53 protein-coding genes, 1 tRNA gene and 2 pseudogenes (2 of these 56 only partly in view) are annotated in these 57671 nt (G+C 38.0%); 20 read left to right on the forward strand and 36 right to left on the reverse strand.

From position 1 onward, the window contains the following. Nucleotides 1–1466: the start of a type VI secretion system Vgr family protein gene (locus tag KTI79_RS05535; RefSeq protein ID WP_086375751.1), read on the reverse strand. The gene continues 1732 nt to the left of window position 1, outside the view; the window shows 1466 of its 3198 coding nt (coding positions 1–1466); its start codon is at nucleotides 1464–1466; its stop codon lies beyond the left edge, outside the window. A gap of 104 nt (nucleotides 1467–1570) precedes the next feature. Next, on the reverse strand, nucleotides 1571–2467 hold the full coding sequence (locus tag KTI79_RS05540) for a LysR family transcriptional regulator (protein WP_032055861.1): 897 nt from the start codon (nucleotides 2465–2467) through the stop codon (nucleotides 1571–1573). Nucleotides 2468–2565: 98 nt separating this feature from the next. Here KTI79_RS05540 and KTI79_RS05545 point away from each other — a divergent pair, with 98 nt between their 5' ends. Both KTI79_RS05545 and KTI79_RS05550 read left to right on the forward strand, forming a co-directional pair. Next, nucleotides 2566–3906 (forward strand): MFS transporter, encoded by a 1341-nt coding sequence (locus tag KTI79_RS05545; RefSeq protein ID WP_086375752.1) that lies wholly within the window; start codon nucleotides 2566–2568, stop codon nucleotides 3904–3906. Then, nucleotides 3899–4300, forward strand: a complete 402-nt coding sequence (locus tag KTI79_RS05550; protein WP_032055870.1) for a hypothetical protein — start codon at nucleotides 3899–3901, stop codon at nucleotides 4298–4300. The genes KTI79_RS05545 and KTI79_RS05550 overlap by 8 nt, the downstream gene beginning before the upstream one ends. Before the next feature lie 126 nt (nucleotides 4301–4426). On the opposite strand, the gene KTI79_RS05555 is transcribed toward KTI79_RS05550, so the two are convergent. Continuing rightward, the gene (locus KTI79_RS05555) at nucleotides 4427–4780 is read right to left on the reverse strand and encodes a winged helix-turn-helix transcriptional regulator (protein WP_032055872.1); all 354 of its coding nucleotides are present in this window, start codon (nucleotides 4778–4780) and stop codon (nucleotides 4427–4429) included. Nucleotides 4781–4872: 92 nt separating this feature from the next. On the opposite strand from KTI79_RS05555, the gene KTI79_RS05560 reads away from it, so the two are divergent. Then, nucleotides 4873–5409 carry an NAD(P)H-dependent oxidoreductase gene (locus KTI79_RS05560; protein ID WP_032055874.1) on the forward strand — a complete coding sequence of 179 codons (537 nt, stop codon included), beginning with the start codon at nucleotides 4873–4875 and terminating at the stop codon, nucleotides 5407–5409. A gap of 212 nt (nucleotides 5410–5621) precedes the next feature. Here the strand turns inward: KTI79_RS05560 and KTI79_RS05565 are convergent, their stop codons facing one another. After that, nucleotides 5622–6785: a zinc-dependent alcohol dehydrogenase gene (locus KTI79_RS05565; protein ID WP_086375753.1), complete on the reverse strand. Its 1164-nt coding sequence runs from the start codon at nucleotides 6783–6785 to the stop codon at nucleotides 5622–5624. Nucleotides 6786–7023: 238 nt separating this feature from the next. Then, complete coding sequence (locus KTI79_RS05570; protein WP_032055878.1) at nucleotides 7024–7974, reverse strand: 3-hydroxyacyl-CoA dehydrogenase NAD-binding domain-containing protein; 951 nt, start codon at nucleotides 7972–7974, stop codon at nucleotides 7024–7026. 204 nt (nucleotides 7975–8178) lie between these two features. On the opposite strand from KTI79_RS05570, the gene yddG reads away from it, so the two are divergent. Further along, a complete protein-coding gene (gene yddG, locus KTI79_RS05575) occupies nucleotides 8179–9111 on the forward strand; it encodes an aromatic amino acid DMT transporter YddG (RefSeq protein WP_032055879.1) in 933 nt (310 codons plus the stop codon). A 128-nt stretch (nucleotides 9112–9239) separates the two neighbouring features. Then, nucleotides 9240–9671: an SRPBCC family protein gene (locus KTI79_RS05580; RefSeq protein ID WP_032055881.1), complete on the forward strand. Its 432-nt coding sequence runs from the start codon at nucleotides 9240–9242 to the stop codon at nucleotides 9669–9671. A gap of 51 nt (nucleotides 9672–9722) precedes the next feature. On the opposite strand, the gene KTI79_RS05585 is transcribed toward KTI79_RS05580, so the two are convergent. Further along, nucleotides 9723–10289: a TetR/AcrR family transcriptional regulator gene (locus KTI79_RS05585; RefSeq protein ID WP_086375754.1), complete on the reverse strand. Its 567-nt coding sequence runs from the start codon at nucleotides 10287–10289 to the stop codon at nucleotides 9723–9725. Nucleotides 10290–11253: 964 nt separating this feature from the next. Here KTI79_RS05585 and KTI79_RS05590 point away from each other — a divergent pair. After that, nucleotides 11254–11751 (forward strand): hypothetical protein, encoded by a 498-nt coding sequence (locus tag KTI79_RS05590; RefSeq protein ID WP_032055885.1) that lies wholly within the window; start codon nucleotides 11254–11256, stop codon nucleotides 11749–11751. Here KTI79_RS05590 and KTI79_RS05595 read toward each other — a convergent pair. The 14 genes and pseudogenes from KTI79_RS05595 to KTI79_RS05660 all read right to left on the reverse strand — a co-directional run bounded on the left by KTI79_RS05595 (nucleotide 11737) and on the right by KTI79_RS05660 (nucleotide 25447). Beyond that, a pseudogene (locus KTI79_RS05595) lies at nucleotides 11737–12322 on the reverse strand (tetratricopeptide repeat protein). The gene KTI79_RS05590 and the pseudogene KTI79_RS05595 sit on opposite strands and share 15 nt — an antisense overlap. Before the next feature lie 109 nt (nucleotides 12323–12431). Then, on the reverse strand, nucleotides 12432–13652 hold the full coding sequence (locus KTI79_RS05600; RefSeq protein ID WP_032063565.1) for a chloride channel protein: 1221 nt from the start codon (nucleotides 13650–13652) through the stop codon (nucleotides 12432–12434). A 303-nt stretch (nucleotides 13653–13955) separates the two neighbouring features. Beyond that, nucleotides 13956–15674 carry an acetyl/propionyl/methylcrotonyl-CoA carboxylase subunit alpha gene (locus tag KTI79_RS05605; protein WP_032055889.1) on the reverse strand — a complete coding sequence of 573 codons (1719 nt, stop codon included), beginning with the start codon at nucleotides 15672–15674 and terminating at the stop codon, nucleotides 13956–13958. Continuing rightward, on the reverse strand, nucleotides 15671–17257 hold the full coding sequence (locus tag KTI79_RS05610; protein WP_086375755.1) for an urea amidolyase family protein: 1587 nt from the start codon (nucleotides 17255–17257) through the stop codon (nucleotides 15671–15673). Before KTI79_RS05610 ends, KTI79_RS05605 begins: the two co-directional genes overlap by 4 nt. Before the next feature lie 32 nt (nucleotides 17258–17289). Next, a complete protein-coding gene (locus KTI79_RS05615) occupies nucleotides 17290–18096 on the reverse strand; it encodes a putative hydro-lyase (RefSeq protein WP_032055892.1) in 807 nt (268 codons plus the stop codon). A gap of 11 nt (nucleotides 18097–18107) precedes the next feature. Then, nucleotides 18108–18872, reverse strand: a complete 765-nt coding sequence (locus tag KTI79_RS05620) for a LamB/YcsF family protein (protein WP_086375756.1) — start codon at nucleotides 18870–18872, stop codon at nucleotides 18108–18110. 34 nt (nucleotides 18873–18906) lie between these two features. Beyond that, nucleotides 18907–20160, reverse strand: a complete 1254-nt coding sequence (locus KTI79_RS05625; RefSeq protein WP_014206320.1) for an NRAMP family divalent metal transporter — start codon at nucleotides 20158–20160, stop codon at nucleotides 18907–18909. A 298-nt stretch (nucleotides 20161–20458) separates the two neighbouring features. After that, nucleotides 20459–21370, reverse strand: coding sequence for a LysR family transcriptional regulator MumR (gene mumR, locus KTI79_RS05630; protein ID WP_016141501.1), 912 nt, complete (start codon nucleotides 21368–21370; stop codon nucleotides 20459–20461). A 96-nt stretch (nucleotides 21371–21466) separates the two neighbouring features. Then, nucleotides 21467–22411 (reverse strand): DUF4424 family protein, encoded by a 945-nt coding sequence (locus KTI79_RS05635; RefSeq protein ID WP_032055897.1) that lies wholly within the window; start codon nucleotides 22409–22411, stop codon nucleotides 21467–21469. Between the two features lie 123 nt (nucleotides 22412–22534). Next, the gene (locus KTI79_RS05640) at nucleotides 22535–22879 is read right to left on the reverse strand and encodes a hypothetical protein (RefSeq protein WP_032055899.1); all 345 of its coding nucleotides are present in this window, start codon (nucleotides 22877–22879) and stop codon (nucleotides 22535–22537) included. 312 nt (nucleotides 22880–23191) lie between these two features. Beyond that, nucleotides 23192–23653, reverse strand: a complete 462-nt coding sequence (locus KTI79_RS05645; RefSeq protein WP_032055901.1) for a hypothetical protein — start codon at nucleotides 23651–23653, stop codon at nucleotides 23192–23194. 250 nt (nucleotides 23654–23903) lie between these two features. Beyond that, nucleotides 23904–24098 carry a hypothetical protein gene (locus KTI79_RS05650; RefSeq protein WP_079284409.1) on the reverse strand — a complete coding sequence of 65 codons (195 nt, stop codon included), beginning with the start codon at nucleotides 24096–24098 and terminating at the stop codon, nucleotides 23904–23906. Nucleotides 24099–24272: 174 nt separating this feature from the next. Further along, complete coding sequence (locus KTI79_RS05655) at nucleotides 24273–24590, reverse strand: hypothetical protein (RefSeq protein WP_032055902.1); 318 nt, start codon at nucleotides 24588–24590, stop codon at nucleotides 24273–24275. A gap of 179 nt (nucleotides 24591–24769) precedes the next feature. Further along, nucleotides 24770–25447 (reverse strand): hypothetical protein, encoded by a 678-nt coding sequence (locus tag KTI79_RS05660; protein WP_032055903.1) that lies wholly within the window; start codon nucleotides 25445–25447, stop codon nucleotides 24770–24772. 365 nt (nucleotides 25448–25812) lie between these two features. Between KTI79_RS05660 and KTI79_RS19175 the strand changes: the two genes are divergently transcribed. Continuing rightward, nucleotides 25813–26097 (forward strand): excalibur calcium-binding domain-containing protein, encoded by a 285-nt coding sequence (locus KTI79_RS19175; RefSeq protein ID WP_079284412.1) that lies wholly within the window; start codon nucleotides 25813–25815, stop codon nucleotides 26095–26097. Nucleotides 26098–26272: 175 nt separating this feature from the next. Here the strand turns inward: KTI79_RS19175 and KTI79_RS05670 are convergent, their stop codons facing one another. Beyond that, entirely contained in the window at nucleotides 26273–26827 is a 555-nt protein-coding gene (locus KTI79_RS05670) for a TetR/AcrR family transcriptional regulator (RefSeq protein ID WP_199937160.1), read from the reverse strand. Nucleotides 26828–27658: 831 nt separating this feature from the next. On the opposite strand from KTI79_RS05670, the gene leuE reads away from it, so the two are divergent. Beyond that, nucleotides 27659–28303, forward strand: coding sequence for a leucine efflux protein LeuE (gene leuE / locus KTI79_RS05675; protein WP_032055908.1), 645 nt, complete (start codon nucleotides 27659–27661; stop codon nucleotides 28301–28303). Between the two features lie 219 nt (nucleotides 28304–28522). Here leuE and KTI79_RS05680 read toward each other — a convergent pair whose 3' ends face one another. Continuing rightward, nucleotides 28523–30469, reverse strand: a complete 1947-nt coding sequence (locus KTI79_RS05680) for an acid phosphatase (RefSeq protein ID WP_032055910.1) — start codon at nucleotides 30467–30469, stop codon at nucleotides 28523–28525. 144 nt (nucleotides 30470–30613) lie between these two features. Then, the gene (locus KTI79_RS05685) at nucleotides 30614–31957 is read right to left on the reverse strand and encodes an EAL domain-containing protein (RefSeq protein ID WP_050679138.1); all 1344 of its coding nucleotides are present in this window, start codon (nucleotides 31955–31957) and stop codon (nucleotides 30614–30616) included. A gap of 382 nt (nucleotides 31958–32339) precedes the next feature. Here KTI79_RS05685 and KTI79_RS05690 point away from each other — a divergent pair, with 382 nt between their 5' ends. From KTI79_RS05690 to KTI79_RS05700, 3 genes are all read left to right on the forward strand, one after another. Beyond that, a complete protein-coding gene (locus tag KTI79_RS05690) occupies nucleotides 32340–33038 on the forward strand; it encodes a DUF1826 domain-containing protein (protein ID WP_032055913.1) in 699 nt (232 codons plus the stop codon). A gap of 216 nt (nucleotides 33039–33254) precedes the next feature. Next, entirely contained in the window at nucleotides 33255–34283 is a 1029-nt protein-coding gene (locus tag KTI79_RS05695) for a MerR family transcriptional regulator (protein WP_032055915.1), read from the forward strand. Between the two features lie 310 nt (nucleotides 34284–34593). Further along, a complete protein-coding gene (locus tag KTI79_RS05700; protein ID WP_032055917.1) occupies nucleotides 34594–35031 on the forward strand; it encodes a DUF2147 domain-containing protein in 438 nt (145 codons plus the stop codon). 517 nt (nucleotides 35032–35548) lie between these two features. Here KTI79_RS05700 and KTI79_RS05705 read toward each other — a convergent pair. Next, nucleotides 35549–35863, reverse strand: a complete 315-nt coding sequence (locus KTI79_RS05705; protein WP_032055919.1) for a hypothetical protein — start codon at nucleotides 35861–35863, stop codon at nucleotides 35549–35551. A 117-nt stretch (nucleotides 35864–35980) separates the two neighbouring features. Then, a complete protein-coding gene (locus tag KTI79_RS05710; protein ID WP_032055920.1) occupies nucleotides 35981–36439 on the reverse strand; it encodes a hypothetical protein in 459 nt (152 codons plus the stop codon). Nucleotides 36440–37163: 724 nt separating this feature from the next. On the opposite strand from KTI79_RS05710, the gene mutS reads away from it, so the two are divergent. From mutS to KTI79_RS05735, 5 genes are all read left to right on the forward strand, one after another. Beyond that, entirely contained in the window at nucleotides 37164–39803 is a 2640-nt protein-coding gene (gene mutS, locus KTI79_RS05715; RefSeq protein WP_032055922.1) for a DNA mismatch repair protein MutS, read from the forward strand. Between the two features lie 61 nt (nucleotides 39804–39864). Further along, nucleotides 39865–40395 (forward strand): GNAT family N-acetyltransferase, encoded by a 531-nt coding sequence (locus KTI79_RS05720; protein ID WP_032055924.1) that lies wholly within the window; start codon nucleotides 39865–39867, stop codon nucleotides 40393–40395. 344 nt (nucleotides 40396–40739) lie between these two features. Continuing rightward, on the forward strand, nucleotides 40740–41063 hold the full coding sequence (fdxA, locus tag KTI79_RS05725; protein ID WP_002051033.1) for a ferredoxin FdxA: 324 nt from the start codon (nucleotides 40740–40742) through the stop codon (nucleotides 41061–41063). 130 nt (nucleotides 41064–41193) lie between these two features. Next, on the forward strand, nucleotides 41194–41916 hold the full coding sequence (locus KTI79_RS05730) for a D-Ala-D-Ala carboxypeptidase family metallohydrolase (protein WP_199937157.1): 723 nt from the start codon (nucleotides 41194–41196) through the stop codon (nucleotides 41914–41916). A 140-nt stretch (nucleotides 41917–42056) separates the two neighbouring features. Next, nucleotides 42057–42725 (forward strand): O-methyltransferase, encoded by a 669-nt coding sequence (locus tag KTI79_RS05735; protein ID WP_032055928.1) that lies wholly within the window; start codon nucleotides 42057–42059, stop codon nucleotides 42723–42725. A 116-nt stretch (nucleotides 42726–42841) separates the two neighbouring features. On the opposite strand, the gene KTI79_RS05740 is transcribed toward KTI79_RS05735, so the two are convergent. The 11 genes and pseudogenes from KTI79_RS05740 to KTI79_RS05795 form a co-directional block, all read right to left on the reverse strand. Beyond that, nucleotides 42842–43684 carry a universal stress protein gene (locus KTI79_RS05740; RefSeq protein ID WP_002115820.1) on the reverse strand — a complete coding sequence of 281 codons (843 nt, stop codon included), beginning with the start codon at nucleotides 43682–43684 and terminating at the stop codon, nucleotides 42842–42844. Between the two features lie 155 nt (nucleotides 43685–43839). Continuing rightward, complete coding sequence (locus KTI79_RS05745) at nucleotides 43840–44451, reverse strand: chloramphenicol acetyltransferase CAT (protein WP_032055930.1); 612 nt, start codon at nucleotides 44449–44451, stop codon at nucleotides 43840–43842. Next, entirely contained in the window at nucleotides 44444–45043 is a 600-nt protein-coding gene (locus tag KTI79_RS05750; RefSeq protein ID WP_032055932.1) for an IMPACT family protein, read from the reverse strand. Before KTI79_RS05750 ends, KTI79_RS05745 begins: the two co-directional genes overlap by 8 nt. A 91-nt stretch (nucleotides 45044–45134) precedes the next feature. Beyond that, nucleotides 45135–46325, reverse strand: coding sequence for an HlyD family efflux transporter periplasmic adaptor subunit (locus tag KTI79_RS05755; RefSeq protein ID WP_016141535.1), 1191 nt, complete (start codon nucleotides 46323–46325; stop codon nucleotides 45135–45137). Then, nucleotides 46322–48463 carry a type I secretion system permease/ATPase gene (locus KTI79_RS05760; protein WP_032055934.1) on the reverse strand — a complete coding sequence of 714 codons (2142 nt, stop codon included), beginning with the start codon at nucleotides 48461–48463 and terminating at the stop codon, nucleotides 46322–46324. Before KTI79_RS05760 ends, KTI79_RS05755 begins: the two co-directional genes overlap by 4 nt. Further along, nucleotides 48460–49926: pseudogene (locus tag KTI79_RS19180) on the reverse strand (TolC family protein). Before KTI79_RS19180 ends, KTI79_RS05760 begins: the two are co-directional and overlap by 4 nt. A 273-nt stretch (nucleotides 49927–50199) precedes the next feature. Beyond that, a complete protein-coding gene (lptB, locus tag KTI79_RS05775) occupies nucleotides 50200–50946 on the reverse strand; it encodes an LPS export ABC transporter ATP-binding protein (protein WP_009389082.1) in 747 nt (248 codons plus the stop codon). Then, entirely contained in the window at nucleotides 50946–51494 is a 549-nt protein-coding gene (gene lptA, locus KTI79_RS05780; protein ID WP_002122334.1) for a lipopolysaccharide transport periplasmic protein LptA, read from the reverse strand. Before lptA ends, lptB begins: the two co-directional genes overlap by 1 nt. Continuing rightward, on the reverse strand, nucleotides 51478–52026 hold the full coding sequence (gene lptC, locus KTI79_RS05785; protein ID WP_057075331.1) for an LPS export ABC transporter periplasmic protein LptC: 549 nt from the start codon (nucleotides 52024–52026) through the stop codon (nucleotides 51478–51480). Before lptC ends, lptA begins: the two co-directional genes overlap by 17 nt. A 37-nt stretch (nucleotides 52027–52063) precedes the next feature. Further along, nucleotides 52064–52603 carry a KdsC family phosphatase gene (locus KTI79_RS05790; RefSeq protein WP_016141540.1) on the reverse strand — a complete coding sequence of 180 codons (540 nt, stop codon included), beginning with the start codon at nucleotides 52601–52603 and terminating at the stop codon, nucleotides 52064–52066. Between the two features lie 3 nt (nucleotides 52604–52606). Next, on the reverse strand, nucleotides 52607–53584 hold the full coding sequence (locus KTI79_RS05795) for an SIS domain-containing protein (protein ID WP_002122342.1): 978 nt from the start codon (nucleotides 53582–53584) through the stop codon (nucleotides 52607–52609). Between the two features lie 213 nt (nucleotides 53585–53797). On the opposite strand from KTI79_RS05795, the gene cysS reads away from it, so the two are divergent. The 4 genes from cysS to KTI79_RS05815 all read left to right on the forward strand — a co-directional run. Continuing rightward, a complete protein-coding gene (gene cysS / locus KTI79_RS05800) occupies nucleotides 53798–55219 on the forward strand; it encodes a cysteine--tRNA ligase (RefSeq protein WP_032055939.1) in 1422 nt (473 codons plus the stop codon). Nucleotides 55220–55282: 63 nt separating this feature from the next. Continuing rightward, nucleotides 55283–55358, forward strand: a tRNA-Gly gene (locus tag KTI79_RS05805). Nucleotides 55359–55709: 351 nt separating this feature from the next. Further along, a complete protein-coding gene (locus KTI79_RS05810; RefSeq protein ID WP_086375757.1) occupies nucleotides 55710–57065 on the forward strand; it encodes a hypothetical protein in 1356 nt (451 codons plus the stop codon). 105 nt (nucleotides 57066–57170) lie between these two features. Continuing rightward, a protein-coding gene (locus tag KTI79_RS05815) for a TetR/AcrR family transcriptional regulator (RefSeq protein ID WP_032055472.1) crosses the window boundary here: on the forward strand, nucleotides 57171–57671 show its 5' portion. It continues 126 nt past the right edge of the window; the window shows 501 of its 627 coding nt (coding positions 1–501); the start codon lies at nucleotides 57171–57173; its stop codon lies off the right edge, out of view.

Consider the following 57671-nt stretch of genomic DNA (forward strand, 5'->3'; position numbering starts at 1 on the left):
TTGTCGTTACTTCCTGCCCCACCGTCATGGCTATGGTCGTCAGTTCGGGTAAACAGGAAACGGACTTTAATACGTCCCCACTGGTCGACATGAATGCTTTCACCCTCTAAACCCACCACTCTAGCGCGCTGCGGGTGAGCGGCTGGTCGGTGTTCTAGCGGGTTATATTCAGGCACAGCTTTAATGTTGCGTCGAACCACGTTCAGCTCAGCAAAGTGGCGCTGCTCAGGGTTTTGGCTATCGAGTTGAGCTGCCTTGAGCTTGTCTTTTGGCAACAGACGCTCAAGTTGCTGTTGTAATTCTTTCGGTAAATTATTCTGGTTGTAGTAGTGCTTGCTTAAAATTAAGAATTCTTTATCGGCACTGTCATGTTGGTCGAGTTCTGGGTGATCATTGAGTTCAAACCAGTAACCGACCTGTGCATCACGGACATTACCCGAAACGGTAAACTGTTTCGAACTTAGGTGATGGTAAGCATTGATGTGCTGGTTAAGCTGTTCAATCTGGCTATTGCCTGAAGCTGTAGCTTGGTCTTCGCCTTTTAGGTCCTGCATCCAAGCAGGGCTAACATGCCATGCATCTTCAAGGTTTAGGCTGGCATTGTCATAGTGTTCGCTGTGCTTTTGCGTGCCTTGTACGCTGCCACTACCTTCTTCTTGTTGTAGGGCATCGGCTTGCCAGCGTTGCACATGAACCGAGGTTGGTTGTAAGCGGCGCTCTGCCTTGACTTGGGTAATGGTATCGAACTGTTCTGTCGCACTGCTGCGTTGGTAGCGGAGGCTACGACGTTCAAGGGCTTGATAGTTTTGGTTATCGTCAATTAAACGTAAGACTTGTGGCTGAATGGAAGCATTCGGGTCAGCGACAAAAAGCTGTGATTCATCAATCAGCCAGTTAATGCCTTCACTACGCCACAAGCGAGTTAAAAAGTCATAGTCACTTTCGTTTGACTGCATCACAAATGGACGCACATCGTAGTCTTTGCTTAAACCAGATGTATCAAGGGTTAAGCTTGAGGCAAACAATGGGCTTTTGCCCTGCCATTCTTTAAACAGAATTTCACTAATATCCCGCACGCTTTTATTCATAAATACGCGGCTATTACGGCGTTTATGCCAGAGTGCTGTTGGGTCTTTTAAGGTGAGGTTATAAATGGTGAGTGAACCGTCGCTTTGCCCTTGGCTGGCTTGGGTAATAATGCCCGTAGTTCTAAAGAACTGGCCTGTATCTGTCACCTGATCGATGGCAACCTGACAGCCAATAAATTGTTTTAATGCAATATGCGCGTTTGTCGACAGACACAGTAACTCAGCAACGCTACCTTGGTTGAGCGTATGCTCGCCTTCAATACGTTGTAAGAAAACTTGATTGTTTAATGATGCGTTGGAAAATTGCACATGAAGAACGCGGTTCTGTGCGACCAACCCTAAACTATCTAAAATTTGAAATATTTTATGGGACATCATTATTATAAAAACTGAGTCATAATCATCGATATTTTATAAAAAACAGACAGAATTGTCTATTTATATAAAATAGCTTATCTTCCATGACTTAGATACTTTTTAGTTTATCTAAAAGAAAGATGGGCCACCAAAAAGTCTATAAATGCTCTCGTTTTGGCCGATAAATTAGAAGTGTTAGGATAAAGTAATTGAATACTTTGTAGCGGTAGTGAGAAATCGGGAAATAATCGAATTAAGCGATTTTGTTGAATATCTTCATCAACTAACCATGCAGGGCAAATCGCAATACCTAAAGATGAGAGAACCATTTGATGAATGGCTGTTACCGAGTTTGATTCATACTGACTTCGAATAAAAGGTAATGAATACTGATCACCTAAACTATTTTCCAAAATATATTGTGAATCTTGCCAGTTCAATAATGTGTGACCAATCCACGGAACATTTGCTAAATCAGATATATTTTCTACAGGATGGTTTTGTATAAATTGTGGAGTAGCAACAATATAAATTGGATATTCTCCGATTTTTCGAGTTTTTAGAGATGAGTTTTTTAAATTCCCTAGTCGAATAACCAGATCTAATTTTTCAGTCACTAAATCATCGAGAGATGAATTAAACGAATACTGTAAACGTAAATGTGGGTAAAGCCGACAAAACTCAGGAAGTAAAGGCAAAATGAAACGTTGGCCAAATTCATTGGTAGACGAAAACCGTAAAGTGCCTGTAATGCTTGTACCTAAGTGTTGGCTTCGCTCAAATGCTTCATCAATCTGAAGTTGGATTTGTTTAAAATCTTCATAAAAATGCTGACCAATTTCAGTTAATGCAATATTACGGGTGTTGCGAATTAATAGGCTTGTATTTAGCTGCTTTTCTAATTGTTTTATATCAATACTCACCATTGACCGGCTTAAGCCTAAAATTTCAGCAGCCTTGGTAAAAGAACCGGAATCAACGACTTGTAAAAAACTGGTAATTTGCTTGAGGTTTTTTTGCACAATTAAGCCAATTGTTTAAAATTATCAAACAATGATTTTACTTCGCTTGCATCGACAATAAAAGAGCTGGATCTTACCCTGCCTGCACGGAGGTAGGTATGTCTTATCGATATAAAATAGCAACAGTGTTTTTACTTGGGTTCTTTATTGATTGCATTAACATTTTTATGTCTGCAATTGCATTACCTCATATTGCATCGTCATTTTCAGTTAGCCAATCTATGGTCGCTTGGGTAACAAATGCTTATATTCTCGGCCTCATTTTAATTATGCCCATGAGTTTATGGTTAGCCACCAAGTTAGGAAACCAAAAGTTATTGTGTTATTCGATGCTGTTATTTTCGATAAGCAACTGTTTTATTGGCTTTAGTGAATCGATTTATAGCTTAATCTTTTGGCGATTTATTCAAGGTATCGCTGGAGGTTTATTAATTCCAGTCGGCCAAGCTCTCGTATATGCCCTATTCCCCAATCAAGAGCGCCAACGCATTTCTACAATGATTATGGCAATTGCCTTAATTGCTCCAGCTTTTTCACCTGCGATTGGCGGTGTGATTATTGATTCATTGAATTGGCGATGGGTATTCTTATCTAACCTTCCTTTTTCTTTACTTGCATCAGCCCTAGCATGGTTCTGGATTAAAAAAACAGAGAATGTGTCGAGTGAAAAACCAGACATAAAAGGCTTGTTTATTTTTAATATAAGCTTGTTATGTTTGTTATTCTCATTTTCATTCTATGGGGATTATCACAATCTCACGTCGGCTGTAAGCAGTTTTCTAATTTCGGTCGGAATGCTTATTTTTTATATTCGACATGCGAAAAGAATTTCCCATCCTATTCTTAATCTTCAATTATTAAAAAATAAAAATTTACGTAATGCATTTATTGTCTATTACGCCGTTCCGGGTATTTTTACAGGCGTTAATTTACTCAATATTTTTAATTTACAACTTAACTTCGGCTTTAATGCAAAACAAACTGGTTTATTCATGTTGCTCTATGCAACTGGGGCACTCGCAGCCATGATTAGTGGTGGCCTGCTCTATCAAGGGTTAGGAAAAAAGTCTTTTCTTATTATTGGAATAACCCTACATAGCTTTGGCATATTTCTTTTGTTTTGTATTTCAAACACAAGCCCTTTAAGCTTTTTAGTGATTTCTTATTTATTGATGGGTATGGGGGGCGGTCTAAGCGCCAACATTTCCCAAATTAGCTCACTAATTGATTTTTCAGGCCAAGATTTATTACAAGGAAGTGTGCTCTGGAATATTAATCGACAAGTTTCATTTAGTGTCGGTACTGTTGTACTGATTTCAATATATAACTTGATGTCTAGCTCAAGCGATCTGCTTCGCTATCAACATACTTTTTTAATTGCAGCTTTACTCTGCTTACTTTCACTCATTCCCGTTTTAAAGGAGAAAACCTATGTCTAAACAAATGGATCAGGCTATTCAAAGTGTCATTGACCTACATGTTTTGATCGAAAATGTATTTACAGGAAAAAATGCAGAGCAAAGTCTGAGCCCGCTTTTAGATAGCTTTGATCAAAATTTTAAGATGGTCACGGTTCAAGGTCAGAGTATTGGTTTAGCCGAAGTTAAAAACTTATTTAGTCAAAATATTGGAAAGAAACCCTCTTTAAAAATCGACATTATTAAGAGTACAGCTTTATACGAATTTGAAAATTATTGTTGGGTGCAATATCAGGAACATCAGCAAACTGATGGAATCGAGACAGTACGCACTTCGACGGCCTGCATTAAAGTAGAAGATAAAAAATGTTATTGGCTGTATTTACATGAAACTTTAGTTCCTTCATCTTCTTAACTCATCTAAAGTAGCTTAAAGATGGCACCTATTTTGCTTATTTGTGAGTAATTTTTGGGTATAAAAAGCCCCATGCAAAGGGATGGGGCTAATATTTACATTTTTAAGAAAGTTAATTTTTTAATCTTATTCCTGATTAATCATCGTATGTGCCCATGCCGATAAAGACTCTAAAACAGGCTTAAAAGATTGACCCAACTCAGTCATTTCATAGACTACTTTAATCGGTGCTTTTTCACCATAAACAGTTCTGGAGATTAAGCCACTTTGCTCTAATTGTTTAAGTTGAAGACTTAAAGTCATTTCTGTGATTGTTGGCATTAATTGATTGATTTCATTAAAACGTTTTGGCCCATCTTTTAAGTAATACAAAATAACGCCTTTCCATTTTCCACCCACCAAGTCCATAGCCATACTGATATGACATGGATAAGTTTTTCCATTCATACTGATTTCACATTTATTTTTAGTATTTGCCATTTTTAATGCCACCTATCAACTTTGATAGTTATTGTACACCCATACTATAAAAATTATAGTGACTATGATTTTTATAGCTACAAGGCATTATTATGGCTTTACTTATTTTGGCCCATCCCTACTACGCTCAATCAATTGCAAATAAAACAATTGTGAATGAACTTATAAAAACCTATCCGGACCTTGAAGTGCGAGATATTTTCCAGCTTTATCCAGACTATAAAATTGACGTGAGTGCTGAACAAGAAGCGTTATTACGCCACGACACCATCATTCTGCAATATCCGATGTTCTGGTTTAATATGCCAGCAATCTTAAAGTTATGGTTTGATGAAGTTTTTACTTATCAGTTCGCTTATGGCTCTCAGGGCGACAAATTAAAAGACAAAAAAGTCATTATTAGTATGACGGTTGGGCAAAAAGAAGCTGATATGGTGAATGTCCAAGAAAATTTAATCGATAGCTTTTTAAAAGCGGTTCAATATTCAGTTCAATATACGCAAATGCAATTAAGTGGCACTTATTTGCTTTATGACGTATCACCTTTATCGGGTAATTCGGAGTCTAAAATTCAGTTAAAATCGGTTGAGCATGGCCATAAAGTATTAAAGCATTTAACTGAAGCATAATGTCAAAAGAGAGCATCAATATCGATGCTCTCTTTTAGTTTAAGCTACAGGTGCAAAGGTAAATAGTTTTTACAGTTTGTCCTTGTAATGATTTCAACCGTCATCTACAACTAGCCACCCAGTCCCTTCGTACCGTATAAGCACATATAAGTTCCAATAATTAAGGCCCCTTTCACTAAGAGGCTTAAGAATGAATTATAAGATTGAGAATGTTAAGGAAGCAGAATCACCTTACGGCAGTCCTCTTCTCTTTCATTAAAAATGCGGTATCCCTCTGCGGCATCTTCTAATTTCATTCGGTGGGTAATAATCGTTTCAGGTGTTAATTCGCCGCGCTCAATCAGTTCTAAAAGTTGCGGTAAATATTGATGCACATGGGTTTGACCCATTTTAAAAGTTAGTCCTTTATCAAAAGCATCGCCAAATAAGAAACCATGAATTGGGCCTGCATATACACCCGGTACGCTGACCACCCCACCACGGCGAACTGCCGCAATGCATTGACGCAGTGCTGCACCACTTGAACCTTCAAGCTTTAAATTGGTCAGGACTGTTTCAATCACACTGCCTTTTGCCTCGAAGCCAATGGCATCAATCACAGCATCGACACCACGGTAATTGTCGGTATGTTGAATAATAAATTCAGCAGCATCGACTTCGTCAAAATTCACTGGAATAGCGCCGTATGTTGCCGCTGCATAGTTCAATCGATAGTCATTGTGATCGACCATAAATATCTTTTCAGCACCGAGCATCTTGGCACAAGCAGCACTTAACAGTCCGACTGGACCAGCCCCATAAATTGCAACGGTTGAGCCACGTTTCACTTGGGCATTGGACACGGCTTGCCAAGCAGTCGGTAAAATATCGGTCAAGAAAAGTACTTTTTCATCTGACAATGAGGTTGGCACTTTAAAAGGGCCTTTATTGGCTTTTGGCACACGCACATATTCCGCTTGCCCGCCCGGTACACCGCCATAAAGATGACTATAGCCAAATAAAGCGGCACCTGGTGGAATCTGCTTTTTATTAATAATTGCGCCGCGCCCTGTATTCGTGGTTTCGCAAGCAGCAGTTAGGTCAAGTTGGCAAAAGAAACATTCACCACAGGCAATCACAAAAGGAACAATGACACGATCACCCTTTTTTACTGCGGTGACGGCTGGACCGACCTCTTCAACCACACCCATAAATTCGTGCCCAAAGATATCGCCCTGCTCGGTTCTAGGAATTTTGCCTCGATATAAATGTAAGTCAGAGCCACATATCGCTGTGGCTGTCACGCGTAAAATAATGTCATCTGGTTCTTGAATAATAGGGTCTGCTACTGTTTCTACTCGAACGTCTTCTGCACCGTGGTAAGTTAAAGCGCGCATATTGTTATTCCTCTATTTTCTATCATGTCCTTTGATTATGAGGAGGCTTTCTTTACGGTTTGCAACGATTCTTACTTTTCACGTAAGACATATAGTTCAAATGCAACGCGATAGGAATTTCAGTAACATTTAATGAATCTAAGATTGTTTCAGCTAGGGATGTTTTTGTTATTTACCCCAAACAAAAAAGCCAATCATCTCTGCAATAAAATGATTGGCTCTATTCTAATATTTTGAATTAATCTAACTTAAGTTGTTGTCTGAGCTTTAAGATATCGACCAGACCTTTATCTCTGGTTTGATATAAATCGATATCTTTATATTGTGTTAATAGCTGGTTGGTTTGTGTTTCCAATAACTCTGTTGTCTCGTCTGAATGTTGAAATGCATGCATATCATTCCACCATTCTGTCATTGGTGGGCCTAAATGATGAATTGCTTCTTTAAAGCCCTTTTGATTGGCAAGCTGCATATTAATGTAGGGACCAAATAACGCCCATCTTAAACCCGGCCCACTGGTAATCGCGACATCGACATCTTCGGCAGAACACACACCTTGTTCAACCAATGAAAAAGCTTCTCGCCATAACGTAGCCTGCAAACGGTTTGCGACATGCCCTTTTACTTCTTTATTTAAAACAATTGGATTCTTGCCCAACTGTTTATAGAACTCAGAAGCCTGTTTTAAAATTTGAGGATCAGTCAAATTACCGCCAACGATCTCGACCAAAGGTAAGAGATGAGGCGGATTAAAAGGATGACCTAATAAAATACGTTCAGGATGTTGCGCCTCTTTTTGAAAATCAGACACTTTTAAGCCCGATGAACTTGAAGCAATAATGGTATGTTCAGGGCAATATGCCGTGATTTCTTGATATAGCTGTTGTTTCACATCGAGACGTTCAGGGGCATTTTCCTGAATAAAATCTACGTCTGAAACTGCATCTTTTAAACTATTAAAAATTTCCAGATGAAGCAGTACATCTTGCGGAGAATAACTGTGTTCAGCGTTTTGGTCTAAAGCCAATAAATCATTTAAATTTGCAGATATTCTTTTTTTAAAGACCGCTTCATCGATCGGATACGGGTCGTAAACATTAACTTTAAATCCTTTATATAAAAATAAGGCCGTCCAACTCGCACCTATTACACCAGCTCCAACAACACCAACCGTTTTAATGACTTCCATATTTTCCTCGTACAAATGTTGTTTTATCCGAAATTTCTTTACTCAAATGAATGCTTAAATAAACATAGCAGATTCAACCAATCAATAAATTTAATTGTTTATATTTTATATAATTTGTCCTATATTCCTTAGCTTGAAAATTTATTCCTTTCATCTATATAGCTTCATCTTTTACCATTTTTTAACCGTTATTTATTGAATTTTATGTCAAAAAATCTAGCAACATTGATTGGTTTAAGCGCCATTCTCATGTGGGCATCTCTGGTCGGCTTAATGAAACAAGTCAGTGCCGCCATTGGGCCTGAGCTAGGTGTTACCTTTATTTATTCTTTAAGTGCGCTACTGTTGCTTGCCATTTTCAAAGTTCCAGATTTTAAGCAGATCTCTAAAAAATACTTAATATTTGGCACAATTCTGTTCGTGGCTTATGAAGTGTGCTTCTCATTTGCAATTGCTTATTCTCAGACAGCACGGCAAGCAATTGAAATTAGTATTGTTAACTATCTGTGGCCGAGTTTAACGGTTTTAGCTTTTGTTATTTTTAAGGAATTAAAGTTTAATTTCCTTATTATTTTAGGTCTAATGCTTTCAATTTTCGGCATTATTTTTATTCAAACTGGAAGCGGTGATTTTAGTCTAAATAGTCTTGTCGATAATTTTCATAGCAACCCACTGAGCTATATTTTGGCATTTGCAGGCGCCATCATTTGGGCTTTTTACTGTGTACTCACTAAAAAATTAAGTAATGGGCAAAATCCAATTTCCATTTTCTTTGTTGGTGTCGCGCTCACGCTATGGTTCAAGCTGCTTGTATCGGGGCAATTCGCTATTCCGTCAATGGATATTCCAACCGTCATCACCCTTTTAGTAGCGTCTGCTGCCATGGGTTTTGGTTATGCCGCGTGGAATATTGGCATCATTCATGGAAACATTACCGTGCTTGTGGTGGCCTCTTATTTCACCCCGATCATTTCGTCTATTTTGGCGATGTTTGTTTTACAAACTCAACTTTCAATGAGCTTTTGGCAAGGAACAGCAATGGTGACGGCCGGTTCCTTTATTTGCTGGGTTTCAACCAACTGGTCTGTGATTCAGCCCTTCTTTAAAAAATTAAGAAAAGGCCAAAAAGCATTGTAGATGTACCAAAGTGAATTTTTTAAGTATGCGATAACTCCGACGAAGAAGAATTCCCCCATTGCCCAAAGCGTGCTAACATCCAAATTCTGACAATTACCAATGTCAAAATAATTTCTAGAGGGAATAAGATGTTAAAAACTCAAAAAATCAACATCGTACAAGAATTTGATGCACCCGTAGACAAGGTCTTCGCGACTTTAAGTGAGCATGAAAACCTAAGTAAACTTTTCGCTCCTGCTAAAGTGACTCGTATAAGCGACGGAAAAGACGCTCGTAATGGTGTTGGCTCTGCGCGCAAAATGTCTATTCCATTGACCCCTTCATTTGTAGAAACCAATTTAGTTTATAAAGAAAATGAACTGATCGAATATGCAATTACGAGCGGCATTAGCCCAATTAAAGCTCACCGTGGTGTAATGAAATTTACTGATTTGGGAAATAATCGTAGTCGTTTGGATTACACCATTAGCTTTAAAGGCCGCGTACCATTTATTGGCCCTATTATTAAAGCCGCTCTACAAAATGGTGTGAGTCGCGGGCTTAAAAAACTTAAGTTTTAATCGACTAATATCCACAAAAAAAGCCCAATCACGGGCTTTTTGTTTTAAGGTTTAAGTTGAATACTCAGATAGCATAAATAAAAAGTAATCTAATAATTTATCCCGTTCATCTACGCTATTGGCACTTAACAACTGAACCATTGCTCCATCAATCGCAAATAGAAACATGTGGGCGTCTTTTATTGAAGCGGTAGTTTTTACAGTAAGAAGCAGCTTATAAAGCTCATTTATAAACCAGTTTCTATAATCAACAACCACTCGATAAGCCGTTGCATAACACTTTTCAATTTCAAAAATTGCTTTAAATGGTAAACGGTAAAACCCATCTAAATTGGCATGTAAAAAGTAAATTTGCTTGATTTTATCGAACACCATAAGTCCGCTGTATGAATTGATAATTGAAAGGACTTTTACTTTGAGCGCATCCGTTTGAAAGGTTAAACACATCTCGATCAGTCGTGCTTTTGAATGAAAGATGTTATAGAAAGTCGCTTTGGGAATTTTGGCCTCAGCAATAATTCGGTCAACTCCGACCTTGTTAAACCCATTTTGAGTAAATAAATCTTTTGCTGTGTGCAGCACTCGTAGTGCTCTAAATGAAGCTTCTAAATTTGGCATAGTTATACCGTTTAAAATAATTTTTTGTTGTATGTAAAAGAGATAGAAATACCGTCACTCTTAAATTGAGTGCTAAAAACAGGCATGTAAAAGCCGCACAATAATGGTGTGCTCGCCTACCTCGGTTTTATTGTTGCTATGTTTTAGTCGTAACAATGTTTAGGCGTAAAAACCTAGAGTCGATTAAACCGATTTATAAACTGTTTAAGCGGTATGGCTAGAGAGAGTTTGGCAAAGGCCAATAAATGAGAAGAATTAGTACGCATAGCGGACTCCTAGATGAAATAGAAGTTCTACCTAATCACTGTCAAATGATTATGGTGGCAGAACGAAGGCGGGTTGACAGACCAGTCATCTAGGAACTGGCACGCACAAGGCGTCCCTCCTCCGTCCTACCGCTACGAAGGGGGACGAACGAGTTCAACACCAAAAAATTACTTTTTTGATGTTCTAGATGATGACGGCCTGTCAAAGCCGACTGGCAATGTAGGCCAGCCCGCAAAGGATAGTATTCGCTTTTGTTGGCGTCAAGCGTGGGAAATGACATTTGTATTAAAGTAGAGCGGTTAAGTTTTAAATTATTTTCAAGTTTTGAAGATTTAAAAAACTAATTAAATATTGATATTTAGGATCTGTTTGTCTAGTTATAAAAATTAAATAAAAACTCAAGAATGAAATAACTATCTCTGCTAAATAATTATGGTAGCAGAACGAAAAAGAGTTAGCAGACTGGTGCCAAAGAGACCAGCACATCCTAAGATGTCCTCTTTCCGTCCTACTAGAAAGAAAGGATATTATTCACTTTTGTTGTCGTCAAGCGTACGAAATGACAATTGTATCAAAGTAGAATGATTGGGAAGAATAAAAGTTATTTAGTGGACAAGAATATAATTTAGCTTATTATGAAATTTCTAATATTTTTAGTATGATATATTTTCATTATAAAAATGATTAGAGTTATCTAATGACATTAAAGTCTTTATATATCGAGTTTTATTATGGAGAACATACTGCTCAAGAAAAAACGGAAAAGACTAATAAATATATTGAAGAAAATGAAAATTTTCAAATAGATTACTTTACCGAATTACTACTACCATTTAATGATTATAATTCTTTATTACTTCGAATAATAAACTTAACAGACCCTAGTTTTTCATATAATTGTATTGAAGCAGAAATATTAGCAGCTAGATTTTTTTTAAATATTTTAAATAATTATCAGCAATATAATTTAAGCCCAGTTCAACTATGTACTATTTTCAATAATTTAGAAACAGGTTTTATGGGTGCTCCAAGAAATCTTCCAGATAACATCATTTATTACCCTACTTGGCTACAATCTTTTTACGATGCTTGCGATTGGTGTGATGAAACATGGACTTTAGAGAATTCTCCTCACCTAATTGAAGCCACAAAACAGCAAATCCATGTTATAGAAAAATGGCTATTCCTCAAATAGTGACAAGGCATCTTTATTGCCATTTTCTGCTGCTTTTCTTAGCCACTTTTCGGCTAATTCATTGTTTTGTTGTACGCCTTCACCTTTATAGTACATCATCCCTACTGTAAATTGCGCTTCGTCATTTTCCTGTTGAGCAGCTTTGCTATACCATTCGAATGCTTTCTTATAATCTTGTTTTACACCTATCCCAAGAGCATATATCGCTCCCAAGTTATTTTGTGCTTTTTCATTTCCTTGCTCAGCCGCTTTGCTATATAACTCAAAGGCTTTTTTATTATTTAGCTCTACGCCCTTGCCCAAGAGCATACATTGCTCCCAAATTATCCTGTGCCTCTGCATTTCCTTGATTAGCAGCTTTGCTGTACCATTCAAATGCCTTTTTATAATCTTGAGGAACAACTTCTCCCTCTACATATAATTCACCAAGTTTTGCTTGAGCTCCTGCATCGCCTTTTTCTGCTAAATGCGAAATATCTTTAAAATCTGGTTGATGACTACAAGCTAATAAGTTGATTGCTACGAAAATAATGCCGATTTTTTGAAGTTTTTTTCTTAAAATAAAAAACATAATAAATATTAAATTTCTTGTGATGATAAATATATTGAATGAATTTTAGCATAAATCCTCAAGTACAATTGACTCAAAACCCAATCAAACCCTACCTATAAAATACTCCCTAATCCATCAATTTCTTACGACGATACAACCCACAATTCCCAGAAAATAACGCCGCCAACAAACAAGTAATAATGGCATAAGTGGCAACATTCATTCCAAATAGCTCAACAGCTAAAATAATAGATGTTAGCGGTGCTTTACTTGCTCCAGAAAACAGGCTCACTAAACCTAAGCCTGCAAGCAATGAAATTGGTAGGTCTAAAATCGCCCCTAAAGCATTCCCTAACGTCGCACCTACATAAAACAACGGCGTAATTTCACCACCTTTAAAGCCAGATCCTAAAGTGATGGCTGTAAAAATAGTCTTGTTAAAAAAGTCGTAAAACTCAATCGGTACATAAAAAGATGAAATGATTTTATCTGTACCCAAACCGTTGTATTGCTGATGCGCGGTGAACAAAGTAAGTAGCATAATGACGATACCGCCCACCATCGTTCTTAAAGGCAAATAACGAACATATTTATAAAAGACGTCACTCGCAAAATGGATGGCTGCGATAAAGAAACGTGCGACTAAACCAAAGATCAGACCTGCCACAATTAAGTTCATGAGCGTGCCAAAATGAATGGCTGGAAACTCACTAATCACATAAAAAATATGCGGATGAACAATATCAAATAGCTCAGGGATGGCCGATGCAATCAGCGCCGATACAAAACATGGAAAAATAGCTGAGTATCTTAAATTACCTAATGCAGTAATTTCTAACCCATAGATTGCACCCGCCAGAGGCAAACCAAACACCCCTGCAAAGCCTGCACCAATACTGGCGATTAAACAGATTTTTCGGTTATCTTCCGAGACTTTTAATATATGACTCAAATGATCAATTAAGGCACCCGAAAGCTGAACCGCAGGCGCTTCACGTCCTGCCGAACCACCAAATAACTGCGTTAAAATTGAAGTAATAAAAATGATGGGGCTCATTCGTTTTGGAATAAACGACTTAGGCTGGTGAATTTCATCTATGAGTAAATGGGTTCCCCGTTCAATCGGTGATCCATATTTTTTAATAAGATAACCAATGCCAAAACCTACAAAAGGCAAAAAGTAGATGAGCCAGTGATGCAAACTTCGGACTTTGTTTGAAATATCAAAAGCCACAAAAATTAAAGTCGAGGCCAACCCCGCGACGACTCCAATCACAATCGAGATGACGAGCCAATAGACACTGTATTTTAGAATTTGATCATATTCAGATGAAGGTAGAATTTTCATTCGCTTTCTTCAATTCGCCTTTAAGTGAGTGCCAAATTCTCAAATTATTTTTATGCTGCCAGCTCATTAAGTGAGAAATGCTTAAACTGGGCTAAAAATTAAAGCCCGCATAAGCGAGCTTTCAATACAGTGATTAATTTTCACATCACTAAACTGTGATAAATATCTCACAATTAGGGCTGATTTTCAAGCTGAAAATGGTTAACGAGTACTGTGAAAAATAACGAACTGAGTGAATAAATAAGCATTGGATTTGACCCAATTAAACTAATGCTTAAGTGAGCCAAATCATTTATTGAAAACTTAATTAATACTCGCAATCACAGTTTCTGCATGACAGGTCACGCCCTTCTCTGCGCCAATTTGAATAACACCACTGCGATGTGCCAGTACCTGTACTTCCATTTTCATGGCCTCCATAATGGCAACCACTTGGCCTTCGGTGACTTGCTCACCATTTTCAACTTTCCAAGCGCTAATCACACCATTAATTGGAGCAAGTAAATGCTCGGCACTGACTTCTGGCTCGGCTGTTTGTGCTTGAACGGCGGTTGTTGGACCTTGTGCAAACATGCCTGCTGGTAAACCTAGACGGTGTAACTTACCATCAATTTCAATGTAGCTAAGCAGCATTGGCTGTTGATGGTTTGGAATGCCACGTTTGGTTGGCTTTAATTCTTGTTTAAAGTCATTTTCAATCCAGCGCGTATGTACATTAAATTCCTCGGTAAAGTCAGGTTCATTAAGTACCGCACGGTGAAAGTCTAAAACCGAAGCTACACCTTCAATTTTAAATTGTTTTAAAGCACGTTTAGCGCGGGCAATTGCAACTTCACGTGTTGGGCCAGTCACAATCAGTTTTGCCATGAGTGAGTCAAAGTGGCTAGACACTAATGAACCTGTTCGAACACCTGTATCAACCCGTACACCATGACCAAACGGCGCTTCAAATAAACTCAACACACCAAAGGCCGGAATAAAACCACGTGCTGGGTCTTCGGCATTAATACGAAACTCGATGGCATGACCTTGTGCTTTTGGGGTTTCTTTAATAGAAAGCTCACGGCCCTGTGCAACACGAATTTGCTCAACCACCAAATCAACTTTTGAGGTTTCTTCGGTCACTGGATGCTCAACTTGCAAACGGGTATTTACTTCTAAGAATGAAAGCTTGCCATCACGACTCAGTAAATATTCAACTGTTCCCGCACCCACATAGTTTGCAGCCTGACAAATGTTTTTTGCCGAGGTTAAAATTTGCTGGTAAATCTCCTCGCTAATAAATGGTGCTGGTGCTTCTTCAACTAACTTTTGGTTACGGCGTTGCAATGAACAATCACGTGTGCCGAGCACCACAATGTTGCCATGTTGGTCAGCAATCACTTGTGCTTCTACATGGCGCGGTTTATCGAGATATTGCTCGACAAAACATTCACCACGACCAAAAGCAGCTTTTGCCTCTCGTACTGCCGATTCATAAAGCTCTTTCACTTCTTCGAGTTTCCACGCGACTTTTAAGCCACGGCCACCACCACCAAACGCAGCTTTAATGGCAATTGGTAGACCATATTGTTTGGCAAACTCTAAAGCTTCATCTGCATTATTAAGTGGGTCTTGCGTACCCTGAACCAAGGGCGCACCGACTGAAGCAGCAATTTTACGTGCTTCGATTTTATCGCCCAGCTTTTCAATGGCACTTGGTGATGGCCCGACCCATTTTAAGCCCGCATCAATCACGGCTTGGGCAAATTCAGCACGTTCGGATAAAAAGCCATAACCCGGATGGACCATGGTTACTTTCGATTTCTTTGCAATTTCGATAATGGCAGGAATATTTAGGTAAGTCTCGCTAGCAGTAGCACCCGCCAAGCCCCATGCTTCATCGGCAAGTTCGACATGCATGCTACCAATATCGTCATCTGCATATAACGCGACTGATGAAATTCCCATATCACGGCAAGCATGGATAATACGAACGGCAATTTCACCACGGTTAGCAATCAATAATTTTTCTGTATTCATCTTTCATTCTCAAAATCTGTAAATTCGGCAATTTTTTTAAATTTGATGCGGCAACCTGCCGGAATCTGTGCCACCAAATCCCAATGGTGTTTAGCAACAGCGGCAATGACCGGATATCCGCCCGTTAAAGGGTGATCATTCATAAACAAAACGGGTTGGCCACTCGGTGGAATCTGCAAAGCACCAATACATGTGCCTTCACTTTCCAACTCGTAGGTAATTTTGCGAGTTAAAGGCTGTGCACCTGAAAGTCTTAGCCCAACTCGGTTGCTTTCATTGGTCACCAGCCACTCTTGCTGACACAGTAGTTCAATACTGTCTTGTTCAAACCAGTCTGTACGCGGCCCCATTACAATATCTAGCTCAACGACTTCACCAGCTTGTGGCAAGTCGCATTTACCCACTTCATTTACGCTAATGTTGGTTGCCTTTACTTGCCCTTGATAAATGGTATCTCCAAGCTTTAAAGGTTCTGGTCCTAACACTGCCAAGCTGTCAAACGAAGCACTATTGAGTACTGGTTGAACGTCTATACCACCGCGAACTGCCAGATAATTTCTTAAACCTGCTGTTGGTGGCTGAATTTGAAACTCATCGCCTTCGTCTAAATCAATCGGTTGATAACTTGCAAAATCTGCAGTTTGACCGTCAGCAAATTTCACACGAATGTTTGAGATCGCACCCGCCACCGCAATAACACCTGCATGCTGCATTTTGGCTTTTAGGCCGCCATTTAAAACTTCAATGACGGGTGTATCGGTTGGGTTACCTACAATACGGTTAGCACTATGCATGGCAGATAAATCCATTGCACCTGCAACCCCAACACCAATATTGGTCTGGTTTAAGCGCCCTTCATCTTGAATGAGCATCTGTAAACTTGGTGCAGTAATCTTAAACAGTGGCAGAGATTGTTTCGGCTCAGCTGTACGGATAATTTGCTGTGGTATATTTACGGTTGTCGGGCTATGCGTCACATCTTCAAAATGTACGGTCATGCCCGGTAACAGCAATGCAGGATTTTTACGCTCTAAATCCCACATTTTTTCCGATGTGGTTCCAATTAACTGCCAACCACCTGGACTGTCTTTTGGATAAATACCAGAGTATTTTCCAGCCAAGCCCAAAGAACCTGACTGTATTTTTTTACGCGGAACCGTTAAGCGTGGAATATCGGTAAAAGGCTTATCGGGACTGCTCATATAAGCAAAGCCCGGCGCAAACCCAATAAAAGCAACATTCCACACACTTTGGTGATGTTTTCTAATCACATCTGCAACAGTCAGCCCTTGTAACTCGGCAACTTGAACAAGGTCTTCGCCGTTATAGCAAATCGGTACAATCACTTCTTGGCCGCTACGCTCAAATCCAGAATCAACTTTGAGACTCTGAATTGAAGCAACCAGCGTTTTAAAGTTGGTTTCGATCTCATTAAAGAAAACCAAAATTGTTTTTGCAGCGGGGACTAAGTCTTTAATTCCATTCAATTGCGTATTTTGCAATTTATTGTACAACGCTAAAGTTTCCTCTAAGCTCGCAAGCTCAATTAGAAAACAATCGGCGTTTACCGATAAAAAACGCATTTGCTTATCCTTTTAATTCTTCTTTAGTCCAATTAGCCAATCCAAGCACGGTCAGGAATGTCGGTAATAAACATGTAACCCGGTGCATGACTAATTGCAAAAGGAATTTTCGAGTTCATGACCGCCGCTTGCGGCGTTACTCCACACGCCCAAAACACTGGAATTTCACCCGCTTCAATACGAGAAGCATCGCCAAAGTCTGGCTTATTTACATCCTTAATGCCTAAGCTTTCAGGGTGACCAATATGTACAGGCGCGCCATGTACACTCGGCATACGTGCTGTAATTTTTACCGCTTCACTAATTTGATGCGATGGAATTGGTCGCATTGAAACCACCATATTTCCTGAAATACGGCCTGCTGGTTCGCACTTTATATTGCTCAAATACATCGGCACATTGGTGTCGTCATGAATATGACGAACTTCAATACCCGCTTCTTGCAAAGCTGTTTCAAATGAAAAACTGCAACCAATTAAGAAAGTCACCAAATCAGGATGAGCGTTATAAATCTCTCTTGCATCGGTCACTTCATCGACCATTTCGCCATCTTTCCAAATGCGATAACGCGGAAAGTCAGTGCGGATGTCTGAGTCTGCGGCAAGCTTAGTTGCATAGATGCCTTCTTCGAGCACATCAAGCACTGGGCAACTTTGAGGGTTACGGTGTGCATAGAGCAAAAAGTCATATGCCCACTCTTTTGGCACCGAGATCATGTTGACCTGCGTCATACCTGCAGCCATCCCTGCTGTCGGTTTATCAAAACCTGCACGGATTTTTAAACGTGCATGTAATGCGGCTTCAAGCTGAGCTGGGTCGACTTTAATATCCTTATACATGGCGCTCTTCCTTATGCTTTATTTACAAATGGGCGAATTACAATATTATTTTTTACAAGCTCGGCTTTAATGGCTGCCGACATCTCTAGCGCACCGTCGGTATCGCCATGTAGGCAAATGGTGTCGGCTTGAATTGGGGTAAATACACCATCAATTGACTCAACTCCACCATTTTTAAGCATAGACACCACACGGCTCGCAACAAATGCCGAGTCGTGTAAAACCGCACCTTCTAGACGGCGGGAAACCAATGAGCCATCGCTGTTATATGCACGGTCTGCAAATGCTTCAGACACAACTTTTAAACCCGCAGCTCGTGCCTGTTCGACTAAGTTAGAACCTGCCAAAGCCACTAAAACCAATTCGGGGTTATACATTTTAATAGCATCAATCACGGCTGCTGCCTGAGCTTGGTCATGTGCAATGGTGTTGTAGAGCGCGCCATGTGGTTTAACGTATTGCACTTTTGAGCCTGCTACTTTCGCCAAACCATCGAGTGCAGAAATTTGGTAAAGCACATCGGCAATCAATTCGTCACGTGACAAATCCATATTACGGCGGCCAAAGCCTACAAGGTCTGGATAAGACACGTGAGCACCAATGGTCACACCAAGCTCAACGGCTTTACGAACCGTTTTTAAAATGCCGAGCGGGTCGCCTGCATGAAAGCCACAAGCAATATTGGCACTGGTCACGACAGGTAAAATCTGGTCATCATTACCCATTTTCCATGAGCCAAAGCTTTCACCCAAATCACTATTTAAATCTACAAACATGGCATTATTCCTTTATTACTTAACAACGTCTGGCTTAAAGCTTGGTCAAATAGTTAAACACAGTCGTAAACGACATGTAGCCCATCCACCACGTTAACAGACATGTTAATCCACCCAAAATAAGCAACCATTTTGGATAGTTATAATTACCCATTAAATCTTTACGGCACGCGGCAACATACACAAAAATTGTAAGGCCAATTGGCAACACCAATCCGTTAAAACCACCTACGAAAATGAGTAGGCCTGCCGGAGTTGCACCCAATAACACATAGAGCAATAAAGCCAATGCAATAAAGGTAATGGTCGTATAGTTGGTTTGTTTTGGGGTTAAGTTCTTTTTAAATGCAGTAAAGAATGACACTGAAGTATATGCTGCGCCAATGGTGCTACTAATGCCGGCTGCCCAGAAAATTAAGCCGAATAATTTAAAACCGAATGTACCCGCTGCATATTGGAATGCTTGAGCTGCCGGATTGGCGTCATGGCTGGCTAAATCAATGGTTGCCCCGCTCACCACCACACCTAAAAAAGCCAAGAACAACACATAGCGCATGATGCCGACTACAACAATGCCCTTTGTCGCAGCTTTAGCAACTTCATCAATATTTTCTGGGCCAACAGCGCCTTTATCGAGTAAACGGTGTGCACCTGCATAGCAGATATAGCCACCAACCGTACCGCCGACAATGGTGGTAATAATGGCAAAGTCGATCTGATCTGGAGCAAAGGTTTGATGTACAGCTTGCCCAACAGGAGGCATTACTATAACGGCCACAATAATAATCAGGAGGATTTTAAGCAATCCCAACACGATCATGCTTTTATCCATGGCAAGCGTTGCTTTTCTAGAGGCAAAAATCAAAATGGCTAACGCACCACTTAAAATACCGCCCCACTTTGTGTCTAGGCCAAAAAGCGCATTTAAACCCAAAGCTGCACCGGCAATATTACCGACACTAAAGAAAAACCCGCCCAAAATCACCAAAAATGCTAGTAAATAACCACTACCCGGCAATGCTTTATTGGCAATATCAGATGCACGCATTTGAGTGAGTGTGACCACTCGCCAAATATTTTGTTGAACCACATAATCAATCAGAATGGAAACTAAAATGGCAAAGCCAAATGCCGCGCCTAATTTGACTGTAAATACAGCAGTTTGGGTTAAAAATCCGGGCCCCATTGCAGAGGTCGCCATCATAAAGATCGAGGCCACAATGGCCCATTGGCGATCTGATAAAAAAGAAGATTTCAGTAAAGACATATTAATGCGTTCCTCATCCATTTGAGCTTAACAACGCTATTTTCAAGTTGAACCAAGAACACCATTTTTTGTCCCAAACGATATTCTTTAATCCTTTAAAATGACAAAGATTCCCTGCTCCCCAATCAACACAATCGGTGATCAAATCTTGTGTCTAAAATAAAAACATAGCTAATCCCTACGGACAATAAGACTTTTTACATTAAGGTAAAAATTTAAATGATTGATTTTAAATGATTTATTAGGTGTTAGAAAATCAAGATAAGCTCTACTTATTGAAGTTAATAAGCTGCCTTTATTGTTTTACATACAAAACAGCTTATTTTTTTATTTGCTCATTGAGTCTTTTCATAGCGCATTCAGAAACCTTAACCGCAACTTCGGTTAATTTCTCTTTTAAGGCAACATCGTTCCCTTGAATGTAGATCGAGGTGAAATGAAAGGTCTTTAACTGAATAGGCGTATTTAATATTTCTAGTCGGCCATCAGTTATTTCTTTTAACGCCGTTAAGGTCGGCACCACAGCAATACCTAAACCCTGTTCGGCTAAACGCAACAACGTTGCCAATGAATAACTGGTAATTGAAAGTGGTTCATCAATCCCTTGCTCTTTCATTCTTGCTTTTAATTCTTTATAGGGATAGGTAATTTTTGGATAAGTTAAAATGGTATGTGACATGAGAGTTTTAAAAGACATTTGAGCAACTCCGCCTTTAAATGACGGTGATGCCAAGAAGCTTAGTTCAAAATCACACAAAGTCTGTTCAATACATTCAAAAGCTAAAGTTGGCCCAAGCAAAAAAGCCATGTCTAAGTCGCCTGTCCGAACGCCTTCTTGTAAGTTAGGCGTAAGATCTACCACAATTTCTACTGAAATTTTTGGGAACTCTTGTTGAACCTTTTCGATATATTCAACCAACCATGTATAAACAATAGTTTCGGAAACTCCCAAACGAATAGTACCCGTTAGGTGCTGGTTTTCTGTCAGTTCTGCGACCAGATCGGTCTCTAGTCGCATAAATTTTTCGGCATACTTAAATAAAGTTAAGCCTTTATGAGTCGGCTTAAACTGCCGATAGTTTCGATCTAAAACTTTAAAACCTAATTCATTTTCAAGAGCTGTGATTTTTTGAGATACCGCAGGCTGTGTGGTTTGTAATTTAGTCGCCGCTTTATTGAAGCTATTTAAAGTCACCACCCAATAAAATGCTTCAAGATTCTTTAAATTCACGTGTCATCCTGTCTTAAAAAACTCCTTTACTTTTATAGTATGGGAGTTGTTAGCGTGATTACGCTACCCATTTCTGCATTTTTATTTGAGTTTGGCCTATTTCACTCTCACAAAAATAATATCTAGATCTTTTTTAGGTACAAACTTGGTTTTGATCATTTGAAATTGAGTTGGACTAATTTTTTTAACTGGCCCATCCCAACAAAATGACACTAGTTCATCTTTATCTCGCTCAATGGTGAGCTTAAAGTTCTCAATCGGCTTTGCCCAATTTGCACCCGTCGTCAAAATATAGCCCAGGGCACTAAACGGCGAATTTTCTGCGCTGGCTTTTTTTAAGCCTAGCTTAAATTGTTTATCCATACAAAATTGCTGGTTATATTCATCTGGATAAAGAGCAACAGAACCACCGACCAACGGTTTATATACATGGTGAATTTTAGTCAAACTATTGGCTTTAAAAGTCTGCTTCCAACTATAAATCACTTGAGATGACCAAGGAATTACATCATCTTTTTTAAAATTGGCTAAAATTTTCTGTATCTGTGGTTTATTACATTCTTTTAGCTTGTCTACATAATATTCATAATCATAGTTAGTGCGAGTCCATGGGTTTAACATCTCTTTTTCACTGAAACCGCATTGCTTAAACTCTTCTGTCGTATCAATCACAGGTGATTTTTCATCTTTTTGAATAAACGTTCTGACATGCATCTCGGGTTTTATATTTTTACCATCTACCACAATCTTAAAACTTTTTAAAAGCTGTTCGGTATGGGCAAAATCAGATTCAAAAAAGTTATCAATACGCGGTAGCGGAAATAAGATCGTTTCTGTTACATCCTTATTGCTTAAATTTTTATAGACGTAATCGACCTTAACCAGTTTTTTACTGATAAAGAGATCTTCGCTGTGCATGGCAATCTGCGAATTTTTGAGATATTGAATCCCACCTGTACCTACGTAACCCGTAGAATCATTGGCTAAACCATAGGTCGATAACTGAACCAAAACAGCAAAGGTTATTGCAAACTTTTTCATTCTAAGTGCTCTATGTCATTTTCTAATTATGAAATGTTGATCTGCAATAAAGCATAACTGTTTAAGCGTAGAAGCTGTTAGTCTTTTAGTGATGACTCATATATCTCTATAAACTCTAATTTTTTAGTGAAAACTTAATTTCTGCCTCGTCATCTTTTTAGGCACACTAATTTTCCCAATAAAGTTGGTTAGCCATAAAATGCATTCGTCACGGTATTCAAAATGAGGAATTAAACTGAGGTCAATTTTTATATCTCTATCGGCTACAGGCAAACTCAGACAATATTCAAAGTCGATCGAATTATATTTTAACTTCAGATCTTTTTCTTCGGCCTGTTTTTTTATTTCCGCCATAATGCGGTTGAGATTAACAATCAAATTATTTGAAACTTGATTATTCTCATAGACACGTTCATAGACATTCTCAGCAACGTCTATATATTTTATAAGCTCTGCGTTTTCATTCATTTCGTTCATGCTCTCTTTTTTTAAAGATTATGAACAGCTAAATGTTTCATTGCGTTACATGGAACGTTGCTTATGTGAAAAATGTATATTTTTCTTTACCAAAAGATATAAGCAAACCTTTGTTATTTATACAAAATAAGTAAATGTTTGAATATTTATATACATTTAAAAATTACTTAATTATGGCTTTAGCTAAAATAATAAATTGTGTGATAACTCTTCTTAGGCAAAAAAAACCGCCCCAGAAGGCGGTCGCTGAGTTAAAACCAGCAGGTATATAGAAGCAAGGTGGACATTTGCTTCTATATTCTTTTATGAAGGAGTTTTATTGGTTTTAATAAAATCCTCAGATTTAAAATAATTGATAATCATGTCTGCATGCTCTTCTTTTTGAGGAGTAACAGTCATAGCAAATGATGCATCTTTCGACATTTTAAAACCTGGTGGTAAAAAGTGTGAAATTGGCGGTAATTTAGGTTTTCCACCTTCTGTGATTCGCTCAATAAAACCAGCTAACCAAAGAAGATATTCACCTTCATTTGCGAACTTTGGCATAACACTCAGATCAATTTTAACTTTGCACTCACTTAACGGTTTGGTTAAGTTTTCTTCAAAGTCTATATAGTTGAACTTGAGCTTAAACTCAGTTCCCTTTATGGCTTTTCGAATCTGACTAATTAAACAGTTAAGGTTCTGAGTAATGTCATCAGTGAATAAGCCATCTTTTTTAATATTTTTATAAACCTTTTCGGCTACAGCTAAATACTTTGGCATTAACCTCTCTCCGTACTATTGTTATAAAGTGCTGATCTATGAATGTTTTATGAGTTTGATTATGCTTAAAGATGTGTAAGTAAAGGTAATCTTATTAGATTTGATTGTAAGTAATTGGATCTTTATGTAAATTGCACCAAAAAAACACCGAAAAAAAATATGGTTTTGATAACTCATCCACAAAATAAAAGCTTGAATAGAGATACTTTGAAATATTTTCTTTCATATTGATTTTTACCATTTGGTAAAATTAATATGTTTTCATCTGCTTATCGCGTCGAACTAAACCAAGCACCGCTCTACGCACTCTTATTTCCTCTTCGGAAAAAGGGAGATGGACTGTAAGTTCGTAAATTGAGAGAGAGTTATTTTCTATCAAGAAGCAGTCTTGCTCTGTTGTCCAATGAGAAGTGGTCGTTGGAGTTTGTTTAAGATAACGTTTCATATTTCCTAGCAGATCTGTTTGCACATACAAAAAGCCTGCCTTTGGGGCAAGCTTAGTTTAAATTTTGTGATGATCATTATTATAGCAGTCTGTAGATAATATGGTCAGTTAATATTGTAGCTACCCTAACTAAATATTATAAAAAAAGCCCACACACTGTGGGCTTCCTCTAGGTTATTTAGCGGCATTTACCCCAACAATAAACTGACTACAATGAGAACCTTCAGATGCATTACCTAATTGCTTTTCAGAGAATTTAAATTTAGCGGCAACTGACTCATAATCTTTTTTAAGGCTTTGGCCTGTAAGCTCACCGAGCTGTTTGACTTGCTCTGGTTTCAAGATTTCATGTTCAACTGCTTGATTTACCATGACACAAGCTGTGGTCATTGCGTCATAACGTGCAGCAGTTTTAGAGTAACCTAGAACGCCTATTACGCCACCAACAATTAAACCAACAATTACCGCTAAAGTTACATGCATTTTATTCATTTTTTAAATACCTAAAAAACTAACTAAACTAAAAAGGAACACTTCAAAAGATTGTGCTCAAGTCTAATTAGGATAGTGGCATTTACAGGTTTTAAAAAGTTAGATTCTGTCACATTTATTGATAGGTTAAGTGAATTGTGTTTTATCAATTCAAAAGAAAAATATCAGACCCTCCTAGTTCACTTTTGTTTTTCGCTTGGCACTTCTAAAGGAATAGCCACCTTACCTGTACCTAACCCGCGAAAAAAATAATTAATAATATATAAGAATAACAGGCCAAAATAAAAAATCGGAAAAGTACTAAAGGCGGTACTTATGATTTCCCAAAACATAACCCCCACTCTATAGTTATAACAAAATGATATGAGTCCACCTCTACGTCTAGGCCTTTGCTGAGTAATATCATCCTCAATGAAATGAATAATTCCCATGACAAAACACCCAGCAAATGTACTTGAGACTAAAGTCTTTTTAATTAGAGGCTTTTCTAGCCAGGGGTATTTTTTTGAAGATTCAAATTCGGCTTTGAAAAAGAATTTATAAATTTCTTCTTGATAAGCTTTATTAATCCCATATTTTTTAATAAAAAAATAGCAGATCACACAACCAACAAAGAACATGACTATGGTTATATAAAGGCTATAAAGAATCGTAAAAAACGGTAATGGGCCTTTTGTACCAATAGTCACATGCATATTTTGTGTGATGTATTGATATACCTCGTACTGCCATTCGTTTTTAGGATAAGCAGGAAATACAAATAAAGGAATAATAAAAAGAATAGAACATAGGGCTATATTTCCTCTGTTTTCTTTACTTTTCCGTGCAAGCGTAGAAAGAAAATTTTTAGAAGCCATATCTATATCTTACAATTTGGAACCATGTGTTTAGCTTTATAAAAATCATTAAAAGCTTTTATAGTATTCATGAAAAGTTATTCATTTTACTTAATAACTTGCGAGCGAACTTTACTTTATGTTTTATAGAAAATCAAAATAAATAAATTTCCTTTTTTATCATACCTATATTGTTACTCTATTTGTGTTATGACAAGATCAATATAAGTTAGCTAATTTAAAAAAAGAAAATGAAAATACTTTTTAACTTAATACTATTACCACTTTTATTAATTGGATGTGTAACTGTATCCCCTATTAATTCTGTACCAATGCACCCTAAAGGCTTAACACCTGAAGAGGCTAGAGCAATATATAATGCTCAGATGAATGTAGATCAGTCAGATTATCCTTATAGTATATCTAACAGGTCAGAAGCTGAGTCGAGAACTAAACCAGTTCTTTATCCTAAACAAAAATCACCTAGATCTACTCCAGCTCCGAGTTCAAAAAGAACTAATACTGATTCGATCCCACTTAAATGTGGGTCATATCCTCGTACTTGTGGTCAAATGAAAAGTTGTTCTCAAGCACGTCAAGCACTGCAATGTGGAATGCATAGCTTAGATCGAGACAATGACGGTATTCCTTGCGAAAAGATCTGCGGCTAAAAGTTATTTTCAAAAAGTATAGAATTTTAAAAACCTGTTAAGTCCAGTTTTTTTTAATTAGCTTCCTCAGATTAAGAATATGAGCTTATTATTAGAAATGAATTACTTAAAACAATTCATTTCTAAAACTAGATGATCAACTCTCCAAAGGATACTGTTTATACTAATTTCTCTCTCACCTAAACCCCAACAAAAAATACTCAAGCAACCGCTCTCTTTCATCTGGTTTGTTTGGATCTAAAAGCTGAACCATTGCCCCGTCAATCACAAACAAGAACATGTGTGCATCTTGTTTTGAAGCGTTTTCATTAGTCGTTAAAAGCAAATTATAGATTTCATTAATGAACCAATTCCGATAATCAATTACGAGTTGATATGCTTTGGGATAAGTTTTCGAAATTTCAAAAATAGCTTTGAATGGCAAATGATAAAGACCATCTAAGTCGGCATGTAAAAAGTAAATTTTGCGAAGTTTTTCAACTATAGTTAATTCTTTTTGGACGTAGATAATCGAAATGACTTCATGTTTAAGGCCATCTTTTTGAAAAGTTAGGCTCATTTCAATAAGACGCTTTTTTGAGTGAAAATAATTATAAAAAGTCGCTTTGGGAATTTTTGCCGAATCAATAATTCGGTCGACTCCGACATTATGAAAGCCGTATTTATTAAAAAAATAGCGGGAAGTGTGCAGTACGCTTAAAGCTCGAAATGGAAGATCTGAATGTGACATAGTTTTACCGTTATAAAAAATTATTGTTGTATATAAATGAGATATAAAAACCGCTGCCGTTTTTGGGAGAAAAAAAGGCATAGCAAAGCCCATAAAGACTGTGCTTGGCACATCTCAAGTTTTATTGTTGATTAAGTTTTTAGGCGCAGTGAATTAAAGTCTGAAAAGCCGAATAGCCATCAAACTGCTCTAAAAGTTTAAGTTGTGTCGTTATAGCTTTTGGCAAAGGCTGCCAAGAAATAATGAATGTGCAAAGCCAACTCCTTTTTAATTGGATTTCTGCCAAAGCATTATAAATTATGGTGGCAGAACGAAAGAGGGTTAGCAGACTGGTGAAAGATTTAACCAGCACACCCGAAGGTGTCCCTCTCCCGTCCTACCGCTACAGGAGGAGACGAGGAGTTTACGCATAAGACTATCCCTCAGAAGAAATAATCCTGATGCGATCTTTCATCACGGTCTGCTAAAACCGACTGGCAATGTAGGCCAGCAGGCAAAGGATAAGCTTCACATTTATTGCAGTCAAGCACACAAAATGACATTTGTTTTAAATTAGATCATTAAAAAGTAAGGATAAATAATTAAAATTTATTGTTAAAATTTGGTTTATAAAACGCTTATCATTCAAAGCTCTAACGATGTCTTAAAAGATACAACTTGCAAAAAAACATCTATGGCAATATTTTAGAGTAATAACTCCAAAAAAATCTAAGATTAAAAGTATAAGTATTGGTTCTTATACATAGATTCAAACTGCAAATAGTTAATCCAAATTTTTGCTAGTTTATCAGTTAAAAAATATTTTTAATTTTAGACACTTAAGGTGAATTTGTGTTTTCTGATCTTGGTATTATAAATTTTTGGACTTATTTTCTAGGGGTAATATTAATAATTCTTGCTCCCGGTCCTGAAACAATGTTTGTCATTAAGACAAGTATTAAAAGCGGAGTAAGAAAAGGGTTCGCGGCAATTCTATCCATTGTTCTGAGCGATGTATTATTAGTATTAATGGCTTGGGCCGGTCTTGCGGCCGTTATTAGCTCTACTCCCTTTTTATTTAACACAATAAAATATGCTGGAGCCGCATATCTCTTTTATTTAGGCGCACAAACACTTTATTCTGTTATAAAGCCAAAAGAAAAAAATGAAATAGAAGAAACAGAACTAAAAGGTAATAGTGGGATAATAGGCCAAGGAATGCTGGTAACTCTCCTCAACCCGAAAACACTTCTATTTCATATTTCCTTTTTTTCCCAATTCATCAATATTAGTGCTCCACATATATGGATGGCTTTTATTGTTCTCACCGCCATAATGCTTGCAATTACATTGATTTATCTTAGTTTTTTAGTATTTTGTGGTGCATATTTAATTAGCCGTTTGAAAGGAAATAGAATACTTTCTACTTTGGGAAATATGTTTATTGGTTTTTTCTTCATAGGTTTTGCTGCAAAGCTATTATATTCAAGCTATTGATATAGTTCCCGCCCAATCTTAAAGCACACTTCCCTTAACTCTTTGCCAGACTAACCACACCATATTTTAAATTCTGCAAAAACATTCTAAATAAATGCTTAATTAATTAAGTATTTACAACATATTGTTTAATTGAACCACTCTTTAAAATTGTTTAATTACTCTTTTGGAGTGGCCCAACGTTCTTCTAACTATGGATATGGGTTATCCAAGTTTCACTTATGACACCGTAAACTTAACACTGTTATTTTGATAAATTGGCGTAATATCTTTGCCATTGAGTGTCACTTTTTTATAGGTGCCTTGGACTTTTTTAGCCGATAACACCGTATAAGTTCCCGCCGCTAAATTGTCTTTTGTGACGAGCTGCAATGTTCCATTTAAAGTAAGCGTATTTGCCACCTGAACTGCTGGAAGTGCATTCGATTTAAACGTGATGTTGAATGTGGTTCCTGCAAGCTGAGTTAGATTACCCGCAATGGTAACTGTTTTAGCTGAGTTGGTTTTTAATAGGCTATTTTCACGCATATAAATATCGCCTTGACCAGCACCATGCTCAGACAATATTTCTAAACCACCCTGCTTTAAATCAATACCGCCAGTAAACGAGTTATTTCCTGTCAGTGCTAAAGTTCCTGTGCCTGATTTGGTCAGTTTACCCGCACCCGCAATATCATTACTCCATTGATCATATTGGTTAAAGCCACCTAAACTCGCATCCATGGTCAGATTAACATCGCCATCAAAACTGCCATAACCGGCACCCGCTCTAAACAGGTTTAAGCGACCATAGCCTTCAACGTCATCCATAACTGGATAACCCGAGGCAAGTGCAGTTGATTTCAAAACCACACGACGCTGATCGGCAGTTAAATAAGGAAGTCGAGTTTCCAACAAAACCTCTGCACCTTTAGGCACTGTTGCTATTTTTGTTTTATCGCCAATTTGGTTAAAACCATAGGTCATCCAGTGATTAACCTGCTGTTTTAATTTTTCAAGATCAGCAAAACGGTCATTCGTGTCATAAGGTGTTTTCGCCAAACTATAAAATGATTCAAATGTTGAGCTATTGGTTTCTTTCATGAGCTGTGTTTGAGCTTGTAAATAAGCTTCTTTTCGTTGCTCTACAGTCATAGCATTTAAGTTGGCAACATCTGCGGCAATCGACTGGAGTCGTCCGCCAATCACGTCCATTGCTGAATGCATGCCCGCAATAATACGTGAATCACCAAGGTCCATACCACGAGCAATCAGTTCTTGATAACGCTGAGGTACTAAATACGCCATCGCAATTGCATTTCGGCCAGCTTCGGCGGTGTGGCCACTTGGGAAACCACCATCAGTTGCAGGTGTGCTACTTTTTGCAGGTTCTAAACTAGGCACAACAATGACTTCAGAGCTCCAACGCCACGGACGTGCATATTTATAAAAACGCTTTGCTGACTCTGTCGATGAGTTATTCCCCATCGCTTGAACAAACTCAACCACTTTTCCGAAATTGGCATTGCCATCGGCAGTGGTAAGTCCACTATTATTGCCTTTGTCATCGTATTTTATTTGTGCCGCATCGGCTGGAACTGAATTGATTGTGGTGGTCTGCCCAGTGAGTTTTCTCCACGGATCGGTTAATGCTCCCATCCCTGTCGTTACGCTATAACTTTTTCCACGTCTATCATCTAAATAGGCTCGGATAGCTTCTTCGTCTGTACGTCTATGCGTGGTTTGAATTGAATAATTAATATTGTAGTTCAATACATCTGCATTCTTTTTTGTACCATCGGTACTGTCGCCTGGTAAACCCGTCCAGTTCGATTCGACTACTGCTGGAAAGCCATCTCTTGCTTCGGCAGATTGGCCTGCATCTACAAATAAACTAGATGGCGTCCATACATCTAAAAAGCCGCTCAACACACGTACCCCAGCATTTGTTTCAACCGTGGCATATCGTGCATCACCACGTTGATTGGTCGTCCACGAATCTACAATGGTCGTGATATTTGATGGGACTGGAGCAGTATCTTCAAAGCCTACACCCTTTGGTGCGGCTGGTATTTCTTGATTTGCTGTCGAATTATCATCTGAACTATTGCTGTCATTACAACCCGTAAAAAAGACCGAACAAGAAATAAGAGAAAGTAAAAGTGTATTTATTTTAAAGCTAGACATGATATGACCCGTTTAATAAATATCCGTATCTTTCACTATCAATGTTTAGCCGATATTACATATTTAAAATTAATTTAAATTTTTCTAAATAATATAGAGCCTCTTTTTAATTTCTACATCTACATGCTGAAATAGAGCTTTTGCCTATTTTTTAAAATGTGGCAACTGTTTCATAAAATCATTTAAAGATTTCGGGCATCCCCATAAATAACCTTGAAACTCAGTGCATCCACTGTCTTTAAAAGCATTAAATTGTTCAGTCGTTTCGATGCCTTCTACCAACACTCGGAGGTTCAGATCTAATCCAATTTTAATAATGCCTGTGACTAACTTATTACTACGCTTATCCTCCAAAGCTGCTTGCACAAAGCTACGATCAATCTTAATTTGTTTAATCGGCATCTTCTGTAAATAGCTTAAAGATGAATAACCTGTACCAAAATCATCAAGTGAAAGTTGAATTCCATTTTTTGATAGGAAATGCATTTTTTCGATGAGGCTTACACAATTATTTAAAGCAATATTCTCAGTAATTTCTAAAATGAGCCGAGATGGATTTATGCCGTATTGTAGAACCAAATCAATCAAAGTTTGCTCAAAGGTGGGCTGCATAAAATGATCAGCACTAATATTAATTGAAAGCGTAAGATCTTTAGTCTCGGTTTTTTTACTCCAATCTTGTAAAACTTTACAGCCTTGAGCTAATACCCACTCCCCAATCTCTGGCATTAATCCATAAGTTTCAGCTGCTGGAATAAAGTCTTGTGTTGGAACATGACCCAAAACAGGATGACGCCATCTGAGCAGAGCTTCCGCGCCAATTAGCGTTTCAGATGAATCTATTTGTGGTTGATAGAAAAGCTCAAATTGTTCCTTTGCAAGCGCTAAACGTAAGTCTTGCACCATGGTATTTTCGGTTTGTATCTCTAATTGCATGGTGTAAATTGAAATACAAATCATCAGTGTCGCCACACAAGTCGCAATCCACCCACCGTGGTCACGAATATCTTCAGATAGCGGTATAGCACTCTCAAGATTAAAAGAGCTGCCGCTAAAAAATATAAAACATCCGACCGACAATAGAATTAAAACGATTTGTAAATAGCTTGGATTTCTACGGTAATTTAAATACCCCAATATCGCTCCAGCAGGTAAAAACAATTGGGCCACCTGCGGACGGTCAGTGGTTGCCACATCAAAAAATAAGCAAAAAATGACTGGAAAAACAAGCAGAACGACTTGAGATAAAAGAATACCCGCTGAAATACGATTTATATAAATAAGAAAAAGGCTAAAAATGGAGATCAGCGTAAAAAAGATATCCATATAAACAATTAACCACATTTGTGCAAATGCGAAATATATGGTCCAAAACAAACAAAAAATAATACAAATAAAGATATTGGCTTTTGCTGCGATTGTAAGCTGCTGATCCTTTACGGTGCGGTAATTTTTTCTGCGTTTTTTAAAGTAAGACGAAGCTATCATAAATAAATCAACCGTAAAAATATTACTTCATAAACCCCAATCTTGATCAGTGATATGTCCTGTCAATTTTCACCAATAAAACCTAATGTTTTATTTACTTTTATAGGACTTCTCTTGAGACCATTGTTGTTTTAATTGTGGTGGTACAGCCCGGTTATTTAATTGAATAATTTTGCTTTCAATCACCTTATTATTTTAAAGTATTATTCCCTAACGATACATGCTTCTAGCTAGCTGGCACAAGGCTTGAATATTAAAAGAAATTACCGCAACTCTTTTTCCTAGACCCAAATTGTTTCCTCTTACTGCTCTAAAGTGGAATATTTTAAACAAAGCTCAGTGTATATTATGCGACTCGGCTTCTGGTTTATTTAATTCTCCTATGCAAAACGCGTTTTCTGACAGCAAACAAATTAGAAAAGTTTCTAGCTTCTCTGAACTTGTAAATACACATTTTCAAGGAGAGACAAATGCGATTTGTTGGCACAGAAATTTGGTGGGCGACTTTAAAGAAATTGTGAATAAACTTCAGTTAAAAGAAAATATTACAGAAGTTTCTGTTGAAGACTTGTTAGCCCTACAACTTTCAGAAAAAGGTAATTTGGCCAGAAAAATTATTTTAGAAGATATAGAGCTGTTAACTGAATTTGGCGCATCACCTGTACTTAATTTGCTTAAAAACTATGAGCGCGATGAAGAGCTAGATTTCATTTCAACAGATGTATATTCATTTCATGTTGATCGCTCCCCCATTGAAACCGATACATTCTTATGTACCTATCACGGCGCTGCCAGTGATATTGTGCCCAATGATCAAGTTGAACAAAAAATTTTAATTCCAGAAGTTAGAGAAAAGCTCAAAAAATTACATGATGGTCATGATGCTGATTTTGAAGCTTTTTTGACAGAGTATTTTTTTGATTTGCATTATCAGCCTAAACCCGATGCCCAACCTGTAAATTTAGGCACGGGACATATTTGGCGTTTAGCAGTAGATCATCCAACTCAAAAGGTTTTACCGTGTGTGCATAGAGCACCAGTTGAAAATGATGGTGAATATCGGTTGCTATTGATTTGCTAAATATATTGCCCCTCCATGACTGAAATGACTTGAAGTCATTTTTATCCAAAAAAACTGGCTTATCTAATCTTGCTTAAGACACCCCAACAATGAATAAAATAAATTTGAAGAGTGAATAAAGAAAAAAGAATCAAAAAATATGATTTAAAGTAGTTGACCCTCACGTAACGTAAGCCTCTAGCATAAAACACGCCTAAGGAAGAAGGAGCTAAAAAGATGCTGTTAAAAGTTGGTGAATTGGCTAAGCAAACAGGACTTACTGTCCGTGCTCTTCATCACTATGACGATATCGGTTTGCTCCAGCCTTCGGTCCGTTCCGATGCTGGTTATCGACTATACACCCGTAAAGACATTGCTCGTTTGCATCAGATTCAAGCACTACGAGGACTGGGAATGTCGTTAGCCGAAATCCATACGGTTCTTGAAGACCCCAATCTTGCGCTTTTACCGATTATTGATCAGCAGATTCAAGCTATTGATCAGAGACTGACCGAGCAACAGAAATTGCGAAATCAGCTCAGTAAACTTAAATCTCAGATCATAAATGGTGAAGAGCTTGGTTTGGAGGATTGGCTAAAAACACTGGAGCTTATAGCAATGTATGAGAAATACTTTACAAAAGAAGAGCTTGAAAAACTGACTTTCTTACAAGCAGGTACTAAAAGCCACCAAGAATGGCAAGAGTTAACTCAGGCAGCAAATATACTATTTAATGCTGGTGCACCATCCAACAGCGAAGCAGTTCAAGATCTAGCTCGAAAGTGGATGAAAACTCTTGAGCACAATACGCGAGCTAATCCTGAATGGCTGGTTAAATTAAATACCATAAATTCAGCCGAGCCTGAATTTCAGGAAAAATTGGGAGTAACGCCAGAAGTTGTTGAGTTTTTACTTAAAGCTTTTTCTGAGAGTAAGCTGAGTATTTTTGCCCGTTATTTATCTGATGATGAGTTTGCTTTTCTAAAAGAAAATTACATTCGTGAGATGAAAAAATGGCCTCAATTATTAGTCGATATTGAAAAATTGATTGATGCTGAGGTCCCACCAGATAGTGAAGGAGCAAAGCGTTTGGCACAGCAATGGCTTTCTATGCTACAAGGCTATGCTGGCAAAAATCCAAGTACTCAAGAAAAAATCCGTACAGCAATGCACAATGAACCAAGCCTTGCTGACGGAACTTGGCTCAAACCAATTACCCTACAATTTCTGGAAAAAGCGGTAGCAGCATTAATGCGTGGTGCTTAATTTTATCGAAGCAGCTAGCTACACCATAATTTGGTGTAGCTTTAAACAAATCTCCCTATCTCTGAAATAATGATTTTTTATCCCTTACTTCGAATTATTGATAATCTGCTCTTGAGATTCTGTTTAATCATTCTGTCAATTATCGCAATTGCATAAATAAATTGATCAAAATAATATTCCAACAAATAGATTATAACTTTACATATTGTTTAGCTTATAGATTCAATATTAAGAAGACTGTGAAGTTAAATTTAAAATGAATAATTCAGACCTTTAAAACCATCAAATTTTAATTTGAGAAAATATTGATATGAAAAAATATTTATACTTACTTTTACTCAGCTTTTATTCAATTCATTCATTTGCTTCGGACAAACTACATGGCAGTGTTTGGAAAACAATTGATGACGCAACCAATCAACCAAGAGCACTGGTAAAATTTAGCGAAGATAAAAACGGCAACCTCTCTGCCAATATCGAAAAAATACTTGTTCCAAGTGAAGCCAAAAAATGTACGATGTGTGAAGGCACTTATAAAAATAAATCTTTAATCGGTTTAACCATCGTCAAAAACCTAAAATATGTCGGCCAGAATAAATATGACAAGGGATCTATTCTTGACCCACAGTCAGATAAGACATATCGCTTTAGTGTGACAGTATCACCAAGTGGCGAAAAACTTACCGCTCGTGGATATATTGGTATCTCTGCAATTGGCCGAAATCAAACGTGGTATCGCGTTAAATAAGCTTCCAGAACTTTAAAACTCTTTATTTATAAATCGCATGGTTTTGATGTAATTCATTTATCTCAATGGCCATGCAATTTTCTAAATTAATTTCAACCTCATCTTTTATAGTGTTCAAATTTAGTCTGAGTTCCATTTTTATCCGGCCCTATAAAATTGACACATTGATGATCTGTTACCCTTCTCACACACTTGTTATCACTTATGATTTCACCAATTTTAGGTCTATATACGTGGAGTTTCTCCACAATAAAAGATGCGCTGTAAGAGTTATATAGATTTCTCAAAAATTAAAAATTCATTCTACACTTATGTTTAATGAAAATTTTTTAAATTATAGGTATTAAAAAACCCGCTCCTCAATAAGAGAAACGGGTCACAAAAATAAAAACTTTCAGCGCAGTAATATATAAAATATATATTAAAAGTTTAAACATATAAATTCAATACATGTTTCATATTTTTTTTAAAAAATAATTCCTTCTCACAGAAAACTACACATAATTCAGAGAACCTTTTAAACCTCATCTTTATAGAAATATTCCCGAAGAATACTTTCTATAAATTCCAGCACAGCTTTAAGATCAGATCCATTTGGTACTTCACTCCAAGTAACAAAGTTCTCGACAGTACTACTCAATGATTCCGATTTAAAAGAAATACCTTTTAAATCACTGACCACTGTTATAGTTGGTCCGTTATCACCAAATTCACTCCAACCTTCAATAAGTGGTAATAAAATTTTTTCTATATCAAATGATTTTTCTTTGTTCAAAATAAAGTGATGAGCCACCAAAATTTTTGCAATGTCTATAATTGCTTTATCTGCCATTTATTAACCTTTCATTATTTATATTTAATTTTCATTATTGAAAAAACCGCCCCAAGTGGCGGTAGCTGAATCAAATCAGCAGAATATAGAAGTATCATGAACTGACACTTCTATAATTTATGAAGGCACTTTATTTGATTTAATAAAGTCCTCAGATTTGAAATAACTAATAATCATGTCCGCATGTTCTTCCTTTTGAACAGCCTTCGCGACAGGTATTGAATCATGAGAGAACTTGAAACCCGGCGGTACAAACTGTGAAATAGGAGGTAATTTAGTTTTGCCTCCTTCTGTAATTCGTTCTATAAAACCAGCCAACCAAAGAAGATATTCACCTTCATTTTCAAATCTTGGCATAACGCTTAGATCAAGTTGAACTTTACACTCACTTAATGGCTTGGTTAAAAGTTCATCAAAATCAATATAGTTATATTTGAGCTTAAACTCTGTTCCTTTAATGGCTTTTCTAATTTGGCTGATAAGACAATTAAGGTTCTCGGCAATGTCATTAGTGTATAAGCCATCATTTTTAATCTTCTTATATACTTTCTCTGCTACAGCTAAATACTTTGGCATTACTTATCTCCGTACTATTGTTATAAGGTGCTAAATTATGAATAGTCGTTGTTCTATGAGTATGATTATGGCCCAAGAAATGTATCAGCAAGTAAGTGTATAAAAGCAGATTGTAAGTAATTAAAGCTTTAAGTAAGTTTTCTAAAAAAACACATAAAAAAATTATGGTTTTGATAACTAATCCGCAAAATTTATGGATGAATAGAGATAAAATGAAATATCTTTTAACAAGTTAATTTTACTTTTTGGTAAAAATAAAAATCTTTGACTTAAATTTTTACTTAAAATTTCCTATAACCCAATAGACATAAAAAAGCCCATCTTCTGATGAGCTTCTTTTTAACTACAAATGTGGTATGTAATATGCATAAAATATTTTTGAAACTATAGATAAGTGAATTATAGATAAAAATAAGCGATTATTACTTTTAATAAATTAGCTATTAGATGGGCTGGAAGGTTGCCTTCTTTTTGTTGCTTATTTCTTCATTCATTTTAGGAATCCTTTTTGTCAAACAGTCTCAATTTGTTAAGATGGCAACCGTGAGAGTTTAAGTTAAGCTCTCACACACTGTTGACTCAATTTTGACATAAAAAGATACACGAAAAGGTGTACTTTTTTCTTACATTAGGTCAGTTTTGCACAGAAGTTGTTAGAATTGGTTGGACAGCCAAACTTTCAAAATTAACTTATTTATTATTTAAATTTAAGGATTTAACATACATGAATAGCGCTGAAATCATGGCTGACTTATCTTCTCATACACCTATGATGCAGCAATATCTCAAAGTTAAAACGGACTATCAACATGCGTTGCTGTTCTACCGTATGGGTGACTTTTATGAACTCTTCTTTGAAGATGCTCATTTAGCTGCCAAACTTTTAGGTATCACTTTAACCCATCGTGGTAAAGCCAGTGGTCGACCTATTCCAATGGCAGGTGTTCCCTATCACTCGGCAGAAGGTTATCTTGCTCGCCTTGTCAAAGCTGGGCGCACTGTCGCTATTTGCGAACAAGTTGGAGAAGTGACAGGTAAAGGCCCTGTTGAACGTAAAGTTGTTCGTATTCTGACTCCTGGTACATTAACTGATGACGCATTACTCAGCAGTTATCAATCATCTAATCTCGTTTCCTTATGCATTCATCAAAACCAGATTGGTTTTGCTTTACTCGACTTGAGCGCGGGTATTTTTAAAGTTCAACAACAAGATTACAAGCCAGAACAATTACCTATTGAACTTGCGCGTTTAATGCCAAGTGAAATCTTGATTGATGAAGACTTGGTCGACACCAATATTATCGAACAAATTAAAAAGCACTTAGATTGCCCTGTTACTAAACGTCCGAATGTAGATTTTAATCTAAATAATGCACAAAAAACTTTATGTGATCAGTTTACGGTATCAACACTTTCAGGTTTTGGTTTAGACCCATTACCTTTAGCCAAGGCTGCTGCCGCTGCGCTTATTCACTATGCAAAAGAAACCCAAAAAACTGCATTACCGCATATTCGTTCAATTCAGCTTGAACAAAGTACTGACTTTATTGCGCTCGACCCAATTACACGTCGCAACTTAGAAATTATTGAGCCATTATTTGAACACGGAACATCATTATTCCAATTGGTAAATGACTGCCAAACTGCAATGGGTGGCCGTCTATTAAGCCGCACACTCATGCAACCTGTGCGTGATACTGCATTGCTTGATGCTCGTTTAGATGCGATTGAACAACTCATTCAGGGGTATCACGAAAACCCAGTTCGTTTAGTGCTTAAAGAAATTGGTGATATTGAACGTGTGCTTAGCCGTGTTGCATTAGGTAGTGCGCGACCACGTGATTTGGTGCAACTTCGTCATGCATGCGCACAAATTCCAGCTTTAAGAATGGCATTAACTCCAGTCATTCAAGCAAAAAAATCTAAGTTATTAGTTCAACTAGATGAAGAACTTGGCGATTTTAAAGCGCTTCATCAACACTTGATGGCAGCGATTGTAGAAAACCCACCGGTATTACTTCGTGATGGCAACGTAATTGCAGAAGGATATGATGCTGAGCTCGACGAATTACGTCAAATTCGCGATCATGCAGGTCAATTCTTAATTGACTTAGAAATTAAAGAGCGTGAACGCACTGGCATTAATACCCTTAAAATTGGTTATAACCGTGTAAGTGGTTATTACATCGAACTCACTCGTGCTCAAGCAGAACAAGCGCCAGCCGACTATATCCGTCGTCAAACTTTAAAGAATGCTGAACGCTACATTACCCCTGAGCTAAAGAGTTTTGAAGATAAAGTCCTATCGAGTGAGTCACGTGCACTCTCTCGTGAAAAAGCATTATTCGAAGCTTTGCTTGAAAACCTTCGTGAAAATATTGCCCATCTACAAATGATGAGTTCAGCAATAGCTCAAATTGATGTCATTGCAAACTTTGCTCATCAAGCACGTTTAAACAATTGGGCGCGCCCTGAATTTACCCCGGAAACGGGCATTAAAATTCAGGCTGGTCGTCATCCTGTCGTTGAAGCATTAAATAAAGCACCATTTACCCCAAATGATACTTTCCTTGATGCCCAGCACCGTATGGCCATTATTACCGGTCCAAACATGGGCGGTAAATCAACCTTCATGCGTCAAACGGCATTAATCAGTTTACTTGCTTATTGCGGTAGCTATGTTCCGGCTAAAGCCGCCAAACTTGGTCCAATTGACCGAATTTTTACCCGTATTGGCTCAGCCGATGATTTATCTACAGGTAAATCTACCTTTATGGTCGAGATGACAGAAACTTCGCAAATTCTGCACCATGCTACAAATCAGTCGTTGGTATTAATGGATGAGGTGGGTCGCGGAACCAGTACCTATGACGGTTTATCTTTAGCCTGGGCATGCGTGGTCGATTTAACCAAGCGCGTAAAATGTTTATGTTTATTTGCCACTCATTATTTCGAATTAACCGAACTGGGTAGTGAAGCAGGAATCGATAACTATCATGTGACAGCGCAAGAGCTTAATGGCAATCTGATTTTATTGCATAAGGTTCAGCAAGGCCCTGCGAGTCAAAGTCATGGTTTACAAGTTGCAAAATTAGCGGGTATTCCTGCCAATGTTATTAAAGAAGCGCAGAAGCGTTTGCGTATCTTAGAGAAACAGCAGCAACAACATCTACAAACTAGTTTTCAAAATGATTTGTTTGCTCCACCAGATGCAAGCTCTGGTTCACAAATCATAGAGAAAGTTGTCGAGATCGAAGTTTCATCCCCTGCTCTAGATTTACTTAAGCAAATTGAAGTCGATAATTTATCGCCTCGTCAGGCACTTGAACAACTCTACGAGCTGAAAGCTGCACTCAAATCTTAATAAAGCACTTCCGAATAAGCAGGCTTAGGTCTGCTTATTCATATCGGAGAATAATATTTATATGATCTTAAGATCTTTACAAAGTTCAGAAATTGATCTTATTTGGCAGCAGATTAGCCGCCGTGAATTAATTACTCAAAACTACATACAAAAACAGCAACAGCTAGAATTGGTTGATTGTTTTTTTGAGGTACAAAATTGGGACTCATACCATCTAGAAAATGACCCGCCTAAACTCAAACAACTCTTTGCACAAGGTTCAATATTTGTAGGTGCTTTTGACGTCTCTGAAAAACTCGTTGGTGTGAGCGTAGTCTCAAACCAAGTTATAGCGGATTACCCTCACGCTAAATTACTCCACTATTTCTACGTCGATGCAGACCAGCAAGGTCAAGGTATTGGTACCAAACTGATGCAAGCCGCAAAAGAATCGGCCAAGCAACTCGGTGCAAACCAACTCTATATTTCAGCAACTCCAAGTCGGCGCACTGTAGACTTCTATATAAAGCATCGCGCGCAACCATTAAGTGCTCCAGATCAACAACTTTGGCAGCTTGAACCCGAAGATATCCATTTACTGTGTAACGTTTAGCACTAAAAATTTAAGGGTTTTTCAACAAAAAAGCCGTAAATCAAAATTTGTAAAAGAAAAAATGAAAAGTTAAGGCATTTAATAAAATAGATGCCTTGACTTAAATGACATCTAAATAATTAAATAAAATATTTTTTAAGTTATTGTTTTATAAAATATATTGTTATTTTAATTTTATAGATTACGCTCTGCTATGTTTACAAGATATGTTTGATTATCAACGTATTAACTTATCTTCATATGCATGAATAAAGAATATCAATAAAAGCAATTGTTTGTTTACCCCTTTTTTGCCTAAAATAAGCTATTCGAAATGAAACCATATTTTTTAGGTAGCTGTCGCCATGACCTTTGTTGTCACTGAAAATTGTATTAAATGTAAATACCAAGATTGCGTAGAAGTTTGTCCTGTAGACTGTTTTTACGAAGGTCCGAATTTCCTAGTGATTAATCCGGATGAATGTATTGACTGTGCATTATGTGAACCAGAGTGCCCGGCAAATGCAATTTTCTCTGAAGATGAGTTACCTGAAGGTCAAGAAGTGTTTATTGAATTAAATGCTGAACTTTCTCAAAAATGGCCTAACATTACTCAAATTGGCGATCAACCAGCTGACCGTGAAGAATGGAACGGTAAACCTGATAAATTACAATATCTTGAAAAGTAATTTAAAAAAAGATCAGCAACCGCTGATCTTTTTTATACCCTATTCAAACATTTCATTGCAAATTCATCGTAATTTGTGCACTGTTTTGCATTAAAATAGCCGCAATATTTATAAGTGCTTAATTTTTCTTATGCGGAAGTTTTTGCAGAGTTTGGTACCCTTATGCATAATCCCAGCGGTTATGGTAGGTTGTGTCAGCTCTCCCCAACACACAACAACAGGCAAAACCTCTCCAAGTGGTAAACGAATCTTTATTCCACAAGAGCGCGTTATTATCGAGCGCCCAATTCCCCCTAAAGTTGAGCCTGCATCTTATCGAAACTGGTTAAGTTCGGGTGAAAATTACCAGCGTGTGCGTGAGTACGAAAATTTCTTAACCCGAAACAATGTCGCAGGTATTGTGCCAAGCTTTGAGTTATTACGCTCAGCACGTGATTGGCAAAAATGTGGACGTTCAGAATATGCTGTACCTAACCGCGAGCTATGGGGAAATTCTTTATCGACCCTACGCGTATTTAAATATTTAGTTGCAGCAAAAGTTCTAACCGACTTTGAAGTGACCTCGGTTTACCGAGATTTACCTTTAAATGAATGCGCGGGTGGTGCAAGCTCATCTAAACATTTATTTAACTCGGCAATCGATTTCCGTATTGGTCCTGAGTTCCCACAAGCTCAAGATTATGCATTTATCGAAAATACCAAGTTTAAACTTTGTCAGTTCTGGGCTCAGCATGGTCAAAGCTTAAATATGGGTATTGGCTTATATAGCTCAGGACAGATTCATATCGATACTCAAGGCTATCGTACTTGGGGCCCTGACCTCACCCGAAACAGTTCAATGTGTAATTTCTAATAAAAAAAACTCCTTTCAACCGAAAGGAGTTTTTTTTATTGTTCATTTCCCAATCAACCAAAATTTCTTGAACTGAAGATTTTTGCACTCTAGGCATAAACGTTTAAAATAGCCCGATCAACATATAGGTAAATTTGATTATGCAGCAGATGTGGACAGACATTGACCAATATATCGATTCACATTTAATTCCCGAAGACCCGCGACTCGAATATGCATTAAAGAATACCGATGAACACGGCTTTTCAAATCATCTTGCAGTGGCTCCTAACCAAGGAATGTTCTTGCAGATGCTTATTCAAATGAATAAATGCAAACGAGTCTTAGAAATCGGAACTTTTGCTGCATACAGTACAATTTGGTTAGGCCGTGCTTTACCTGAAGATGGTTATTTACTCACAATAGAAGGCCGTGCTACTCATGCAGAAATGGCTCAAAAAAATATCGACAACGCTAATCTTCCGGTAAAAGTCGATCTTCGAGCTGGCCGTGCTGCAGATATCCTTTCTGCGATTGATCCTCAATCTATCGAGCCTTTTGATTTTATTTTCATTGATGCTGATAAACAGGGTTATCCTGAATATTTAGAATTGAGTCTGAAATTCTCAAGATCAGGTACGATTATCGTGCTCGACAATGTAATTCGCGCAGGTGATATTTTAGATCCTGACAATAAAAAACCGAGTATTGAAGGCATCCGTGAAATGTTTAAAGCCTTAGAAAACCATCCGCAAATATTGTCTTGTACAGCCTTACAAACAGTTGGCTCAAAAGGTCATGATGGCTTCGCAATTGCAATTGTGAAATAATGGTTAAAAAATCATCTTTTTTATTTTATTATTTATAATCAATTAATTACTTTTATTACTGTTGCTTTTCCATATAGTTATCCACAAGATTTGCGGATAACTATATGCAAATCTCATCATTTAGCCACAAGTAATGGCACAGTCGCGTTTCGGAATATGGTTGTCGCAATACTTCCCAAGAAGAACTGGTGAATTTTGCTATGGCTAAATGCCCCTAACACAATGATCTGAATACCGTGCTCTTGTTGGTACTCTAGAATGTTTTGTGCAACATCGCCATAACGGTAAACGGTGACTACATCTAGGCCCGCTTGTTTAAGATAATGTTCTGGTTCATTTAATATTTCTGGATGATCACCTACATACACCAAATGACATTGCAGTGTTCGCAATAAGTCACTTTGGGCAATACGGCGCATCATTTTTTGACAAGTTGGCGAATATTCATAAGCAAAGATAAATCGGGTTGGGACTTTAAAGTTTTCACCAATCGTCAAAACTGTACAGTTCGCACCGCGGATGAAGTTCTCGACATTACTACCAATTGGTTTATGTTTTTCGGCGGCTCTTTCCCCGACTCGACCTAAAATGACAATATCATTTTCATGTAAGAGATTAAAACTTTGTTCTAAAAAATCACCTTTTTCTTGAATTTTTGAACTGGTAATTCCGTGTTTTTCTTGAATAAGATCAGAAATATGGCGGAGTAAATTATTACTATAATCTAACGCGAGTTCACTTTGTTTTTGCTCTAGCTCAGCTAACTCTTTTAGCAGCATTGCATTGCTTTCAAAGCCGATTACCCCACTAATTTCACCAAGATGATAACTGGCTGGGTAATAGTCCAGAATTTGTAATAATACAAGTTCCCGTCCGGTTGCTTTAGCAACCCATGCTGCTGCATCGGCAATAGCATTAATACACGGTGATGAGTCAATACACGCAATAACACGGTTCATGTTAGCCTCTCTTCTTCAGGTCTATTGCCTTGGAGATTATTATTAAAACTTAGCTTTAACTTAACATAGATAAAAATTGGTATGTTAAGGTTTATGTATAAAAACCAACTTTTTTGTTTAAAGATCAAACATTTTATTACATTCTTAAAACTGCATTATTCTCTTAAGCGAATAAATTTTGCGGGATTCCCACCGATAATATGGTAGGGCTCAACATCTTTGGTCACCATACTATTCATCCCGACCACAGCATGTTTACCGATTTTTATACCATCTTTGATCCCCACATGTGCACCCAACCAAACGTCCTGCTCAATTTCAATTCCTTTAGAAGTAACCGGCTGTTGGTAAAGCGGACGGTCTAACTGCATCCCATGATCAAAGGCATATAAATGACAATATGCTGCAATTCGGACTTGGTCATGTAACTTTATACCCGCTCGCCCACCATCTAAAATACAATGATGGTTAATCGCGACTTCATTGCCGATTTCCAGTGGTCCATGCAATGTGCAATCAGCCGCAATAAAACTATTATCCCCAATAATAATTTTGCGGCCTGGTTCAGCAAAAATGTGTGCTAAGGGTGAAATAAAACAGTTTTCACCAATCTCAACGGTTTCCATATCCATTAAATAAGCTTGATATTCTTTTTGCCATTCTTCGGCCCAAGCACGATGTTTCGGTTTTAAACTCCAATATAACCATGGCATATAGTTTAAGCGGTGCTTATGTTGCTCACGATATTTCAGTAAGGAATCAGTCATCTGTTAATTCCTCTTCAATTTTTAATTCTTCACGACCACGTGTTACGTCTCTGAGTTTTAAGGCAAGTGGTTCAATTTGATGTATCTGTAGTCTCGCTTCGATATCTACGCCTGTTACCGTATAGGTTTCCTGATATTCAATCTGTTGTTGAGTCAGTTCATATTGAAATATCGCCCACTCACTAAAATGACAAGAAAAGTGAATCGTCTTCTTTGCAATGAGTTCAATACGTTCAGCCAATAATAAACATTGCCCAGCACAGCCACCGTATGCTCTAACAAGGCCACCCGTTCCCAGTTTTATACCGCCATACCAGCGGTTAACCATCACAATAATATTCGTCAGGTCATTCCCTTCAATAGTCGCCAAGATTGGACGGCCTGCTGTTCCTGACGGTTCACCATCATCGTTAAAGCGTACGTTATGCCCAATTTTCCATGCCCAACATTGGTGAGTGGTCGAGATATCTTTGTTGTGTTCTAAAAATTCTTTAACTCGCTGTTCATTTTCGACTGGCGCAGCGATGGCCTGAAATCTGCTTTTTTTAATTTCTTCTTCAAATGTAATCTGTGATGCAATCGTAAAAGCCATAAATTAAATAAAGCATAATAAAAACCAAATTATAACGTGAATTTAAAAGAATCAAACCCATGAAAAAGCCCCGAATCTCGGGGCTTTTTTATTATCTTTCTCGTAATGCTTCTTTGGCTTTATTAAATGGTTTAAGTAAGTAATCCAGTACTGTTTTTTCACCAGTACGAATATCTACTGTTGCCACCATACCCGGCGTAATTCCAAAAGCCTTACCTTCTTTATTATAAAGCTTGTCAGAATCAGTGCGGATATAAACACGGTAATAGAATTGGTCTTGTTTAACCTCATCACGAATCGTGTCGGGTGAAATAACCGTAACTTTACCTTTTAGACCACCATAAATTGAGTAATCGTAGGCAGTAATCTTAACCAGAGCTTCTTGTCCTGGACGAATAAAGGCAATGTCTCGCGGCAAAATACGCGCTTCAATCAGCAGTTGTTCATCGATTGGTACAATCGTCATCAATTTACCGTTTTGTGGAATAACCCCACCATGCGTAGTCACCGCAATTTCTTTTACAACCCCACGTACTGGTGCTCTAAACACTGCACGATCTAAACTATCACTACGGCCCAGTACGATTTGTTGCTGTGTTTTACTATCAGTCGTAGCCTTAGATAGCTCTTCACGCGCTTTCACATAATACTGGTTCTGCGCATCATTCATTTTGTTTTGCAGATCATTTGCTTCACGACGTAGACGTAAAACCTCGACCTCACTTGCTGCACCTTTTGCAACTAACGGCTCTGTCATTGCCAGTTCTTGTTGTACCAGTTGTAAAGCCTGTCTTAAACCTGCAAGCGTTTGCTCAAGATCAGCGCGACGCGAGCGATATAGCGCTGTTTCTTCTTGTACAAGCTTTGGTTCTTTCATCACAATTTCAGGAAAAACCAAAGGCGTACCATTTACTTCCGCACGCAAACGCGCTGCTGTCGCTTGAGCAGAGATTAGTAAAGATCTTGACTCACCGACATTAGACGCAAAACGGGTTGGATCAAGCTGCGCAAGAATTTGTCCTTTTTGAACAATGTCGCCTTCTTGTACATTAAGCTTGGTTAAAATACCACCTTCTAAAGACTGGATCACCTGCTCTTTAGATGATGGAATCACTTTACCCGTACCGGTAGAAACTTCTTCAAGTTTAAATACCCATGCCCAGATAAAGAAAATAACTAAACCGATCCCCACAATCCAGATCACTAAACTGGCACGTGGTAATGGGGGCTCACTATAAGAGACATTCATTGAACGGGTGAGTTCTTGTTGTTGTTCGCTCATGAATTACCCCCTTGGCTTACTTGTTTTTGTTGGGCTGTTGATTGATTAAGGACCTGATCTCTTGGACCATCCATCACGATTTTGCCTTCGTTAACGACAATAATACGGTCCACCAGATCTAAAACAGCTCGGCGGTGGGTCGCAACGACCAAAGTACGATGTGCTAGCCAAACTTTTAAATGATCAATCAGTTGTTTCTCTGCCACATCATCAATCGCTGCTGTCGGTTCATCCAACAGTAAAATGTTAGGTTGACGAATCAACAGACGTGCCAGTAACAATGCTTGTTTCTGACCACCAGAGAAACCAACACCACCTTCTAAAATCAGGTGATCTAGCCCTTCTTTTTTCTCTTGAACAAAAGGTAATGCGCCCGTCACCACCAAAGCACGAAGAATATCTTCATCTGTTGCAAGTGGCGCACCTAAAGTGAGGTTTTCACGAATCGTACCGTAGAAAAGATGGGCATTTTGGTTGAGCAGGCCCATATCACGGCGTACATCAGATGGGTCAATTAAAGAAAGATCAAGACCATCTAAGTGCACTGCACCTTGAGTTGGAACTTGCATACCAGATAGAAGCTGAAGCAGTGTCGATTTACCTGCACCATTACGACCTAAGATTGCAATTTTTTCACCAGCACGAATTTTTAAATGACGAATGGCCAAACTTGGTTTCGGGTCTTCTTCTCCATATTGGAATAAGACATTTTTTAATTCGTAGTCACCATTTAAAACAGCCTTGTGTACCAGATGCGAACGGTCCGCCTGATCGATCGGGCGTTGCATGAGTTCATCAAGACTTTGTTTTGCAACTTTTGCTTGCTGTAAACGACCTAACACACCTGTAATTTGTGCAACTGGGCCTAACATACGTGAAGATAAAATTGAACAAGCAACTAAAGCACCCGTAGTCATTTCACCTTCCATCACGGCAAAACATCCGACTAACACCACAATTGCATAGGTCAAGCCTTGTAGCATTTGAGTCCATGCCATTAAGGTCCCAACAATTTTACGCTGTCTCATCCCGATATCGGCTGAAACTTCGTTCATGTGGTTCCACTGGTTTTGGAAACGAGACTCAGCACGTAATAACTTGATATCTTCAATACCTTGCACCGCTTCAACAAGAATCGCGTTACGGATTGAGGATTCTCTCATACCCTCTTGTGCGAGTTGCGCCAGTTTCTTCTGCGCCAGAATACCTGGCAAAAGCATAAGAGGTACAACCAGCAACATCACCCAAAACAGTTTTCCACCAATAATGGCAAAGATGATTAGGAACAGGAAAAAGAATGGGAAATCGGCAATGGCACTAATGGTAGTTGATGTCACCAACTCGCGAACGCCTTCGAGCTCACGAATCTGGGAAATAAAACTACCAGTAGATTTTGAACGATCTTTATTTTTGATGCGTAAGGCATGACCAAATACACGGTCAGAAACACGTAAGTCGGCACGTTTACCAATAATATCGGATAAATACACTCGCGATATACGTAAGGTAAACTCAAAAAGAGCTGCTATCAGTACACCACCTGCCAGCACCCATAAAGTCGGAATAGACTGAGAAGGTACAACGCGGTCATACACTTGCATTGAGAAAATAATGGTTGCCAGTGCCAATACGTTGGCAATGAGTGAGGCAAACATAATATCAACGTAGCGTTTCCAGTCTCTTAGAACAATTGACCAGAACCAACTTGCTTCATACGGTTTGATATATTCATCAATACGCGCATCGGGAATAGATGATTCAGGGCGCAGAATATAGACATTCTTAATTGTAGTTTTTAAAACATCTAAGCTTAAATTTTGAGAAAGGCCATGATCTCCACTAAATTGGATACTGACATTTCCTTGAGTATCAGCTTTATCAATTACACCGACTTGTCCGTCATTGAACTCGACCATGACAGGTAAACGCCATGGATTGAGCAACTCTAAAGAAAATGGCACCTTACGTAAATTGAGTCCAACTTGACGTGTAATGAGCTGTAAAACATCATCAAGGTTTTGATTTTGGTTCCAGTCAAGTTGTAAACGTATTCTTTCTTCTGAAGGCTCTATTCTATAATGTTTAGCAATCGTTAAGACTGCCTGTAACCAGGGCTGGTAGTTTATTTTTGTCATCATGGTTGTACTTCGAACCCCTGAATTGAAATATTATTTAAGTCATAAGCTTGGCGCGAACGTCCTGTTGCTGCAATGTATTGAACAATACTGCTGTAGATATCATAACGAGCTGTTTCGAGTTCTGAATTAGCACTATGAATCGCTTGTTCGGCATTTAATAAGTCAACCAATGAACGTGTACCGAGTTTGTACTGCTCTTGATAAAGCTCACGTGTACGAACCGTCGTCGCTTGGCGATTTGCTAAAACCTGCATTTGTCGTTGTTTATTTTCAATTTGCTCACGGCTGGTTCTGATCTGATCGAGAACATCCAGATAAACAGAATTCACTTTAGATTTAGCGGCTTCTTCTGCATAACTCGCCATTTTTACCTGAGAAGAAACTGCCCCACCTTGATAAAACTGACTGGTTGCTTCAAGCATGACAGAACTATATAGACCGTCATCTTCATCATTATTTGGATTTTTGCCATTAATGGCCTGACTCAAAGAACCTTTAACTGCCAAAGTTGGATAACGTGTTAAACGGGTCTGCTCTTTTTGCGCTTTAGCAACTTCAATACCCGCTTGAGCTGCGATCATTTTTGGAATGGTATTAAACTGAGGCTCACCATATAAATCAGACACTTTCACCAAATCATCTGAAATAATCCATCCCGTTCGAGAAACATCGCCACCCAATAACGTTCTTAAATGCTGCTAATATTGACGTAACAATGATTGCTGAGCAATCAGACCAGACTGAGCAGCTTGCAAATAAGATTGGGCTTGAATTGGATCGGCTTGACTACTAATACCGGCATTTGCACGTAAATTAGCGATTTCCTGAATTCGCTGAATACCTGCAATTTGCTGTTCGGCAATTTTATTTAATTGAAGATAGCGCTGAATATTAATAATCGACTGTGCGACATCAAGTGCAATATCATCAATGCTGACCAAAACATTGGCCTGCTCGACTTGCAGCTTAGCCTTCTCAACCGATACACCTGATTTCACTTTACCAAAATCATAGAGCATTTGAGTTGCATTTAAAGTTAATAACTGCCGACCACGCTCACCACTGCTCAAGTCACCTGTGGTAATACCACCTGAAATTTGAGGGTAATAACCCGCCTTTGCAACGTCAATACCGGCGTTTTGGCCAGCTAAAGTTGAAATGGCTTGGGAAATATCAGGGTTACGCTGGATTGCGATTCTCACCGCTTCCTGCAGAGTCATTTTCCTTGATGGTAGAGTTGAATAAGATGAAGCTGCTCGATCATTGAGTTGAACAGTCGGAAACTCCTGAACTCTAGAACGATCTAACTTAAAATTACTCAGCTCTTGCATTTTAGCAACTTTAAATTCATCACTACTTTTAGGGGTAAAAAGCTGCGATAAGTTGTTTTTCAATGTGTGATATTGCTCACTTGGTTTAGCGGCATATATCACCATAGGTACATGCAATGTAGTTAAAAGCATCAACCCTTTCAGGAAAGCCGGCTTTTTACATGTCCTTTTTACTCTTCTCTGGTTATATCCAATCATGCTTGTCTTGTTGATCTTGTTTGTTATCGTTTAAAAGCTTCTACATTCTACATATTTTTTTGCATAAAGAAGCATAAATGAAGGAATAATTCACACATTATTTTTTCCTCAATTGTTTAGACTAATTTATTGTTTTTAAAATATAAATATAAAAAAACCAAAAAGAGGCACTGACCTCTTTTTAGCCAAACAGATTAACTTTTTTGATTAAACTGTAAAATCATCACCTAAGTAGACTTTACGTACCTGTTCGTTATCCAGAATTTCTTGTGGCGTGCCTTCAGCGATTACAGCCCCTTCACTCACAATATATGCACGTTCACAAATTGCTAGAGTTTCACGTACGTTATGGTCAGTAATGAGTACACCAATACCACGATCTTTTAAAGTCTGGATAATATCTTTAATATCACCTACCGAAATTGGATCGACACCGGCAAACGGTTCATCAAGTAACATAAATTTAGGATCAGCAGCCAATGCACGTGCAATTTCAGCACGGCGGCGCTCACCGCCCGACACACTCATACCCAATGAATCTTTAATATGACTGATTTTAAAGTCATTTAATAATTCAGTAAGACGTTGCTGGCGCTGCTGTTTATTTAAGTCTTTGCGTGTTTCTAAAATAGACATAATATTTTCAGCAATTGTGAGCTTTCTAAAGATAGAAGCTTCTTGCGGAAGATATCCGATGCCTTTACGTGCCCGTTCATGCATTGCCAAATCGGACATATCAAGATCATCAAGGTGAATTTCACCTTTGTCCATACGCACTAGCCCAACAACCATATAGAAGCTTGTTGTTTTTCCTGCGCCGTTAGGGCCAAGCAAACCAACAATCTGTCCACTTTGCATACTAAAAGATACGTCTTTGACGACCCAACGTTTACTATAGTTTTTTGCTAAGTGCTTAATACACAAAGTTTGGGGTTGTTGAAGAGCTTGTTGCATTAGTCACGCGCTCCTGGGAAACTTTTTGAAGTTGATGGTGGAATAATAATTTGAACACGGTTTGATGATGAACCTTGTGCTTCAACATCGCCTTTGTTCATACTATATTTCAGTGAGTTACCACGGATGCTTGAACCATCTTGATATAGATATGCACCACCAGTCAAAGTAATAATGCCTGTATCTGCATTATAAACAATGGTTTGACCCTCGCCTCGTGCAACGCCTTTGTCAGCACTAATTTGCTGCTGGAATTTAGACGGTCTACCTTTGGCAGTAATCGTTTGAATTTCACGTTTAGAGTTTAGAGTAGCCACAATTGAGTCGGCTTGAAGCTTCATCGTACCTTGCTCAATTACGACATTACCCGTATAAGTCGTTAAACCCGTTTTCTCATTATAAGTTGCACGGTCTGCCACTAACGAAATTTGTTGATTACGGTCAGACGGCAAAGCAAAAGTCGAAGCAGATGATAGAGCAACGAATGTAATTACCGCAGCTTGTTTTAGGAAAGCTGAAGAACGTTTTAAATTAAGACTTTGGTGCATACTTTCCTCGAATATTAAAAAATTCGTACTGACCATTATTCAAATTGGCTTTTAGCCCTTTGCTGACAAACTCGGCTTGCGGAGATTGAACAACCACTTGATGATTCGTTTCAATTTCTCTGGTTTTTGGATATCCAGTTAACTCATCAGTATGGAACTCAATCTTCCCCTGTGGTGCCAGTTTAGTTGCGACCACATCACCCGATAAAATAACTTTACGGTTATCATCGTAACCATTTGCCTGTTTTGCAAAGAACGTTGCATCAACTTTGCCATCTTTATACATTGAGGCATTAAGTTGATCCAACTTTGATGTTTTTTGTTGCATATCCTGTTCAAGCTGACGAACTTCAGCACGAATATACAAATTGCCTTGATCATCAGTTTGAGTCAAATGGACGCCCTGCGCTGAATATGTCATATTCTTCGCAGAACCAATGTCTAGTTTTTTTGCCTTGCCACTATAGTAGTAATAACCACCACTTATAGCAGCAACCACTACAGCAACAATTGATAAAACTCTGGTATCCATGAGCAGGAATAGCCTACCTTTTTAAGTAATCTTATTATTAATGCGGTACTGCAAGATATTTTTCAAGAAGTTCTTGGTAAATGCCTTTTGCGATCAGCAACATATCACAGACTTCACGCACAGCACCACGCCCACCCATCGATTGCGTAACCAAATGCGCACGGCGACGTACTTCTTCGTGACCATTTGGCACAGTAACACTCATGCCTGCAATCGCAAAAGCCGACAAATCAGGCCAATCATCGCCCATATATAAGCAATCTGAAGGCAAAATATTAAACTGTGCACATGCTTCACGCAGCGCAGAACCTTTGTCTTCACGCCCTTGAAAAACGAGATCCACCCCTAAGTCAGACATACGCTTTTCAACAATATTACTTTTTCGGCCTGTAATAATAATGACTTTCATGTTCGCTTGCTGCACAAGCTTCATGCCTAAACCATCACGAATATCGAATGATTTAATTTCATCGCCACTATTGGTTAAGGTTACGAAGCCATCACTCAAAATACCATCGACATCCAGAACCAATGCCTGTAAATGACGTGCTTGTTCTAACAATGCATAAGATGCCATTGATTAATTTACCCCTGCCTGAATAAGGTCATGCATACTAATTACACCAATCACTTTGTTTTGGTCATCTACCACCACAAACTGACTAATTTTTTTCAGGTTCAGCTGTTGTAGAGCTTCTACCGCACGTGCTTCTTGAGAAATCGTTGATGGTTTTTTTGTCATTACTTCAGAAACAGGTAAATTCACATCGAAACCTTGCTGTTTATCAATTAAACGACGCAAGTCACCATCGGTGAAAATACCAAGCAAATGTTCTTGTTCATCTACAATTGTCGTCAAGCCTAAACGTTTATTAGAGATTTCATAAAGCACTTGATTCATTGGTGTATCTGGTGAAACTTTTGGCAGTTCATCGCCTGTATGCATCAGATGTTTTACATGTAAAAGTAAGCGTTTACCCAACGCACCTGCTGGATGCGAACGAGCAAAATCATCTGCGGTAAAACCACGTGCTTCAAGTAAAGCAACAGCCAGTGCATCACCCAATACTAAAGTTGCTGTCGTACTCGACGTAGGCGCTAAACCTAATGGGCATGCCTCGTCAGACTCACCTAAAGTTAAAGCGATATCGGCGTTTTGCGGCATTGGGCCTTTATCATCACGGCTAATGGTAATAAGAGGAACGCCAAGATGTTTGATAAGTGGCATCAACATCATGATTTCATCGCTTTTTCCAGAATTGGAAATCGCAATTAAAACATCGCCACGAACCAGCATTCCCAAATCGCCATGCCCAGCTTCGCCCGGATGCATAAAGAAAGATGGTGTACCAGTTGAGGCGAAAGTTGCAGCCATTTTACGGCCAATATGCCCTGACTTACCCATGCCAGTGATCACAACACGACCTTTACACTGTAACAATATTTCACAAGCTCGGTTAAAACTGTCACCAATTTGTGTTGCTAACACGTCTAAAGCTTGTTGCTCAATACGCAATGTTGCTAATGCGCTGCTTTGGAAATCTGTAGGATTGGGCATACGAGTTTGACTCAAAATAATTGATCTGATCTCTTGTGAAGATCGGTGATTTTAATCAAAAGATTTGGGGGCATTCTAACATAACTCAATCATCTACACGTTTTTAAATGTATAAGATTTCACAAGCTTATAAAATTCTTGCATAAACCTTTGTGAAAAATGATGCATCAGTTATGATGTAACACTGTTTTTGTTGAGTGTTTGAAAACCCTTATGCAACCGTTTGTTTTATATAACTCTGAGCAACGAAAAAAAGTTGAATTTGTACCTCGCAAAGAAGGTCACATCGATATGTACGTCTGCGGTATGACCGTTTACGACTACTGTCATATCGGGCATGCTCGAGTTATGGTTGCATTTGACTACATTATTCGTTTCTTACGTAGTCAAGGCTGGAATGTTCGCTACATTCGCAACATTACCGACATTGACGACAAAATCATCAAACGTGCGAATGAGAATGGTGAAACAATCCAACAACTCACCACGCGTTTCATCGATGCAATGAATGAAGATGCAGCGAACTTAGGTTGTTTAGCACCAGATGAAGCACCTAAAGCAACTGAATATATCGACCAGATGCAAAATATGATTGGCAATTTAGTCAATAAAGGTTCTGCTTACCCTGCTTCAAACGGCGATGTTTATTTTGAAGTGACCAAATTTGAAAAATATGGTCGCCTCTCTGGCCGTAAGCTTGATGACATGCAAGCTGGTGCAAGTGAGCGTGTTGATGTAGAAGTTGAAAAGAAACATCCGTTTGACTTTGTACTTTGGAAACATGCAAAAGAAAATGAACCATCTTGGGCATCTCCTTGGGGTAATGGCCGTCCGGGTTGGCACATTGAATGTTCTGCAATGTCGACTTGCTGCTTAGGCAATCACTTTGACATTCATGGTGGTGGTTCAGATTTAATGTTCCCGCACCATGAAAATGAAATTGCGCAAAGTGAAGCTTCGACTGGTGAGCAATATGTAAACTACTGGATGCATGTTGGCTTCATTAACGTTGACGGCGAAAAGATGTCTAAGTCTTTAGGCAACTTCTTTACGATTCGTGACGTGATGGAGAAATTCCACCCTGAAGTGATCCGCTATTTTATTGTGTCTTCACACTATCGTAGTCCTGTGAACTTCTCTGATGTGGCACTCAAAGAAGCAAAAACGTCTTTAACTCGTTTCTATCATTCATTTAAAGCTTACCAACAAGTGTATGGTCAAACGACAACTGAAACGCTTGATCAAAGCTTTATTGAACGTTTTAACAATGCAATGTGTGATGACTTCAACACTGCCGAAGCAATGGCCGTATTGTTTGAACTCAATAAAGAGTTAAACCGTGCTGTAAAAGAAGAGCAAGCTGACCAAGCGACTGTGCTTTATTCGACATTACGTCACCTCACCAACATTTTAGGTTTGGTACAACACAATGTAGATGATTTCTTAAAATCTGATATTGGACAAGAAGCGCTTGCTTTGTCTGATGCTGAAATTGAAGATTTCATTCAACAACGTGTTGATGCGAAAAAAGCAAAAGACTTTGCTAAAGCAGATGGTATTCGTCAGTCTTTACTCGACCAAGGTGTTGTATTAGAAGATACGCGTCAAGGTACAGTTTGGCGTCGTGCTGATTAAATGTTCAATTAAATCACAAGAGTGTTGACACTTTAGTGAAACAATCTATAATGTGCTCACATTGCGGGAATAGCTCAGTTGGTAGAGCATAACCTTGCCAAGGTTGGGGTCGCGAGTTCGAGTCTCGTTTCCCGCTCCAAAATTTAAAACCACTTAATTCGAAAGAGTTAGGTGGTTTTTTTATTGCTTTTCAGTTAACTAAAATCAGGCTACATCTGATTGTTTAATATCAAAGTGACCTTAATAAAAAAATTCAAATTTCAATTAATTTCTATTTAATTCTTAATATCTAAGTCATGCTTTAAATCTTCAGAAAATTTGCTTGTATTTTAATCCATTTAGATTAATATATTTAATCTAAATAGATTAATTTTTAGTGCAAAAAAGCACTAAATCCAGTTAACACGGTAAAAAGTTAACAATTTAAATAGCTTCAAAGGGAATGAGATATGAATAAAACTAAAAAACTAGGCTAGGATTTACACTACTTATGCTAGTAAGTGCTTTAAGTATAACCGCATGTAATGATAGCGATGATAATGAGCTTAGCAGCAATCCTTCAAATCCAGATTCGTCACTAACTGATTGCATGTGGCAAGACGGTCCGAACAGCAAGACTAATTCTGGTGAAGACCCTCTTAATTTTGCCTATCCGGATACAAATGTATCTTATTGGTCTTCAGAGTTTACTGTACCTGAAGGTGCAAAAATTCTTATTGATGGTGAATTTCCGTATTCTCGTCATTTTTCATTAGTAAGCTATACATCAGTTGGTGAGCGGGTCAATTCTCTATTAGATAGAGCAATTAAACCTGATGATGGTTCTACCAATACCTTTTTAGTTGGAAATGACCGTTTCGCAAAAGCAAGATCTTATAGTGTAAAACTTGAATTAGGAGATTTGCCTGCAAATCCTGCAGCAAATACATTATATGCTCCAAAAACCGCAGATAATAAAGTGGCCATTTTATATCGGGTGTATGTTCCTAATAAAAATATGAATGTAAAAGGCAATGTGTCTTTCCCTAGAATTAAAGTACAACTTGCAAATAATGATATAAAACAAGGCAAAGAAGTCTGCGATATATTAAAAGTTAAAAAGGGTCCTATTGATCGAGTAACTACTCTACCTCTACAAGGAATGATAAGCGCCTTTAATCAGAATTTATATGATGGCTTTCCTGCACAAAAAGAACCTAAGTGGTATAAGGCGTTTAGTGGCTTAGATAACTTCAAATGTATTTATAAATATGATCCAGTTACTAAACAACCTATTTCTCAATGTGAAGGTTTGCCTGTTACTCCTAAACTAAACTATTGGGCTACCCCAGATAATGAATATGTCTTCGCTACTACCAGTAGACGTTTAGGCAAAGTGATTGAGCTAAAAGGAAAACTCCCGAATACGGAAAAAACTTTTGATAATGAGCCTTTTGTTCAAAAATCTGATGTCCGCTATGTATCAATTTGCACGAATGAACTCATTACTACAGCAACAAACTACTGTATTTATGACGAGCAAATTAAAAAAGTAAATTCAGATGGCTTCTACACCATTATTGCGTCTTTACCTGAAGACAGACCTTCAAATGCAAGAGAAGAATGCGGCGTTTACTATTTACCATTAAGTCCACGTGGTACGGGTTACACAGCTCAAGATGGCGTGACATTCGGGCATCCTGATTTCACACTTTTAATTATGAGAAATTTGCTACCAGATTCAAGTTTCGCTCATGCAATTCAGAATGTAAAAGCATGGGGTGAAGAAAAAACAGTTCTCGGAGATTACTTACCTGATATTCGATATACCAGTAAAGAAGACTTTGAATCAAAAGGTTGTTCATAACTTTTAATGATAATTTCATAAACCAATCCATTGAGTGATTGGTTTATGATTTTTCAAAAGGTAAGATAACTCAATTCATCCCTCACCTCTATTTCCAAAGCGCGAATGAGCATAAAGACCAAAGAGAAACTAATTGAGGCGGCTATTTTTCTGTTTTCACAGAATAATATTGAAGCTTTGTCAGTACAGAAAATTAATGAAGCTGCCAAAGTAGCTAACAAATCTGCTTTGTACTATCACTTCAATTCAAAATGGGGATTAGTAGAGGCTGCATTAGATTATGTGATGCAACCCTATGTAGAGGAGAGCCTGAAGATGCTGAACTCTATACATCCAGAAAATGTTAAAGTTTCAGAGGTTGTCGATTCATTAATGAACCCAATGGTTAAAATCTTATTAAAAGAAAATGGGATTCACCATATCAAGTTTTTCTCGAGAACAATCAGTGCAGGCAATGAAGGAAGAGCATTAGTTGCTAAAACATTAGTCCCTATCTCTGATAAAGCCGTTAATTTATTAAAGCTTGCTTTACCTGAAGCTGATACCGAAGCTTTAACTCTAAAAGTTTTATTTACCTTTAATACAGTTTTAAATATTATCAGTGAT

The sequence above is a fragment of the Acinetobacter sp. WU_MDCI_Abxd143 genome, assembly GCF_025514195.1.
GTDB classification, from domain to species: Bacteria; Pseudomonadota; Gammaproteobacteria; order Pseudomonadales; family Moraxellaceae; genus Acinetobacter; species Acinetobacter pittii_H.

Coding starts and splice junctions, on each gene's coding strand:
- KTI79_RS05700 (WP_032055917.1), top strand. CDS start 34,594: ATGAAAAAATATTTATACTTACTTTTACTCAGCTTTTATTCAATTCAT.
- KTI79_RS05550 (WP_032055870.1), top strand. CDS start 3,899: ATGTCTAAACAAATGGATCAGGCTATTCAAAGTGTCATTGACCTACAT.
- KTI79_RS05560 (WP_032055874.1), top strand. CDS start 4,873: ATGGCTTTACTTATTTTGGCCCATCCCTACTACGCTCAATCAATTGCA.
- KTI79_RS05610 (WP_086375755.1), bottom strand. CDS start 17,257: ATGCGTTTTTTATCGGTAAACGCCGATTGTTTTCTAATTGAGCTTGCG.
- KTI79_RS05730 (WP_199937157.1), top strand. CDS start 41,194: ATGCGGAAGTTTTTGCAGAGTTTGGTACCCTTATGCATAATCCCAGCG.
- KTI79_RS05755 (WP_016141535.1), bottom strand. CDS start 46,325: ATGAGCGAACAACAACAAGAACTCACCCGTTCAATGAATGTCTCTTAT.
- KTI79_RS05565 (WP_086375753.1), bottom strand. CDS start 6,785: ATGCGCGCTTTAACTTACCACGGTGCAGAAGACGTTCGAGTAGAAACA.
- KTI79_RS05720 (WP_032055924.1), top strand. CDS start 39,865: ATGATCTTAAGATCTTTACAAAGTTCAGAAATTGATCTTATTTGGCAG.
- KTI79_RS05660 (WP_032055903.1), bottom strand. CDS start 25,447: ATGGCTTCTAAAAATTTTCTTTCTACGCTTGCACGGAAAAGTAAAGAA.
- KTI79_RS05795 (WP_002122342.1), bottom strand. CDS start 53,584: ATGCCCAATCCTACAGATTTCCAAAGCAGCGCATTAGCAACATTGCGT.
- KTI79_RS05590 (WP_032055885.1), top strand. CDS start 11,254: ATGACATTAAAGTCTTTATATATCGAGTTTTATTATGGAGAACATACT.
- KTI79_RS05620 (WP_086375756.1), bottom strand. CDS start 18,872: ATGTTTGTAGATTTAAATAGTGATTTGGGTGAAAGCTTTGGCTCATGG.
- KTI79_RS05585 (WP_086375754.1), bottom strand. CDS start 10,289: ATGCCAAATTTAGAAGCTTCATTTAGAGCACTACGAGTGCTGCACACA.
- KTI79_RS05705 (WP_032055919.1), bottom strand. CDS start 35,863: ATGGCAGATAAAGCAATTATAGACATTGCAAAAATTTTGGTGGCTCAT.
- fdxA (WP_002051033.1), top strand. CDS start 40,740: ATGACCTTTGTTGTCACTGAAAATTGTATTAAATGTAAATACCAAGAT.
- KTI79_RS05810 (WP_086375757.1), top strand. CDS start 55,710: ATGCTAGTAAGTGCTTTAAGTATAACCGCATGTAATGATAGCGATGAT.
- KTI79_RS19175 (WP_079284412.1), top strand. CDS start 25,813: ATGAATGTAGATCAGTCAGATTATCCTTATAGTATATCTAACAGGTCA.
- cysS (WP_032055939.1), top strand. CDS start 53,798: ATGCAACCGTTTGTTTTATATAACTCTGAGCAACGAAAAAAAGTTGAA.
- KTI79_RS05790 (WP_016141540.1), bottom strand. CDS start 52,603: ATGGCATCTTATGCATTGTTAGAACAAGCACGTCATTTACAGGCATTG.
- KTI79_RS05625 (WP_014206320.1), bottom strand. CDS start 20,160: ATGGATGAGGAACGCATTAATATGTCTTTACTGAAATCTTCTTTTTTA.
- KTI79_RS05760 (WP_032055934.1), bottom strand. CDS start 48,463: ATGATGACAAAAATAAACTACCAGCCCTGGTTACAGGCAGTCTTAACG.
- KTI79_RS05600 (WP_032063565.1), bottom strand. CDS start 13,652: ATGAAAATTCTACCTTCATCTGAATATGATCAAATTCTAAAATACAGT.
- KTI79_RS05640 (WP_032055899.1), bottom strand. CDS start 22,879: ATGAATGAAAACGCAGAGCTTATAAAATATATAGACGTTGCTGAGAAT.
- KTI79_RS05695 (WP_032055915.1), top strand. CDS start 33,255: ATGCTGTTAAAAGTTGGTGAATTGGCTAAGCAAACAGGACTTACTGTC.
- KTI79_RS05615 (WP_032055892.1), bottom strand. CDS start 18,096: ATGTATAAGGATATTAAAGTCGACCCAGCTCAGCTTGAAGCCGCATTA.
- KTI79_RS05580 (WP_032055881.1), top strand. CDS start 9,240: ATGTTAAAAACTCAAAAAATCAACATCGTACAAGAATTTGATGCACCC.
- KTI79_RS05710 (WP_032055920.1), bottom strand. CDS start 36,439: ATGCCAAAGTATTTAGCTGTAGCAGAGAAAGTATATAAGAAGATTAAA.
- KTI79_RS05650 (WP_079284409.1), bottom strand. CDS start 24,098: ATGAAACGTTATCTTAAACAAACTCCAACGACCACTTCTCATTGGACA.
- KTI79_RS05735 (WP_032055928.1), top strand. CDS start 42,057: ATGCAGCAGATGTGGACAGACATTGACCAATATATCGATTCACATTTA.
- KTI79_RS05685 (WP_050679138.1), bottom strand. CDS start 31,957: ATGATAGCTTCGTCTTACTTTAAAAAACGCAGAAAAAATTACCGCACC.
- KTI79_RS05655 (WP_032055902.1), bottom strand. CDS start 24,590: ATGAATAAAATGCATGTAACTTTAGCGGTAATTGTTGGTTTAATTGTT.
- KTI79_RS05555 (WP_032055872.1), bottom strand. CDS start 4,780: ATGGCAAATACTAAAAATAAATGTGAAATCAGTATGAATGGAAAAACT.
- KTI79_RS05645 (WP_032055901.1), bottom strand. CDS start 23,653: ATGCCAAAGTATTTAGCTGTAGCCGAAAAGGTTTATAAAAATATTAAA.
- KTI79_RS05680 (WP_032055910.1), bottom strand. CDS start 30,469: ATGTCTAGCTTTAAAATAAATACACTTTTACTTTCTCTTATTTCTTGT.
- KTI79_RS05570 (WP_032055878.1), bottom strand. CDS start 7,974: ATGGAAGTCATTAAAACGGTTGGTGTTGTTGGAGCTGGTGTAATAGGT.
- KTI79_RS05545 (WP_086375752.1), top strand. CDS start 2,566: ATGTCTTATCGATATAAAATAGCAACAGTGTTTTTACTTGGGTTCTTT.
- KTI79_RS05750 (WP_032055932.1), bottom strand. CDS start 45,043: ATGGCTTTTACGATTGCATCACAGATTACATTTGAAGAAGAAATTAAA.
- KTI79_RS05635 (WP_032055897.1), bottom strand. CDS start 22,411: ATGAAAAAGTTTGCAATAACCTTTGCTGTTTTGGTTCAGTTATCGACC.
- KTI79_RS05605 (WP_032055889.1), bottom strand. CDS start 15,674: ATGAATACAGAAAAATTATTGATTGCTAACCGTGGTGAAATTGCCGTT.
- lptA (WP_002122334.1), bottom strand. CDS start 51,494: ATGCACCAAAGTCTTAATTTAAAACGTTCTTCAGCTTTCCTAAAACAA.
- yddG (WP_032055879.1), top strand. CDS start 8,179: ATGTCAAAAAATCTAGCAACATTGATTGGTTTAAGCGCCATTCTCATG.
- mutS (WP_032055922.1), top strand. CDS start 37,164: ATGAATAGCGCTGAAATCATGGCTGACTTATCTTCTCATACACCTATG.
- KTI79_RS05670 (WP_199937160.1), bottom strand. CDS start 26,827: ATGTCACATTCAGATCTTCCATTTCGAGCTTTAAGCGTACTGCACACT.
- lptB (WP_009389082.1), bottom strand. CDS start 50,946: ATGCAACAAGCTCTTCAACAACCCCAAACTTTGTGTATTAAGCACTTA.
- KTI79_RS05740 (WP_002115820.1), bottom strand. CDS start 43,684: ATGAACCGTGTTATTGCGTGTATTGACTCATCACCGTGTATTAATGCT.
- KTI79_RS05745 (WP_032055930.1), bottom strand. CDS start 44,451: ATGACTGATTCCTTACTGAAATATCGTGAGCAACATAAGCACCGCTTA.
- KTI79_RS05690 (WP_032055913.1), top strand. CDS start 32,340: ATGCAAAACGCGTTTTCTGACAGCAAACAAATTAGAAAAGTTTCTAGC.
- lptC (WP_057075331.1), bottom strand. CDS start 52,026: ATGGATACCAGAGTTTTATCAATTGTTGCTGTAGTGGTTGCTGCTATA.